Source organism: Flavobacterium sp. FG68, from assembly GCF_057808895.1.
Map to the genome: position 1 here is coordinate 1 of NZ_JBMDIY010000002.1, position 57,671 is coordinate 57,671.

38 protein-coding genes (1 of these 38 running past the window's edge) are annotated in these 57,671 nt (G+C 34.6%); 24 read left to right on the forward strand and 14 right to left on the reverse strand.

Translation table 11 applies throughout. The features are described 5' to 3' along the window. A partial coding sequence (locus tag ACODSB_RS01400; RefSeq protein WP_488935732.1) for a DUF8693 domain-containing protein occupies positions 1-2,835 on the forward strand: 2,835 nt, incomplete at its 5' end. Between the two features lie 61 nt (positions 2,836-2,896). On the opposite strand, the gene ACODSB_RS01405 is transcribed toward ACODSB_RS01400, so the two are convergent. The 4 genes from ACODSB_RS01405 to ACODSB_RS01420 all read right to left on the reverse strand — a co-directional run bounded on the left by ACODSB_RS01405 (position 2,897) and on the right by ACODSB_RS01420 (position 7,025). Further along, complete coding sequence (locus ACODSB_RS01405; RefSeq protein ID WP_488935733.1) at positions 2,897-3,763, reverse strand: cupin-like domain-containing protein; 867 nt, start codon at positions 3,761-3,763, stop codon at positions 2,897-2,899. A gap of 81 nt (positions 3,764-3,844) precedes the next feature. Then, positions 3,845-4,933, reverse strand: coding sequence for a biotin synthase BioB (gene bioB, locus ACODSB_RS01410; RefSeq protein ID WP_053473456.1), 1,089 nt, complete (start codon positions 4,931-4,933; stop codon positions 3,845-3,847). A gap of 172 nt (positions 4,934-5,105) precedes the next feature. Beyond that, positions 5,106-5,543, reverse strand: a complete 438-nt coding sequence (locus tag ACODSB_RS01415) for a hypothetical protein (RefSeq protein WP_053473441.1) — start codon at positions 5,541-5,543, stop codon at positions 5,106-5,108. Positions 5,544-6,092: 549 nt separating this feature from the next. Then, positions 6,093-7,025 carry a bifunctional riboflavin kinase/FAD synthetase gene (locus ACODSB_RS01420; protein ID WP_488935734.1) on the reverse strand — a complete coding sequence of 311 codons (933 nt, stop codon included), beginning with the start codon at positions 7,023-7,025 and terminating at the stop codon, positions 6,093-6,095. 198 nt (positions 7,026-7,223) lie between these two features. On the opposite strand from ACODSB_RS01420, the gene ACODSB_RS01425 reads away from it, so the two are divergent. Beyond that, on the forward strand, positions 7,224-9,893 hold the full coding sequence (locus ACODSB_RS01425; RefSeq protein WP_488935735.1) for a zinc-dependent metalloprotease: 2,670 nt from the start codon (positions 7,224-7,226) through the stop codon (positions 9,891-9,893). Positions 9,894-9,984: 91 nt separating this feature from the next. Here the strand turns inward: ACODSB_RS01425 and ACODSB_RS01430 are convergent, their stop codons facing one another. Next, complete coding sequence (locus ACODSB_RS01430; RefSeq protein ID WP_053473438.1) at positions 9,985-10,605, reverse strand: ComF family protein; 621 nt, start codon at positions 10,603-10,605, stop codon at positions 9,985-9,987. Positions 10,606-10,766: 161 nt separating this feature from the next. Between ACODSB_RS01430 and ACODSB_RS01435 the strand changes: the two genes are divergently transcribed. The 5 genes from ACODSB_RS01435 to ACODSB_RS01455 all read left to right on the forward strand — a co-directional run bounded on the left by ACODSB_RS01435 (position 10,767) and on the right by ACODSB_RS01455 (position 16,665). Next, positions 10,767-12,308, forward strand: coding sequence for a glycine--tRNA ligase (locus ACODSB_RS01435; RefSeq protein ID WP_488935736.1), 1,542 nt, complete (start codon positions 10,767-10,769; stop codon positions 12,306-12,308). A 259-nt stretch (positions 12,309-12,567) separates the two neighbouring features. Next, positions 12,568-13,425 carry a LytR/AlgR family response regulator transcription factor gene (locus ACODSB_RS01440; RefSeq protein WP_488935737.1) on the forward strand — a complete coding sequence of 286 codons (858 nt, stop codon included), beginning with the start codon at positions 12,568-12,570 and terminating at the stop codon, positions 13,423-13,425. Positions 13,426-13,603: 178 nt separating this feature from the next. After that, a complete protein-coding gene (locus ACODSB_RS01445) occupies positions 13,604-13,822 on the forward strand; it encodes a hypothetical protein (RefSeq protein WP_123924579.1) in 219 nt (72 codons plus the stop codon). Between the two features lie 142 nt (positions 13,823-13,964). Then, complete coding sequence (locus ACODSB_RS01450; protein WP_256636355.1) at positions 13,965-15,977, forward strand: ATP-binding protein; 2,013 nt, start codon at positions 13,965-13,967, stop codon at positions 15,975-15,977. Next, positions 15,967-16,665, forward strand: a complete 699-nt coding sequence (locus tag ACODSB_RS01455) for a response regulator (RefSeq protein WP_488935738.1) — start codon at positions 15,967-15,969, stop codon at positions 16,663-16,665. Before ACODSB_RS01450 ends, ACODSB_RS01455 begins: the two co-directional genes overlap by 11 nt. A 75-nt stretch (positions 16,666-16,740) precedes the next feature. Here ACODSB_RS01455 and thiL read toward each other — a convergent pair whose 3' ends face one another. Continuing rightward, positions 16,741-17,787 (reverse strand): thiamine-phosphate kinase, encoded by a 1,047-nt coding sequence (gene thiL / locus ACODSB_RS01460; protein WP_488935739.1) that lies wholly within the window; start codon positions 17,785-17,787, stop codon positions 16,741-16,743. Between the two features lie 414 nt (positions 17,788-18,201). Here thiL and ACODSB_RS01465 point away from each other — a divergent pair, with 414 nt between their 5' ends. Further along, positions 18,202-18,681, forward strand: a complete 480-nt coding sequence (locus ACODSB_RS01465; RefSeq protein WP_053473431.1) for a DinB family protein — start codon at positions 18,202-18,204, stop codon at positions 18,679-18,681. A 46-nt stretch (positions 18,682-18,727) separates the two neighbouring features. Next, positions 18,728-19,225 (forward strand): DinB family protein, encoded by a 498-nt coding sequence (locus ACODSB_RS01470; protein WP_488935740.1) that lies wholly within the window; start codon positions 18,728-18,730, stop codon positions 19,223-19,225. A gap of 39 nt (positions 19,226-19,264) precedes the next feature. Here ACODSB_RS01470 and ACODSB_RS01475 read toward each other — a convergent pair whose 3' ends face one another. From ACODSB_RS01475 to ACODSB_RS01495, 5 genes are all read right to left on the reverse strand, one after another. Next, positions 19,265-20,224: a helix-turn-helix transcriptional regulator gene (locus ACODSB_RS01475; RefSeq protein WP_488935741.1), complete on the reverse strand. Its 960-nt coding sequence runs from the start codon at positions 20,222-20,224 to the stop codon at positions 19,265-19,267. A gap of 164 nt (positions 20,225-20,388) precedes the next feature. Then, a complete protein-coding gene (locus ACODSB_RS01480) occupies positions 20,389-24,201 on the reverse strand; it encodes a fibronectin type III domain-containing protein (protein WP_488935742.1) in 3,813 nt (1,270 codons plus the stop codon). A 200-nt stretch (positions 24,202-24,401) separates the two neighbouring features. Further along, complete coding sequence (gene lepA / locus ACODSB_RS01485; RefSeq protein WP_053473429.1) at positions 24,402-26,198, reverse strand: translation elongation factor 4; 1,797 nt, start codon at positions 26,196-26,198, stop codon at positions 24,402-24,404. A 164-nt stretch (positions 26,199-26,362) separates the two neighbouring features. Continuing rightward, positions 26,363-27,097: an NUDIX hydrolase gene (locus ACODSB_RS01490; RefSeq protein ID WP_309844000.1), complete on the reverse strand. Its 735-nt coding sequence runs from the start codon at positions 27,095-27,097 to the stop codon at positions 26,363-26,365. Positions 27,098-27,118: 21 nt separating this feature from the next. After that, positions 27,119-27,835, reverse strand: a complete 717-nt coding sequence (locus ACODSB_RS01495; protein ID WP_053473427.1) for an NUDIX hydrolase — start codon at positions 27,833-27,835, stop codon at positions 27,119-27,121. A gap of 463 nt (positions 27,836-28,298) precedes the next feature. Between ACODSB_RS01495 and ACODSB_RS01500 the strand changes: the two genes are divergently transcribed. The 11 genes from ACODSB_RS01500 to ACODSB_RS01550 all read left to right on the forward strand — a co-directional run bounded on the left by ACODSB_RS01500 (position 28,299) and on the right by ACODSB_RS01550 (position 51,824). Beyond that, positions 28,299-31,412, forward strand: coding sequence for a SusC/RagA family TonB-linked outer membrane protein (locus ACODSB_RS01500; protein ID WP_488935743.1), 3,114 nt, complete (start codon positions 28,299-28,301; stop codon positions 31,410-31,412). A 12-nt stretch (positions 31,413-31,424) separates the two neighbouring features. After that, positions 31,425-33,026 (forward strand): RagB/SusD family nutrient uptake outer membrane protein, encoded by a 1,602-nt coding sequence (locus ACODSB_RS01505; protein ID WP_488935744.1) that lies wholly within the window; start codon positions 31,425-31,427, stop codon positions 33,024-33,026. Positions 33,027-33,046: 20 nt separating this feature from the next. Continuing rightward, positions 33,047-33,901, forward strand: coding sequence for a hypothetical protein (locus tag ACODSB_RS01510; RefSeq protein ID WP_488935745.1), 855 nt, complete (start codon positions 33,047-33,049; stop codon positions 33,899-33,901). Positions 33,902-33,995: 94 nt separating this feature from the next. After that, positions 33,996-36,485 (forward strand): glycoside hydrolase family 2 TIM barrel-domain containing protein, encoded by a 2,490-nt coding sequence (locus tag ACODSB_RS01515; protein WP_488935746.1) that lies wholly within the window; start codon positions 33,996-33,998, stop codon positions 36,483-36,485. Between the two features lie 129 nt (positions 36,486-36,614). Further along, entirely contained in the window at positions 36,615-39,014 is a 2,400-nt protein-coding gene (locus ACODSB_RS01520; protein ID WP_488935747.1) for a glycoside hydrolase family 31 protein, read from the forward strand. Positions 39,015-39,580: 566 nt separating this feature from the next. Then, the gene (locus tag ACODSB_RS01525) at positions 39,581-41,587 is read left to right on the forward strand and encodes a glycoside hydrolase family 97 protein (RefSeq protein ID WP_488935748.1); all 2,007 of its coding nucleotides are present in this window, start codon (positions 39,581-39,583) and stop codon (positions 41,585-41,587) included. 125 nt (positions 41,588-41,712) lie between these two features. Beyond that, positions 41,713-43,284 carry a GH39 family glycosyl hydrolase gene (locus ACODSB_RS01530; RefSeq protein WP_488935749.1) on the forward strand — a complete coding sequence of 524 codons (1,572 nt, stop codon included), beginning with the start codon at positions 41,713-41,715 and terminating at the stop codon, positions 43,282-43,284. Positions 43,285-43,322: 38 nt separating this feature from the next. After that, a complete protein-coding gene (locus ACODSB_RS01535; RefSeq protein ID WP_488935750.1) occupies positions 43,323-45,557 on the forward strand; it encodes a glycoside hydrolase family 3 C-terminal domain-containing protein in 2,235 nt (744 codons plus the stop codon). 1 nt (position 45,558) lies between these two features. Beyond that, the gene (locus ACODSB_RS01540; RefSeq protein ID WP_488935751.1) at positions 45,559-47,064 is read left to right on the forward strand and encodes a cellulase family glycosylhydrolase; all 1,506 of its coding nucleotides are present in this window, start codon (positions 45,559-45,561) and stop codon (positions 47,062-47,064) included. Between the two features lie 114 nt (positions 47,065-47,178). Continuing rightward, the gene (locus tag ACODSB_RS01545; protein WP_488935752.1) at positions 47,179-49,128 is read left to right on the forward strand and encodes a sialate O-acetylesterase; all 1,950 of its coding nucleotides are present in this window, start codon (positions 47,179-47,181) and stop codon (positions 49,126-49,128) included. A gap of 287 nt (positions 49,129-49,415) precedes the next feature. Continuing rightward, on the forward strand, positions 49,416-51,824 hold the full coding sequence (locus ACODSB_RS01550; RefSeq protein ID WP_488935753.1) for a glycoside hydrolase family 95 protein: 2,409 nt from the start codon (positions 49,416-49,418) through the stop codon (positions 51,822-51,824). Positions 51,825-51,969: 145 nt separating this feature from the next. Here ACODSB_RS01550 and ACODSB_RS01555 read toward each other — a convergent pair whose 3' ends face one another. Continuing rightward, a complete protein-coding gene (locus ACODSB_RS01555) occupies positions 51,970-52,518 on the reverse strand; it encodes a CvpA family protein (protein ID WP_488935754.1) in 549 nt (182 codons plus the stop codon). Positions 52,519-52,568: 50 nt separating this feature from the next. On the opposite strand from ACODSB_RS01555, the gene ACODSB_RS01560 reads away from it, so the two are divergent. The 4 genes from ACODSB_RS01560 (at position 52,569) to ACODSB_RS01575 (ending at position 55,544) form a co-directional block, all read left to right on the forward strand. Further along, the gene (locus tag ACODSB_RS01560; RefSeq protein WP_488935755.1) at positions 52,569-53,354 is read left to right on the forward strand and encodes a hypothetical protein; all 786 of its coding nucleotides are present in this window, start codon (positions 52,569-52,571) and stop codon (positions 53,352-53,354) included. A gap of 160 nt (positions 53,355-53,514) precedes the next feature. Further along, the gene (locus tag ACODSB_RS01565; RefSeq protein ID WP_073485692.1) at positions 53,515-53,871 is read left to right on the forward strand and encodes a hypothetical protein; all 357 of its coding nucleotides are present in this window, start codon (positions 53,515-53,517) and stop codon (positions 53,869-53,871) included. A 122-nt stretch (positions 53,872-53,993) separates the two neighbouring features. Continuing rightward, complete coding sequence (pheS, locus tag ACODSB_RS01570) at positions 53,994-55,013, forward strand: phenylalanine--tRNA ligase subunit alpha (RefSeq protein ID WP_488935756.1); 1,020 nt, start codon at positions 53,994-53,996, stop codon at positions 55,011-55,013. Between the two features lie 123 nt (positions 55,014-55,136). Continuing rightward, the gene (locus tag ACODSB_RS01575; RefSeq protein ID WP_053473414.1) at positions 55,137-55,544 is read left to right on the forward strand and encodes a hypothetical protein; all 408 of its coding nucleotides are present in this window, start codon (positions 55,137-55,139) and stop codon (positions 55,542-55,544) included. Between the two features lie 196 nt (positions 55,545-55,740). On the opposite strand, the gene ACODSB_RS01580 is transcribed toward ACODSB_RS01575, so the two are convergent. Both ACODSB_RS01580 and ACODSB_RS01585 read right to left on the reverse strand, forming a co-directional pair. Then, positions 55,741-56,736 carry an NAD(P)H-dependent glycerol-3-phosphate dehydrogenase gene (locus tag ACODSB_RS01580; RefSeq protein ID WP_053473413.1) on the reverse strand — a complete coding sequence of 332 codons (996 nt, stop codon included), beginning with the start codon at positions 56,734-56,736 and terminating at the stop codon, positions 55,741-55,743. Between the two features lie 400 nt (positions 56,737-57,136). After that, positions 57,137-57,671, reverse strand: partial view of an iron-containing alcohol dehydrogenase gene (locus tag ACODSB_RS01585; RefSeq protein WP_488935757.1) — the 3' end only. Its footprint extends 623 nt past the window's final position; only the last 535 of its 1,158 coding nucleotides appear in the window; the start codon falls outside the window, past its right edge; its stop codon occupies positions 57,137-57,139.

The following is a 57,671-nucleotide window of genomic DNA, read 5'->3' on the forward strand; positions in this document are numbered from 1 at the left end:
TTTACAACGCCAGTTACCGCAACAACAACTTATACTTTAGTTTCAGTAACAGGAGCAAATTCCTGTGTTAGAAGTTCTGGTTTTACAGCAGGTTCAACTACAATAACAGTAAATCCATTACCACAGGGAAGTTTAACGGCTAACGGTCCGTTTTGTGCAACTGGGGCGGGACAATTGACATTTACTGCTACTTCAGGAACTGGCCCATACACAGTTGTTTATAAAGAAAATGGTGGAGCAGATCGCACGGCTTCAGGAGTTGTAAGCGGAACTCCATTCGCCACTTTTACAACCCCAGTTATCACAACGACAACTTATACTTTAGTTTCAGTAACGGGTGCAAATACCTGTGCTAGAAATTCTGGTTTTACCGGAGGTTCAGCAGCAATAACAATTAATCCAATTCCAACACCAACATTTACAACGCAGCCCGCAGCTTCTGTTTGTGTAAATACAGATGTTACGTATACAACACAAACCGGACAATCAAATTATGTTTGGAATGTTCCGGGAGTTTTGAATACAGATTATATTATTACCTCAGGAGATTTATCTGCATCAAGTAATACCGTAACATTACAATGGCTTACCGCTGGAAGTAAAACAGTAACTGTTGGTTATTCTTCAATAGGATGTGCCTCAAATACAAGCGCAAGCAATACTACAACGGTAACAAAAACGGAACGTGGTGCAGTGCATGGAGGAAATCATATTTGTGCGGGAGATCCAAGTCCGTTATTAACTTTGACAGATTATACGGGAACAATTGTAAGATGGGAATATGCAGAAGCGATTCCATACGTTTGGCAGCCTTTTGCAAATACATCTAATACGTATCAGCCGGGAGTATTAACAACAAGTACCAGCTATAGAGCTGTGGTAAAAAACGGAACTTGCCCTGAAGAATTTGCAATAGAAACAAGAATTGATGTGGAACCAAAACCTTCTACACCAATATTGGCAATTATTACACAGCCAACTTGTGTTAATCCAAACGGAAGCGTATATCTGACTGGCTTATTGGCATCACCAAATTGGACAATTACACAAAACGGAACAGTTTCTCAAACCTATACTTCATCAGGAACTAGTTATACCATAACAAATCTGGCTCCCGGAAATTATACTTTTACAATACACGACATAAATATTTGTCCTTCTTTACCAACTATTAATTTGGAGATAAAAGCTCCGGTTACAAATATTTGGAATGGTACAAGTTGGTCAAAAGGAAGTCCGCCAATAGTTACAGATGCAGTTCGGTTTTCGGGCAATTATTCTACAACAGGTGATTTGAGCGGTTGTTCTTGTGTTGTTGATGCGGGTGCAAATGTTACCGTAAATTCTAATCATACTTTAACGATTACCAATTCAGTGAGCAACAACGGAGGTTTATTGACTTTTGAAAATAATGCCAGTTTAATGCAGGTTAATAATGTCGTAAATACGGGTAATATTATATATAAACGAAATACCACACCAGTTCGAAGATATGATTTTACGTATTGGTCTTCGCCAATTGTGCGTACACCGGCTTTTACATTACACGATTTGTCACCAAACACATTGTCAGATAAGTATTATAGTCATAATGCTATTAGTGGATGGATAATAAATTATAATGGAACGATGGAAATGAGTCCTGGATATGGTTATATTGTCAGAGCACCTCAAAATTTCGATATATCCGCCCCTTCAGTTTATGATTCATTTTTAGAAGGAGTTCCTAATAATGGTACAATTACAGTCCCTTTATTAGCTGCAGAGAAATCTCATTTGCTTGGCAATCCATATCCTTCGGCGATATATGCAGATCAATTTATTTTTGATAATGCGGCCAATTTGTATGGAACATTATATTTTTGGACTCATAACTCCGCACCAAGCAGCTCTGTTCCCGGTGATGCTCAATTTAATTATAATAGCGATGATTATGCTATTTATAATTTAACCGGAAGTACAAGTGTAGGCAGCCTGAGTGGACAAGGAGCAGGAACACCCGGAAATCAAAGTCCTCCATTAGGATATATAGCAGCTGGTCAGGCTTTTTTCGTAAAAGCAAAAACTACTGGAAACGCTGTTTTTACAAATTCAATGAGAATTCCCGGAAACAACAGCCAGTTTTTTAAAACAGCAGAAAGCAATAAAGAAACAATTGAAAAACACAGAGTCTGGCTTAATATGACAAATACTCAGGGGCTTTTTAAACAGTTGTTAGTAGGATATATAGAAGGAGCAACTGATACCTGGGACAATAATTATGATGGAGTTACCATAAACGGAAATATATATGTAGATTTTTACAGTATTAACGAAGGAAGAAAATTAACGGTTCAGGGTCGCGCTGTACCTTTTCAAGATACTGATGTTGTTCCTTTAGGGTACAGATCTGGAATTGAAGGTGAATTTTCAATAGCGATAGACCATGCAGATGGTGATTTAGCAAATCATGCTATTTATTTAGAAGATAAATGGAACAATACGACACATAATCTGCAAACAGGAAAATACACTTTTAATACATCAATAGGAACTTTTCTGGACCGCTTTGTTTTGAAATATGCTGCAGTAAATTTAGGAGTTGATGATTTTGAAAATCAGGAAAATAATCTTTTTGTTTCGGTTAAGAATAAAAACATTAAAGTAAATTCAACGAATGATTATATAAAAGAAATTTCCATTTTTGATATTTCAGGAAAATTGATTTACAACAATAAAAAGATTGAAAATACCGAATTACAGATTCCAAATCTGCAGTCAGGAGATCAGGTTTTGATTGTAAAAGTGACTTTGGAAAACGGAAAAACAACCACCAGAAAAATTACGTTTCATTAATTTATAAACTGAAATAAAAAGCCGGCTGTAAAATTAATTCTGCAGCCGGCTTTTATTTTTATTAAGCACTCTTCCGAAGGTTTTCATGCGTGTTTTGAATTGCTTTTTTATTTTTATAGTCAATCCATTTCTGTCCTTTAAATTTCCGCATCATAATATCAAAATGGCGCATAATCAAAACATTGTATGCAGCTTTAGATAAATTCAAGATGTTTTTAGGAAAAGCCCGCAGACTCATTGAAAATCCGGGAGTTAAATATTTCATATAATGCCAGTAACCTTCGGGCATATACAGCATTTCTCCATGTTTAAGATTAGTGATATATCCCTCAGCATTTTTAAGTGCAGGAAATTTTTCATAATCAGGATTATCAAAATCAATGTCTTCCCTCGAAATTAAAGCATGCGGAACCTTGTACATATACTTTGACTGATTTGGCGCAAAAATCATACATTGTTTTTCTCCATGAAAATGGAAATGCAAAATGTTCGAGTAATCAATATCGTAATGCATAAATACTCTTGCATTTTCGCCTCCAAAAAACAGCATTGGTAATTGCTTAACAAGTTTTAGTCCAATATCCGGCCATAAAAAATCATTTTTTAACCGTGGCACTTCTTTCATTAAGTTGTAAAGAAAAATGCGATAATTGGTAGGTTTTGATTCCAAAAGGTTAATGTAATCGCTCATTTTCATTGTCATATGAGCTTCATTAAAACCCTCTTCATGGTTTACAGGCCGATCATCGTATAAAGGAACCGTAATATCACCGGCAATATCATTAATATAAGATAATTTCCATTTTTGATAAGCGGGCCAGTCTTCCGTTAGTTCTTCAACAACAACCGGGATTTGTTTTTTTACATATTGGGAAATAAAATCTTCTTTAGAGATTTTTTTGACCCTTTCTATCTGTTTTAACTTCATTTTTATAAATAAAAAAATTGCTTATAACTCTGTGTCATAAGCAATTTAAAAAATTTTATTGAAGTTTTTTAACTCTTTTGCCTAAATTTTTGATTTGATCGAAGCTTCAACGTTTCTTTCAATTGTATGTCCGGGTCTTGACCATCTCGGTTTTTCTCCTAAAGAATTAAATTGAGAATCAGCAGCTTCTACTGTTTTTGGCTGAGAAACTTTTATAAAAGGCTTTTGCGGAACCAATCCTAACATTTCAAACATCTTCATATCTTCGCTAACATCCGGATTTGGAGTAGTTAATAATTTATCTCCGGCAAAAATCGAATTTGCTCCTGCAAAAAAGCACATTGCCTGACCTTCACGAGTCATGTTAGTTCTTCCGGCAGATAAACGAACCTGAGTTTCCGGCATTACAATTCTGGTTGTAGCAACCATACGAATCATTTCCCAGATTTCAACCGGTTTTTCTTCTTCCATCGGAGTTCCTTCAACAGCAACTAAAGCGTTAATAGGAACAGATTCCGGCTGCGGATTTAAAGTTGAAAGCGCAACAAGCATTCCGGCTCTGTCTTCAATACTTTCTCCCATTCCAATAATTCCACCGCTGCAAACCGTAACATTTGTTTTACGAACGTTTTCGATAGTTTGTAAACGGTCTTCAAAACCGCGGGTAGAAATTACATCTTTATAATATTCTTCAGAAGTATCTAAATTATGATTGTAAGCATATAAACCAGCTTCGGCTAAACGCTGCGCCTGATTTTCTGTAAGCATACCTAAAGTACAGCAGACTTCCATATCAAGTTTATTTATAGTACGAACCATTTCTAAAACCTGATCAAATTCTTCACCATCTTTTACATTTCTCCAGGCAGCTCCCATACAAACGCGGGAAGATCCGCTGGATTTAGCTCTTAAGGCCTGAGCTTTTACATGGCTCACCGTCATTAAGTCATTTCCTTCAACTCCGGTATTATACCTTGCAGCTTGTGGGCAATAACCACAATCTTCAGGACATCCGCCTGTTTTTATTGATAATAAAGTAGAAACCTGAACGACGTTTGGATCATGTTTTTGTCTGTGAATCGTTGCAGCTTCATAAAGCAAATCCATTAGTGGTTTATTATAGATTGCTATTATTTCGTCTTTTGTCCAATTGTGTTTTGTTATGCTCATGGATACAATTTTTTTTGAAGTTTTAAAAGTAATTAAATTGTAGTAACCAACAACACTGATTGTTGTAATTGAATATTTGGCAAGTCTTTTAAAAAAGAAGCGCTCAAAAATCATAAAATTATAGGTTTTTATGATTTTTGAGCGCTTAAATGGTTGTTTTTATTTTGAATAATTAATCGGCAGCATATTTATTGTTCCAGTATAACATCATCATTAAAGTAACAATTACCGATGAAGCGAGCCCTTCAAAAAGCAGACAAATACAATAAGTGGGTACAGAAGGATTTCCTCCAAACATAAAAGCTTCAGATAATGTTCCTACATAAGCATCTCCGCCTCGTGCATAGCTGTAAATTAATAATCCTAAAACACTTAGTGATACACCAACAACAGAAGTTGTCATAGCTGACACAGCATTTGATACAAAACCAGTTTCTCCCTCATGAAGATTCATTTGCATGGTTCTGTTTACGCCATAAAATATAAAAAACACATTGAGCGTACGCAGGTAAAACAAATCTGCCAGACCTAATAAATTCATCAATAAAAAATAAATGCCAATTCCGAGGAATATTAAAAAACCGTTTGTTATTTCTTTAGGTAATTTCATAGTGGTTATTTTTAAATAAGTTAATAGTAAATGTTTGGGAAACAGAGTCCTATATCAAATTTACTAAAAAAACAACTAAGATGATCTAAAATTGGTAAAATCTTATAGATCAAGAAATAACGTTTTAGAAGAATGTTTTTGTTGAAATGTGTGAAGTCCTTACAGGACATTAATGCGGGTGCGGTATTTTTTTTGCTACCGATATTTAACTCCTAACGGAGTATTTCTAGAGTTTATTATGATGGAAATCAGATGCGTAATATTTGCGGTTGATTTTTAATTCCTAACAAATCTATCTCGTAGAGATTTAATATCGGTAGAATACAATTTTCAAGTATTTATTTTGTCCCGTAGGGACTATATATTTTATTTGTTGAAGTTAATCAAAGAATCTCGAGTGAAGTCCTTACAGGACATTAATACAGGTGTGGTATTTTTTTGCTACCGATATTTAACTCCTAACGGAGTTTATCTCATAGAGATTTTATATTGGTAAAATATATTATAAACCATTCCATTTTGTCCCGTAGGGACTACATCTAAAAATAATTATTGAAGCTTACTCACAAAACCCAAAGAATCTTGTTTGTCCTGATTTAATTGAGCTTTCAATAAATCAATTGAACCAAATTTTTGTTCTCCGCGAAGATATTGTAATAATGAAACCTCAATTTTTTTTCCGTAAATATCAGCATCAAAATCAAAAAGGTTTACTTCGATAGTTTGTTTTTGTCCATTTACTGTTGGATTGAAACCGATATTCATCATTCCGAAAACTTCCAAATTATCAATCAAAGCCTTCACAACATAAACTCCATTTTTAGGGATTAATTTGTATTCCTCTTCAATTTGAATATTTGCTGTTGGAAAACCAATTGTTCTTCCTAACTGTTTTCCTTTTACAACTTCACCGCTCAAAAAATAGTCATAGCCTAAATATTCATTGGCTAATTCCATATTTCCTTCATCCAAAGCTTTTCTGATCTTGGTAGAACTAACAGAAACATCTTGTATTTCTTCTGCAGAAATTTGTTCCACTTCAAAACCATATTCGGCACCAAAAGCAATTAAATTATCAATATTGGCCGTTCTGTTTCTTCCAAAACGATGATCGTGGCCAATAATTATTTTTTGAATATGAAACTGATCAACTAAAATAGTGCTCACAAATTCTTTGGCAGTTAATCTTGAGAAACTTTCGTTAAACGGATGAATAACTAAATTTTCAATTCCGGTTGCTTCTAAAAGTTTTGTTTTTTCAGCAATAGTATTCAGCAATTTTATTTCTGATTTTTCTTGTAAAACCATTCTCGGATGCGGAAAAAATGTAAGTACTAAACTTTCGTATTTTCCATTTTCCGTGTTTTGAGTAATTCTTTCCAGAATTTTTTTATGACCAATATGTACGCCATCAAAAGTACCAAGAGTTAAAATTGTTTTCTTGGTCGAATGGAAATCGTTTATAGAATGAAAGAGCTTCAAAACAAATTATTTAAGATGCTGCAAATTTATACTATCTATTTTAAATTTTGTACTAAGGGCAATTGATTTTTTAGGAATATTATACTTCTTTTGTCGAAAAATTTACTGATTCGTCGACTAAAAAACGTTAAATGTCGTTTAGATGTAAGAATTTGATTTAATTCGACTAAATTTGATTTCATAAAAATATCACTAAGCATGAAGAAACAATTACTTTATTTTCTGATTATCTTTTCATTTGTACAACTTCATGCCCAAAATGACGACCTGTGGCAAAAGGTTAATTCGGTTTCAGTCTCTGGAAAAAAAGCTTCAGTAACTGATTCTGATAAACTGTATTATAAATTAAATACAGAATTCTTAACGGTAAAATTGGACAAAACAACTCAAAAATCTTCGTTAAGTTCAAATGCCGAAATTACGATTCCAAATGCAAAAGGAGTTTTAGAAAGATTTCAGGTTTGGGAATCTTCAAATTTTGATCCTGAGCTACAGGCAAAATATCCAGAAATTAAAGCTTATGAAGGAAGTGGTTTAGACGATAAATCGGCAAAAATACATTTTAGTCTTTCGCCTAGAGGACTTCAAACAATGCTTTTTAGAGCTGATAAAGCGACTGAGTTTATAGAGCAAAACCCAGATAACAAGGCAGAATATGTTTTGTTTTCTTCAAAAGATGCAGCTTCAAAAGCAAAATTAGTATGTAAAACTATAGATGCCGTTATAAATAATAAAGAAGGAAAAACTGCAAAAACAACATCTAATAATAAAGTTTTTAAAACACTTCGTTTAGCATTATCCTGTACAGCAGAATATACAGCGTATTTTGGTGGAACAAAAGCCGGAGCTTTAGCAGGAATGAACGCAACACTAACAAGAGTCAACGGCATTTTAAACAAAGATTTAGCATTAAAACTGGTTTTGATTGCCAATAATGATGCTGTAATTTATACCAATGTTGCGACACAGCCTTATTCTAAAGCTTCAGATGGTGCAGATGGCGCATGGAATCAGGAAGTTCAAACAACGTTGACAAATGTTATAGGAAATAGTAATTATGATATTGGACATTTATTCGGAGCTTCTGGCGGAGGAGGTAATGCCGGCTGCATAGGTTGTATTTGTTCAAATCCAACAACAGGTGATCCTTTAGCAAAAGGAAGTGCTTTCACGTCTCCTTCAGACGGAAAACCTGAAGGCGATACTTTTGATATTGATTTTGTGATACATGAATTTGGACATCAACTGGGAGCAAATCATACTTTTTCATACGATTCAGGGGAAAGAACATCAGTGAATGTTGAGCCGGGAAGTGGTTCTACAATAATGGGATATGCCGGAGTTACGGGTGATTATGATATTCAAAATAATTCTGATGACTATTTTGCATATGCAAGTATTTTACAGATTCAGAATACGCTTGCTGGAAAAAGCTGTCCGGTTAGCACCAATTTAACCAATAATCCGCCTGTAATTATTGCAGGAAGTAATTATACGATTCCAATTGGTACACCATTTATTTTAAAAGGAACTGGTTCAGATCCAGAAGGGGATATTATCACGTACACTTGGGAAGAATATGATAATGCTACTACAACATCTGAAGCAAACAGTATTGCATATCCAACAAAACCAGACGGGCCTTTGTTCAGATCATTTGCTCCAACAACTTCTCCTGTTCGTTATTTTCCAAGTTATGATTCCGTATTACAAAATAAATTGACCACAACCTGGGAGTCTGTTTCGTCTATCGCCAGAACATTAAATTTTACTTTAACAGGAAGGGACAATGCAGCTTTAGGTACAGCGCAGACCAATACAAGTGCAATGTTTGTTAATGTGGTTTCAACAGCCGGACCTTTTGCAGTAACATCGCATAATGGCGATAATGTAAGCTGGCAGCAAGGCTCAAGTCAAACCATTAGTTGGAGCGTTAACAATACGAATAATCTGCAGGGATCTTCTTTAGTAAATATCAAACTTTCTACAGACGGCGGTTTAACTTTTCCAACCACTTTAGCAGCTAATACACCAAATGATGGTTCAGAAGTTATTGCTCTGTCTGCTAGTATTCCTTCCTCAACAAATTGCAGACTTCTTATTGAACCAACGGCAAATATCTATTATACTTTAAACAGTAAACCATTTGCTATTGGGTATACAACAACAACAAGCTGTAATACCTATAGTTTTGAAAGTCCTTTTAATATTCTGGCTTCAACAAGTTATACAACAAAATCAGTTAGTGTTCCAAGTGCAACAGGAACAATTTCAGATGTAAATGTTTTGGTAAACGTTACACACGAACGATTATCAGATCTTGAAATCCAAATCGTGAGTCCGCAGGGAACAACAGTTCGTTTGTTTAATAAATCATGTCCAAGTTTAAACTCAACATTGATTCTTAATTTTGATGATACAGGAAATGCTTTAGATTGCAGCAAAATAACAGAACAAATTGTTATTCCGGTTAATGAATTGAGTGCTTTTAATGGGCAGACACAACAGGGAACATGGACATTTAGAGTTCGTGACGCTGTTTCGGGAATGTTTGGAACAATAAATTCAGCATCAGTCAACATCTGTACCAAAACATTTACTTTAGGAACAGACGATTTTGAAACTCTTGATTTTGCACTTTATCCAAATCCAAATAAAGGAAGTTTTACAGTCCAATTTGCAAGTGAATCAAATAATGTTCAGGTTTTTGTACACGATATTTTAGGAAAAAGTGTTTACACCCAAACCTTCGCAGCATCTGGAGATTTTAATCAAAACATTCAGCTTCCAAATGTTTCAGCAGGAATTTATTTAGTAACCGTTATTGATGGAAACAGAAGAACAGTTAAGAAAATAATTGTCAATTAAAATTATTAAATTCCAATAAAAAGAAATTCCAAATTCCAAAGGACAAGACAAGTTTTGGAATTTGGAATTTCTTTTTATTGGAATTTCCCGTTTAAGAGTTCGCCATCGCCATACAAACAATACTGATTTTTGTTCCCGGAATTTTTAATAATGCCCTTGAACAAGCTTCGAGTGTTGCTCCGGTTGTAAGTACATCATCAACAATTAAAAAATGTTTATTATGATTTTCTTCGGTTGAAATTGCATCAAAGATATTTTCGATGTTTTCAGATCTTCCCAAGAGATTCTTTTTTGATTGTGTTTTAGAATATTTCTTTCGATATAAAATCGAGCCGTTATACGGAATTTTCAAACCTTCGGCTAAAGCCTTTCCAAAAGTGGTAACCTGATTGTAACCGCGCTCCTTAAATTTTCGCGGATGCAAGGGAACGGGAATTACTGCATCAAATGGCGTATCAAGTTTCAGTTCTTTTAAATCCTCTACATACCAATTTCCTAAAACGGTTCCAATTTCTTCGTGGCCTTTATATTTCAGGTTATGAATAAGTTCCTGAACAATTCCTTTTTTAATGAAATAAATAAAGGCAGAAACGTGTTCGGTTTCTATTTTACCATAAAACTTTTTGACAGCTTCATTATTTGAATCTAAATAATATTGAGTTAGAGGTAGTTCATGACGGCAATTCGTACATAAAACAGTTTCGTTTGTCATTAAAACGGCACGACAGCCAGAGCAAACTTTAGGGAAAAAGAGATCAATTATAAAATTAAACACAAATAGAAAGAATTTAGTTACAAAACTAACCAAATTTAAACTTCAATCTTTTTTATTTTTCTTTTTTTTATAAGTACTTTTTATATTTTTGCATTACTATGGCAAAACAAGAAGATTTATTTAAGAATGTGGTTTCGCACGCAAAAGAGTACGGATTTATTTTTCCGTCAAGCGAAGTTTACGATGGATTGAGTGCAGTATATGATTATGCACAAAATGGCGTCGAATTAAAAAAGAATATCCGTGAATATTGGTGGAAATCAATGGTTCAGATGAATGAAAATATTGTGGGCCTTGATGCTGCAATATTAATGCATCCAACAACCTGGAAAGCTTCAGGCCACGTTGATGCCTTCAATGATCCGTTAATTGATAATAAAGATTCTAAAAAAAGATATAGAGCTGACGTTTTAGTGGAAGATTTTGCTGAAAAAATTCACCAAAAAGCGCAAAAAGAAATTGACAAAGCAAAAGCTCGTTTTGGTGATGCATTCAACGAACAGGAATTTGTAACTACAAATGCCAGAGTAGTTGAATATTTAGCAAAAGAAAAAGAAATTAGAGAGCGTTTAGGACGTTCTTTAGGAAATGGAGATCTTGAAGATGTAAAAGCTTTAATCGAAGAGCTTGAAATTGCTGATCCTGAAACTGGTTCAAGAAACTGGACAGACGTTAAGCAATTCAATTTAATGTTCGGAACTAAACTTGGAGCTTCTGCAGAGTCTGCAATGGATTTATATTTACGTCCGGAAACAGCGCAGGGTATTTTTGTGAACTTTTTAAATGTTCAGAAATCAGGTCGTATGAAAGTTCCGTTTGGAATTGCTCAAACAGGTAAAGCTTTTAGAAATGAAATCGTGGCAAGACAATTCATTTTCCGTATGCGTGAATTCGAACAAATGGAAATGCAGTTTTTTGTACGTCCGGGAGAAGAAATGCAATGGTACGAACATTGGAAACAAACTCGTTTAAACTGGCATTTATCTTTAGGATTAGGGAAAGAGAATTACCGTTTTCACGATCACGAAAAATTAGCGCATTACGCAAATGCAGCTGCAGATATTGAGTTTAATTTCCCTTTTGGTTTCAAAGAACTTGAAGGTATTCACTCTCGTACCGATTTTGACTTAAAAGCACACGAACAATATTCAGGAAGAAAACTGCAATATTTTGATCCTGAACTAAACGAAAACTACGTGCCATACGTAGTAGAAACGTCTGTAGGTCTTGATCGTATGTTTTTAGCAGTTTTTGCAACATCGTTGCAAGAAGAAACTTTAGAAGATGGATCTGAAAGAACAGTACTAAAATTACCAGCAGTTTTAGCGCCAACAAAGGCAGCAGTATTACCATTAATTAAGAGAGATGGTTTACCGGAAGTTTCTAAAAAAATCATCGAAGATTTAAAATGGGATTTCAATGTGGCGTATGATGAGAAAGATGCAGTAGGCCGTCGTTACAGAAGACAAGATGCATTAGGAACACCATTTTGTATTACAGTAGATCATCAAACTCTTGAAGACGAAACAGTAACAATTCGTCATAGAGATACAATGAAACAAGATCGCGTTAAGATATCTGAATTAAGAGGTATTATTGAAAACGAAGTTTCGATGAAAAACTGGTTGATGAAAATGTAATTTTTTAATTAACATGATATAAATATCCCAAATTCCTCTGTGGAGTTTGGGATTTTTTTAATTTTAAATCCTGCGTTTCGACGAGTTTTTTAGCATTTCATCTTTATGTATTAACATAATCGATTAATCTATCAACAATAGAATGTTTGGATAATTGAAATGCTTAAATTTAATTGGGCATTTTCTATACCTCAAAACATTTTTTTTAAGCATTGAGGAAACGCTGTCAGGAAGTTATGAAAATCAATAAAAGTTAAAGTTGAAGAAGTATTCGTATATTATTGTTGACAATGACGCTGAAAGTGTTTTGAAAACCAGAATCGTTGCAGAAGGTTTTTCAGAATTAACTTTTATTGCTTCAGCTACGAATTACCGTCAGGGACTTAATTTGGTTTTAGAACATCGTCCTTCCTTTGTGTTTTTAGAAATTGATCCCCAAGATTCACTAAGTCATTTATCACTTTCATTTATTGGCGAATTATACCGGTATTTATCAATTATCCCAAAAATCATTGTAACCACAACTAAAAAAGATTTGGCTTTTGAAGCCATTCAATACAACGTTTTTGATTACATTATAAAACCTTTAACCCATATAGATTTACTAAAAACGCTTTTAAAGTTCGAAAAGATGTTTTTAGAGCCCAAAGAAACGCGATCTATAGAAACCAAACCAGATATTAATATTGCCAATGAAATGCCTGTTTTAAAGACAGAAAACATTCCTGCAGTAATTCCAGATCAAAACACAAATCAAGAGTTTTATAAACCACTTGTAATCTGCATTAAATCATACGGTGATCATCGTTACATAAATGCAGATGATATTTGTTATTTTCAAGCCGATAATAATTCAACCGATATCTATTTAAATTCGGGTGATATGGTAACTGCTTTCAAAACGCTGAAACATTTTGAACAGGTGTTAACCTATCCGTTTATTCGAATTCACAACAGTTATATTATTAATCGCAACTACATTGCAAGAATTCATAACGGAAACTCAGTTTGTTATATAAAAAACTCCACGAAAAAGATTCCTTTTTCAAAAACCTACAAAGCAAACGTCGATTTAATTATTGCTGATTTCTCAAAAGGTAATTATCTAGAGATCTAGTAATTAGCTGGTTACATAAATTTGGTATCCATTGACTATCAATTGGGTACGTTCTACCACGAAGCTATTTTTTCATATAGATTTTTTTGGGTTATGGTGTTAGTTTTACACCATGATTCGCTCACAAAAGCAATCAAAAACCCCAAATACAAAAATCAAATTAAACACATTAAGAGTTATGAAAAAGACAGCTTTAACATTCGGATTATTTTCTTTAGTAGCAGTAGCAACTTCATTTGCAAACCCAAATATCGTTTCAAATGAAAAATTAAGAATACCAACAATTGACGGAGGAGCAACAGGAGGTCAAAAGAAACAAGATTTTCATGCAGTAAACAAACAACTAGGTTTTTCGAGTGTTAATCAATCTATCGGAACAGATAAAAAAGTAGACTAACTACATTTTAAATAAGCATTGAGGCTGCCAATTTTTTTGGCAGCTTTTTTTTTGTGTGAATAGTTTTAGTATTTTTGATGAAAACACAAAATCGCAATTGAAAAAAAATTGTAAAATACTATTACTTCTATTCTTTGTTTTTATGGCTTGTAACCAGAAAAAAGAATTAGATAAAAATACAATTTCTTTAGTAGATAGCCTTTCTACCTATCTTTCATTAGCAAATGAAAATAATCTTCCTTTAGATATTAAACAGAATTACAATCAAAGAGCGTTACATATAATTTTAAATCAAAAAGATGATTCGCTTAATAAAGTAAATCTGTTTAAAGTTGCTAATCGTTACTACAATATGAGCGATTGGAAAGATTATTTAAAGATCACCAAACTGATTTTAGACCGAACACAAAAGTCTAAAGATTCATTGCATATGGCAAAAGCCTATACTTATCTGGGAGATTATTATGCATCACAATCTGTTTCAGACAGTGCTTTTATGCATTATTTTAAAGCAGAAAAACTTTATCTAAAATTGAATGACCAGTATAATCTGGCAAAAACATTTTTAAATAAAGCAAGCCTGCAATATAACGAAGGTGATTTTTTTGAAAGCGAAATTGCCGTTTTTAAAGCTTTGGGCAGTTTAAAGAAACTGCAGAAAGCCAATGACCTTTATTATGAAAGCTATAATTTGCTGGGCATATTATACAATGAAAGAGAAGAATATTCAAAAGCCTTGGAGTTTCAAAATAAAGCCTTAAAAACTTTAGAAGACAAATCAATATCCTCCATATTTCAGTATAAAGCCGCTTCATTAAATAATGTAGGTTTTATATATCTGAAAATGGGGAACTACAAACAGGCAAAAGTTTTTTTTGAAAGAGGTTTAAAAGAAGATAAACTATTTGAAGACAGAGCAAGTTTATATGCAATTTTGCTTGATAATCTGGGTTATGCTAAATTCAAACTAAAAGAATCAAATAAATTACCTGATTTGTTTTATGAATCTTTAAAAATCCGGGACAGTCTTGGACTAACATCCGGAGTAGTTTCGAGTAAAATACATTTGTCAGAGTATTTTGCTTTTAAAAAAGATACTTTTAAAGCATTGCAATTATCCAAACAAGCCTTAACATTATCACGAACAAACAGTAAATTAATAAACACTTTAGAAGCGCTTAAACAAACAGCTATTGTTGATCCTAAAAATGCCTCTAAATATTCTAAAGAATATATTCAGCTTAATGATAAAATGCTGAAAGCAGAACGCAAGATGGGAGAAAAATTCTCCCGTATAGAATACGAAACGAATGAAATAAAAGATCAGAACTCAAGTTTGCAGGAGAAGAATAAAACGCTGGTTTATGTTTTTAGTATTTGTACTTTAATAGGTTTGTTTTTTTATGTTTACAAAACACAGCAGGCAAAAAACCGGGAATTACTTTTTAAACAACAGCAGCAAATTGCAAATGAAGATGTTTATAATCTAATGATTTCGCAACAAAATGAAATTGAATCGACCCGAATAAGAGAAAAGAAAAAAGTAGCACAGGAATTACACGACGGCGTTTTAGGCCGAATGTTTGGTATTCGAATAAGCTTGGATAGTTTAGATAAAATGGATGAAGAACAAGCGGCCGCGAAACGAAAAAAATATTTGGCAGAGCTAAAACATATTGAAGAAGATATTAGGGAAATTTCGCATGACCTAAATAGAGAAAAATCTGAATTAATAAATAACTTTGTCGTAATATTAAAAAAGCTATTTGAAAATCAAAAGAATACATATCCATCAAAACTGGTAACATCTTTTGATTCCCATATAAAATGGGAGCTTGTAAACAATATGGTTAAAATCAATTTATACCGAATTGTTCAGGAAGCACTTCAAAATTGCAATAAATACGCAAAAGCAGATACAATTAAGGTGGAGTTTAAAAGCGAAATTGACCATCTGGTTTTGTCGATAATGGATAACGGAGTTGGATTCAACACCAAACGAACCAAAAATGGAATTGGATTGCATAATATTGAATATCGAGCTGCAGAATGTAAAGGCACCGTTGCCATAAAATCTGCTAAAGGAGAAGGAACACTCTTAGTTGTAAAAATTCCAATTGATCAAAAAATAAACCTACAGACAAATGACACTTAATTTCAAAGCCCCAAATTCGGAATTAATTCAGCCTAACATTTTAATTGTTGATGATCACCCTTTTATCATCGAAGGATATAAAAATGCAATAACACGGTATAACCCAAAAGAATATGAATTTATAATTGCGCAGGCACACGATTGTAAATCGGCTTATGAATTATTGGAAGACGAAAATACTCCGCAGTTTGAAATCGCTTTTTTAGACATCAGTATGCCGGCTTATGAAGAAAAAAACCTTTTTTCTGGGGAAGACCTGGCAAAATTGATTTTAAAGAAAATGCCGTACTGCAAAATTGTTTTATTGACAATGTACACAGAACTCCTCAAAATCAAAACAATCATAAGAACAATTAACCCAAACGGATTAATTATTAAAAACGATCTGACTTTTGATGAATTGCTTTTTGCATTTGATAAAGTAATGAAAAGCGAAAAATATTACAGTCAGTCTGTCGTAAAAATGCTCAATCAATCACCGCACAATTCAATAGAAATTGATGAGTTTGATAAACAGATTTTATTTCATTTATCAAAAGGAACCGAAGTTGAGGAAATGCCGCAATACATTCCTATTTCGATAACCGAAATCGAAAAACGCAGAACAAGCCTTAAAGAACTCCTTAAAATACGATCCGGCTCTGATGATGATTTAGTAAAAGAAGCAAAAAGCAAAGGGCTTTTTTAGAATGAAATTCCAAATTCCAAAACTGATAATCATGTTGGAATTTGGAATTTTTTTATTGAAAATTTAAAGAATCATTTATTCACTCAAAGCATCCCAGCCGCGAGCTTTTAAAGCAATTTTAGTATTGGCACGAGTTACTAAATGAACGCCTTCACTTTCATCGGCCATATGTCCAATTATTGAAAAGTTTGGATTTCCTTTAATTTTATCAAAATCCTTAATGTCAATTGTAAAAAGAAGTTCGTAATCTTCTCCACCATTAATAGCAACCGTTGTGCTGTCGATATTAAATTCTTCGCAAGTCGAAATAAACTGTGGATCTAACGGCAGTTTATCTTCATATAAATTACAACCCACTTTTGACTGTTTACACAAATGAATAATTTCTGAAGATAATCCGTCAGAAATATCGATCATCGAAGTCGGTTTAATTTCAAGAGCATGTAAAAGCGTGCGAACATCAGTTCTTGCTTCTGGTTTTAACTGTCTTTCGACCAAATACGTATAAGGATCTAAATCTGGCTGACTGTTTGGATTTACCTGAAAAACCTGTTTTTCACGTTCCAAAACCTGCAATCCCATATAAGCAGCACCAATGTCTCCCGTTACAACTAATAAATCAGTTTGTTTTGCACCGTTTCTGTAAACGATTTCATTTTCATCTGCTTCACCAATTGCCGTAATGCTGATAATTAATCCTTTTTGAGATGAGGTTGTATCGCCGCCAATAACATCAACTTTATATTCTTTTGCAGCGTGTGTAATCCCTTCAAATAATTCTTCTAATGCTTCTAACGGAAAACGGTTAGAAACTGCAACAGAAACCGTAATTTGAGTTGGTTTCGCATTCATCGCGCAAATATCAGACAGGTTTACTACTACTGATTTGTAGCCTAAATGCTTTAACGGCATATAAGCCAAATCAAAATGTACGCCTTCTATCAATAAATCTGTAGAAATAACAGCTTTTTTGTCCTTAAAATCAAGAACTGCGGCATCATCGCCAATACTTTTTAAAGTAGATTCCTGAGTAACATCAAAATTTCGGGTTAAGTGGTCAATTAAGCCAAACTCGCCTAATTGTGCTAAACTGGTACGCTGCGGATTTTTATCTTCGATCATTTTTTTTGAGTTCCAAAGTTTGTAAGGGGCAAAGGTACAAAGGTTTTTTTTAAAGATGCTATCCCGATAGCTATCGGGACTGAAATTCTAAGATGTTAAATTTTTTTCTAGCATGTTTATTCGGCACAAATGTATTGTAGAGACGCACAGCAGTGCGTCTAAGATCCAGTAACCACAATTTGCTCCCAATACTATTCATTGCTCTTTTTTTCTATAAAATAAATTGGGGTTACGTTGCGGGAGACGCACTGCTGTGCGTCTCTACCATACATCTCTACAATTATACAATGCACCTCTACCGTGCGTTTCAACAGCAGGAAAAAAAATATTTTAAAATATTTTTTTCCTGCTGACAAACTGTTGTCACCAGCCCATTTTACTTTTGATGTATAGAAATTTAAAAACTTTAAAATCATGAAAACATTAGAAGCACAAGTAATTACTTCAGAAGATTTATTGAAACACTGGCAAGGTCACCGCGCCCTTACACGTCGTTTAATTGAAATTTTTCCAGAGAAAGATTTCTTCGAATTTTCAATTGGCGGAATGCGTCCTTTTGCAAAATTAGTTGATGAACTTTTAGCAATTGCGGTTCCAGGTTTGAAAGGAATTGTAACTAAAGAAACCGCACCGTTCTCAGAAGGAGCAGAAAAATTGATTTTTAAAGCGCAGTATCTTGAAAAATGGGATGAAGCTACAGCAGAAATCAATAAATATTGGGAACAATTGTCTATTGAAGATTTCAGCGAAACCTTTAATCTTTTTGGACAATATGAGTTTCCTGTTATTCAGAATATTTTATATTTTATTGATAATGAAGTTCATCACCGTGGACAGGCTTATGTATATTTAAGAGCTTTAAATATCGAACCACCATTTTTTTGGGAAAGATAATCTGATAAAATTGTAACTTTATTGAATAAATCTAAAATTAATGGCTATGAGTTTAAAAAAGATAATGACCAATTATGCAGATTATAATTTATGGGTAAATCAGCAATTTATAAATTGGCTTTCGCCGAAATCTGATGAATTGCTCTATGCAGAAGTACCTTCAAGTTTTTCAACAATTGTAAAAACACTCGATCATATTTGGTCTACTGAGGAATATTGGTTTTCTATTATTGCTGAAACCGATATGTCAGCAAAGAAACCGGAAACCGAATTGTCTAAAGAAGAAATCTTTTCAGGCTTATTAAATTCATCGACAAAATTGAAACATCTTATTAATTCATTGTCAGAAGAAGATTTACTTAAAGAAGTTAAAATCGTTAATCCATGGTTTGAATGCGAACAGCCAATTGCCGATTATTTAATCCAGGTTATTAATCACGGAACGTATCACCGAGGCCAGATTGTAACAATGGGCCGAAACATCGGAATTACCGACGCCTCAAATACAGATTATAATTTTTATAATGTTGTAAAACAGAAATAAAATAAAAAACTCCCGAAAGATAATCTCTCGGGAGTTTTTTTATAAAAGTCTTTGTCTGTTAATTTCCAGTAATTCTAAAGTTCGTTTTTTTAAAATTTGCGGTTCAAGAATTTCAGCATGATCTCCAAACATTAAAAACCAACGCGGAAAACCGCTGTCAATATCGCGGCACATAAATGTCATTTCTATTTTGTCGTCGATTTCTTTTTCAGAAATAAAACCGTGATATTTTTTCTCGGTTGACAAATATCTTGCAATTTTCTTCTCAATTAATATGCGGACTTTTGTCGTTGGGCAAGTTTCGGTTTTATTTAAATAAGTTTCTAAAGCATCGTGTTCAATTGTAAAATCACAATCTGTTTTTTTAATCCCCTGAATTCTATCTGTTCTAAACTGACGATAATCTTGGCGTAAATGACAATATCCTAAAAAATACCAATTGTTATTATCGTGAAAAACGCCCACAGGCTCTATGTTTCTTTGTGTAGTTTCATCAGCGTCAAACGTTTTGTACAAAAGTAAAATCTGCTTTTTCTCTGCGATACCTTCAAAAAGCAGCGATAAAGTATTAGGTGAATTATCATTGAACATTGGCTCCGCTGTGCTCATTACAACTCGTGATTCTATGTTTGAAACCCAATCTTTATCAGTACTTCGCAAAACCGATTTCAATTTGTACATCGCCGCTGCATAATGATTTCCTAAAGATGGATCGGTAAATTTCTGCATCAGTTTTTCAGCAGCAATAAAACTGCTTACTTCTTCGCGCGTGAACATTACAGGCGGAAGTCGGTAACCTTCCATCAAAGCATATCCAACTCCGGCTTCGCTGTAAATAGGAACGCCAGAAGCTTCAAGAGTTCGAATATCCCGATAAATTGTTCGCAGACTACAATCAAAACGATCAGCCAATTCCTGAGCTTTTACAATTTTTTTAGATTGTAATTGAATCAGGATGGCAACAATTCGGTCAAATCGTTTTGGGCTTTCGTCGAGCATTTTTTTGAACTAAGTTACTAAGTTTTTTCAGTTAAAAAGATTCAAAGATACAAAGTTAAAGACTAAAGAGAATTAAAAAAGCTGTCCCAAATTGAGACAGCTTTTCTAGTTGTTAATTGTAGAAATCAGAAAAAATCTAAATTCTTTTTTTCATGATTAAAATTTTATTTTTTGATAAACTTCTTCGAAACTAATTTTTCTCCGTCATTAAATTCAATCAAATAAACTCCAGAACTTAATTCCTTGACATCAATTACTTTTTCAGCAGTACTTCCATTTTTGATTTTTTGTCCTGAAAGTGTGAAAATTGAAAAAGCCGTTACTGTATCATTAGGAAGTTTTACAAATAATTTTTCATGTACAGGATTTGGATATAAAATATAGCTATTTTCGGTTGCTGAATGTTCATCTACAGAAAGATTTTCAGAGAGTGTTTTGAAACTTATGCCATTGTATTTAGATAAGTTGCCTTCGGCATCTTTTGCTTTCACTTCAAAATAATAAAACCTTTCTGCTTGCAAAGTGGTAAAAGCATAGGAGGTGCTTGTTGTTGTTCCAACGAGAACATCACTCTGATATATGTTGTAACCAACCACTCCAATATTATCTTTTGAAGCTGCCCAGGACAATTTAGCTCCCGTTTTTGTAATATTGGTTACCTCAAGATTATTAGGTATTGTTGGTGAAGTATAATCTAGGAGCAGAGTAGTTGTCGATACACTGCTGCTCGATGAAAAATTCCCCGAAAGATCTTTTGCAATTACCTTAAAAGTATATTTGCTGGCAGCTATTAATTCAGTTACTGAAAATGCAGTTTCTGTAGTTGTTCCAACTATTTTATTTCCTTGCAGTATATCATAAACAACAACCTCTCTATCGTCTGTTGACGCAGTCCAAGATAAGTCGACTGTGTTTTTAGTAGTCTTTATAACCGTAAGATCTTTTGGCACAGTTGGAGGTGTATAATCAATGGAAGGTGTCGTTAGTGTGGCAGGAATACTGGATTCAGAAATATTATTGGCATAGTCCCGTGCTTTTATAGTAAAAGCATAATTTGTTGATGCATTTAATCCGATAACCGTATATTCATTTAAAGAAGTAGATGCAATAAGTACATTGTCTTTATATATATCATATGCAGTAACTCCAATGTTGTCATTTGAGGGAGTCCACGATAAATTGGTTTTGTGTGAAATGGTATTAGAAAAAACCAGATTGGCCGGAGCTGTAGGGGCTTCGGAGTCTGTAATTGCTTTTTTAATATCTACAGTATAATCTTGAAACTCTTCAAAGGTATCTTTTTCACAAGGTGTTGGTATCCCGTCTACTTTCATACCAATTCTTATTCTTGTCTTACCAATTATACTGGCTGCGGGAACTCTAAAATTTGCCACAGCTTCAAAATCTTCAGATTTTTGATTTAAATTTAAATATGAAGAACTCCACACTAATTCTTCTTCGTCTTCAAAATCTTTGTCTCCATTTAAATCAATCCATACGGCTAATCCATTAGAAATAGTTGGTTTTTCAGGGTATCTATATCTGGTTACTTTTATATGAATCTGGCTTTCCTGTCCCGCAGTTAAACTGGCAGTGTAAATGGTTCCATCAGTATACCAGCTGAAACCTGGGGAACGAATTAATGAGCCAAAATCAATATAGGAAATATAATCTTTTCCATACCCTACTGTTGAAGGTATGCAATATTTGGGCAGCGAAACGGTCTTAACAGATACTTCAGCACCTTTTGATAGGTGAGAATTAGGCATTTGCGCATGTACTTTAAAAGTATAATTTGTATCGTCCTTTAGATTTGTAACCTTGTAAGTAGTGGCTCCGTCTTTTACAATTGCGATATTTTCATTGTCTTTATAAATGCTGTACGAAGTAACAGGAGGATCGTTCTTAGAAGCAGTCCATGTTAATACTACAGATGATGTAGTAATCTCTGAAACGATGAGCTCAGTTGGAGGCAGAGGGCCATCGTTTAGCGCCAAGGTTGTTGCTGAGACTTCGCTGCTGAATCCAGACTCTCTTTTTAATTCATCAACGGTTTTTATAGACAAAGTATATTTTGAACTGCTACTTAGCCCTTTAACAGAAAATTGTAAATTATTGGTTTTACCCACATAACTGTTGAGATTGATAGCATCTGTTAAATAAATGTAATAAACCAATGCTCCAGAATTATTCTGTGGCGCTGTCCATGAAATGTCAATTTGAGAAGCTGTAATATTGTTGACTTTCAGGTTTCTAGCGATTGAAGGTTTTGAATCTTTTGGTGTGTAAACAATTACTGGAATACTTGATTCAGAAACTGTTCCATTAGTTTTTTTTGCTTTGACAGTAAATACGTAACCGGTAGACTGCATTAAACCTGTTACCTGAAAGCTAGTTGTTTCAGAATTGGCTAGTAAGACAGCATCTTTGTAGATTTCATAACTAGTATTATCAGTTGCGTTTTCCGGAGCTGACCATGATAAATTGGTTGTTGTCCAGGATGTACCTGTAGCAGTTAAATTTATTGGAGCCGGAACTATCGCAGAATCTTTACTTGCATTTATTATGTTAACTGTATAATCTTCGGTTTCCCCATAATTGTAGGTACCTGTATAATCTCCGCATGGAGAAGGAATGCCTACGCCATCGCCCTGAGTTGTGATTCTAATTCTGGTATTGCCGTTAACGGCATTTTCCGGAACTACAAAAGTTCCTATTACAGGAGAATTAGTTGTTACATCATGATTCCATACACGTTCTCCTGGGTCTGTAAAATCTAAGTCTCCATTGTAATCAATCCACACGGCATATCGTTGTCCAAATTGAGTTCTGTCATTGTACCATTCATTTGGATTAATAGTTATGGCATAAGTTTCTCCTTTTTTTAAATCGGTAATTAATTTAGAAGGATCGGTTGTAATGGTTTGTGATTGATCTAATTTTGTGTCGATAGATCCAATTCGTACTCTTTTAATGTACATGTCCATGACACTGCTAAACCCTTTGGAGACACAATAGGTGGGAACTATAGGTAATGTTGCTACAGTAAGCACCTCACTGTCTGGAGAAATATTTCCCGCAGCATCTTTTGCCTTAACTATAATAGAATAGGTTGTATTTGCTGTTAGCTGTGTCAGGTTAAAACTTGTTGTTTTAGATGTTCCTTTTAACTTATTATTTAAATAAATTTCATAAAGACTCACTTCTCTATTATCTACCGAAGAATCCCAGATTAAATTCAATGTAGTTTGAGTAATATCTGATGCAATACTATTGGATGGAGCTGTTGGCGATTCAGTGTCAAGAGAGTGATAGATTAAAGGAATACTTGTCTCCGAAATATTCCCGGCTGCATCTCTTGCCCTAACTGCAAAGACATAAGTATTGTTAACTTTTAAATTATTTACAGTGAAGTTTGTATTTATTGTGCTTCCTACAATCAAATTTTTGCCTTGCAGAATGTCATAAGCAGCAACTGCATCGTTATCCTTAGATGTTGTCCAAGATAAATTCACGGTAGACTCGGTTGCTCCTGAAGCTGTTAATTTGGAAGGTATTCCGGGGGGAGTTATATCTAATGTTTTGGCTGAAATTTTGCTTCCTACTGAGATATTACCTGCTTCGTCTATAGCTTTTACTATGAAACTATAGTTTTGATTTGAATTTAATGGTGTTATTAAAAAATTTGTTGATGTTGTACTGCCTAAAAGAGCAGTAATTCCTTCCCTGTAAATGTAATATGCCACAACGCCAACATTATCCGATGATGTTGTCCAGGATAAGGTCATGCTTGATCCGGTAATTTTTGTCGCAGTTAAATTGGAAGGAGCTGTTGGCGCTTCTGTATCTGTTATTTGAAATAATACTTTTTCCGCTGTAAAAGTATTTATATTGGATTTTGCTTCAGCTAAAAATGGTAGTAAAATCCAAGTTAGTAACGTAATTTTAAACAAAGTTTTAAGTAAAGTTTTTTCCATACATATAAATTAACATTTTGATTCTCTTAAAAATCAGATTTTATGCCGTAAAGCTATTGTTTTTAACTGTAAATAACAATTTATCAATAATTTGTTAATTGATTTAGTAAATCCTAAAAATAAAAACCCGACAACTTTCGTCATCGGGTTTAAATCTATATTCTATTATCTTGATTCTTTTTTCTAAAATAAAAAAAAATCTAGTCGTTCAATTTCAAAACAGCCATAAACGCCTCTTGCGGAATCTCAACGTTTCCTACCTGACGCATACGTTTTTTACCTTTTTTCTGTTTTTCAAGAAGTTTACGCTTACGCGAAATATCTCCACCGTAACATTTTGCGGTAACGTCTTTACGAAGTGCTTTAATCGTTTCACGAGCGATAATTTTAGCACCAATCGCAGCCTGAATCGGAATATCGAATTGCTGTCTTGGGATTAATTCACGTAATTTCTCGGTCATTTTTTTACCGATGTTATACGCGTTATCTTCGTGAATCAATGCAGAAAGCGCATCAACCGTTTGAGCATTTAAAAGAACGTCAAGTTTTACTAATTTCGAAGTTCTCATTCCAATAGGAGAGTAATCAAAAGAAGCATAACCTTTAGAAACTGTTTTTAAACGATCGTAAAAATCGAATACAATTTCCGCCAAAGGCATGTCAAAATTCAATTCAACTCTTTCAGTCGTTAAATACGTTTGGTTCGTAATTAAACCACGTTTTTCGATACATAAACTCATTACGTTTCCAACAAAATCAGATTTTGTAATAATTGTAGCTTTAATATATGGTTCTTCAACTCTGTCCAGTTTTGAAGGTTCCGGCAAATCAGAAGGATTGTTTACAATTAATGCTTTTTCAGGCTCTTTTTTAGTATAAGCCAAATACGAAACGTTAGGAACAGTAGTAATTACAGTCATATCAAACTCACGCTCTAAACGTTCCTGGATAATTTCCATGTGAAGCATTCCTAAGAATCCACAACGGAAACCAAATCCTAACGCTGCAGAACTTTCAGGTGTAAAAACTAACGAAGCATCATTCAATTGCAATTTCTCCATTGAAGAACGTAAATCTTCATAATCTTCTGTATCAACAGGATAAATTCCCGCAAATACCATTGGTTTTACATCCTCAAAACCAGTAATCATATTCGTAGTCGGAACTTTTGCATCCGTAATTGTATCACCAACTTTTACTTCGCGCGCTTCCTTAATTCCAGAAATCAAATAACCAACATCTCCGGCAGAAACTACGCTTTTAGGAACTTGATTTAATTTTAAAGTTCCAATTTCATCAGCAAAATATTCATTGTCCGTAGCCATGAATTTAATTTTCTGACCTTTTTTGATTTCACCATTTACAACTCTAAAAATTACTTCAATTCCACGAAACGGATTATAAACCGAGTCAAAAATCAAAGCTTGTAATGGTTCATCAGGATTTCCTTTTGGAGCAGGAATTTTTTCGATAATTGCTGCTAAAATATTTTCAACACCAAAACCGGTTTTTCCGGAAGCGTGAATAATATCTTCTAATTTACATCCTAATAAATCAATAATATCGTCGCTTACTTCCTCTGGATTAGCACTTGGTAAATCAACTTTATTTAAAACCGGAATAATTTCCAAATCATTTTCTAAAGCCAAATATAAGTTAGAAATAGTCTGCGCCTGAATACTTTGTGCCGCATCAACAATCAAAAGTGCACCTTCGCAGGCAGCAATCGATCTTGAAACTTCGTATGAAAAGTCAACGTGACCAGGAGTATCAATTAAGTTTAAGATATATTCTTCACCTTTATAAGTATATTCCATTTGTATGGCGTGACTTTTAATGGTAATACCGCGCTCGCGCTCCAAGTCCATGTTGTCAAGCAATTGTGCTTTTTCCTCACGAGCTGTAACAGTTTGAGTAGCGCCCAATAATCGGTCTGCCAATGTACTTTTACCGTGGTCAATGTGTGCAATAATGCAAAAGTTACGTATCTTCTTCATTTTAATATATCAGTTCTCTAATCGATTTTAAGTATTTTTTTGGATGCAAATTGCGCTATAACAATTGTTTTAACGCCTCTTATTAAGGGGCAAAGATAGCGCAAAGTTTTGGATTCTGGAATGATGTGCGATGGATAGTTAAATCGTACAATTCAATTTTTTAATTAAAACTCAAAATTGAATCCTTTTTCAGTCAGTTTCTTGTAGATTTCGGCATCAAATTTATAGAGTTTTGCGGCTCTGTGCGAAACATCCTGCTGCTTTTCATCTAGTGCCAAAAGCAATTTCATGTGCAGAATTTTTCGGCGGAAATTAGACTTATCCAATTCAATTCCCAGTATTTCTTCATAAAGATGCATTAACTGCAGTAAAGTAAATTTTTCAGGCAAAAGATTAAAACCAATTGGCGCCTGACGAACGCGGTTTCGAAGCTGCAGTAAGCTGAAATTTAAAATTTCATTATGGTCAAAAATCAAATTCGGAACTTCATTTATCTTACACCATTTTGCTTCACGAACCGCTATACTCGCTCTAACATTATAATCTTCCTGATTTACAAGTGTATAATAACCAATAGTTACAATGCGGCGATCGTGAACACGGCCCGGGTTTGTAAAAGCTTTTAACTGCTCCAGATAAATATTATCCAGACTTGTAAGTTCATATAAAATTCGTTGTGCAGCATCATCGGCACTTTCTTCTCTTTTCAGCCAGCCTCCTAATACGCCCCAGCTTCCTTCACTTTCTCCGCCGGCATGCTGAACCAATAGCACTTCAAGACTTTCTTTTTTAAAACCAAAAATGACACAGTCAATTGAAATTCCGTCAATTGCTGTCGCATTATTTAAAGCAGATGTGCTTTCGGTTTTAGAAGTTTTTGTAGAAGATACTCTTGTCATTTTAGCCTTTATGCTTGTTTTTTAAAATTCAAAATTGAAACCTTTTTCAGTCAGTTTTTTGTAAATATCAGGATCAAACTTATACAATTTTGCAGCCCTGTGTGAAACATCCTGTTGTTTTTCGTCTAAAGCAACTAATAATTTCATATGCAGAATTTTTCGGCGGAAATTAGATTTATCCATTTCAATTCCCAGGATTTCTTCATAAAGATGCATCAACTGCAGCAAAGTAAATTTTTCCGGTAAAAGATTAAATCCAATAGGCGCCTGACGAACGCGGTTTCGAAGATTTTGTATACTGTAAGATAAAATTTCGTTGTGATCGTAAATCAAATCAGGAATACTGTTGATTTTATACCATTTAGCGTCAGAAGCTGTAAAACCCGCTTTAATATTATAATCTTCTCTTTTTACAAGCGCATAATATCCAATAGTGATAACACGTCGAAGCGGAAAACGGTCCGGATCTCCAAAAGCCTTTAACTGCTCAAGATAAATGTTATCTAAACCCGTAAGTTCGTTTAATAAACGATGTGCAGCATCATCAGTACTTTCTTTTTTATAAATCCATCCGCCGGGTAAACCCCATTTTCCTTTACTGATACCTTCTGCGTGCTGGACTAAAAGTACTTCCAGACTTCCTTCATCAAAACCAAAAACAACGCAGTCAATTGTGATTGCATTCATTGCATTTTGTTCGCTTTTTGCAACAGAGTCGGCATCTACTTTTTTATCCATATGCGAAATAAATTTTGACAAATTAAACAAATAAAATGCATAACTGTCTTTTTTGATTACTTAATATTTTTTTAACAGATCAAAAAATTGATTATCAGCTGATTGAAATTACGATGAAAAATTAAATTTCAAATAAAAATCTTTTAAACGATTGATTGTCAAAATGCTATAGCGTTATTTTTTTGATATTTTTTATTTCGTTTTAATCTTTAATCTTATCGGATTGACAAAAATGAATCCCCATAAATCAGAATAGGAAAAAAATAACCTTAATATTTTGCTAAAATAGAAAAAAAGTTTTACACTTGTAGTCAAATTTACCATAAGATATTTTCAAAATGACTATAAGTTTAAAAAAACTAACTTTTGAATTAGAATGAGAAGGTAAATTATAGAGAAAAAGGACTTACACTTTGATCACAATAAACGTAACTAACTTAATTTAAACCAACTCTTATTTACTATGAAAAGCAAATATTGTATTAAAACAACAATGCTCTCGTTTTGCACGATGCTGTTGTTTAGCTTATTTATGATGCAGTCGGCTTTTGCTCAGGCACAATCCCGATCTGTGAATGGAATTGTAACATCGGCTGTTGACGGAATGGGCGTTCCCGGAGCATCTGTCTCTGTAGAGGGAACTAAAATTGGTGCCGCAACCGATTTTGATGGAAATTATAAAATAGAGGCAAAAGCAGGAGACGTTCTTGTTTTTACTTTTATTGGATTTAAAACTCAGAAAGTAACAGTAGGAACTCAAAAAACTATCAATGTTACCATGCAGGAAGAAACTGCAGAATTGAAAGAAATTGTAGTTATCGGATACGGTACACAAAAGAAAAAGGTAAATACTGCCGCAACTTCATTAGTTTCAGGAAAAGACATTCAGCAGGTAGCAACCTTAGATGTTACAAATGCTTTGCAAGGTCAGGCTGCGGGTGTAAATGTTACTTCAACTTCTGGACAGCCGGGAGCAGGAATGGCAGTAAACATTCGTGGAGTTGGAACAGCAGGAAATAATACACCTCTTTATGTCGTGGATGGAGTTGTTGTCGATAACGGAATTGGATATCTTGACCCTTCTTCTATAGAAAGAGTTGACGTTCTAAAAGATGCTTCTGCAGGATCTATCTATGGAGCCAGAGCAGCAAATGGAGTTATTTTGGTAACAACAAAAAAAGGAAAAGATGGTAAAATGAACGTGTCTTTTAATTCTTATACAGGTTTTCAGCAAGTAGCTAAAAAACTGGATTTATTAAATACACAGGAATATACTACTATTATGAATGAGGCTCGTGTAAATTCTGGTTTAACGCCATTATATACGCAGGCACAAATTGCTGCGTTTCCAAATCATGACTGGCAGGATGATTTGTTTAACGAAGGTGCAATAAAACAAAACCATTCGCTTACTATTAGCGGTGGTGATAAAAAATCTACAATTGCAACCGGATTGTCTTATTACGGGCAAGAAGGTATGATTGGCGGTTCGACAAATCAATCGCAATATGATCGTATTACATTCAATGTAAATTCAACTTCAGAAGTAATTGAAAATTATCTGAAAATTGGAGAAAACTTCTCTTTTGCCAATATTAAAAGTTCAGGAGTTGCAGATCAGGGAATTTACAGTAATGCCATCAGAAGCTTTTTGAATGCAGCGCCAATTGATGCGGCTTATGATGCCAATGGAGGTTTTGCTCATTCTTCTATTTCAGCAGATATCAGCAATCCGCTTGGATCATTGTATTATAATAACTTCAATGAAACAAAATCAAACCGTTACGTAGGAAACATTTTTGCGGAATTAAAATTCTTTAAAAATTTCACTTACAGAACAAGTTTTGGTGTGGATATGACAGATAGTAATTACCGTTCTTTTAAACCGGTTTATTCTCTTTCTTCAAATGATAATAATACGGTTTCGAGCGTTACTCAAAACGCAACCAAATCTTTAGGATGGATTTTTGAAAACACGGTTCAATACAAAGGAACTTTAAACGGAGTTCACAATTTTGATGTATTAGTTGGTACTTCTGCCAAAAAAAATACTTCAGATTTCATGGAAGCAACGGGTAAAAACTTAACTTTTGATGATTTTGCTCATGCTTATTTAAGTAATGCTACAGACCAGACATCAAATACAGTAAAAGGAAATCGTGGAGATTATGGAATTCAGTCTTATTTTGGACGTTTATTGTATGATTTCAACAACAGATATTTATTTACAGCAACTTTAAGAAGAGATGGTTCATCAAACTTTGCAGCTTCAAACAGATATGGATATTTCCCATCTGTTTCTGCAGGTTGGAATGTTGATAAAGAGGCTTTCTTCCAAGAAAATAAAGTTTTAAATTCATTAAAAATCAGAGCAAGCTGGGGACAAAATGGTAACGATCAAATTCCTGCTTTTTCTTATATGTCAACTATTAGTTCGTACAATAAAAACTATCATTTTGGAACAGGAACAGAAACGTTACAAACAGGTGCAAGCCCGGATCAGCTTTCAAATCCTGACTTAAAATGGGAAACGTCAGAGCAATTAGATCTTGGATTTGATGCTGTTTTGTTTAAAAACTTCTCATTAACATTCGATTACTACGATAAAAAAACTAAAGACTGGCTGGTTTTAGCATCGATTCCAGTGTATGCAGGTGCTACAGCTCCTTATATTAATGGAGGAGATATTCAAAATAAAGGATTTGAAATTGCTTTAGCCTATCATACTCAATTTAATGAAAATTGGAATTTTGCGGTAAACGCAAATCTTTCACACAACGAAAACAAAGTACTTAGAGTTGCAAACAGCGAAGGTATTATTCACGGAGATCCAAATTTATTATTTCAGGGAACAGATGAGTTGAACCGAGTTGAGGTTGGACAGCCGATAGGTTATTTCTACGGATTAAAAACAGCTGGAATTTTTCAGAATGCGGCAGAAGTTGCAGCAAGTGCACAACCGGGTGCAGCGCCTGGAGATGTTCGTTTTGTAGATTTAAATGGAGATGGAAAAATCGATGCTAATGATAAAACGAAAGTTGGAGATCCAAACCCTGATTTTACTTACGGTTTAAATTTTGACTTATCATACAAAGCATTTGACTTAACGGTTAATACTTATGGAGTTGCAGGAAATCAAAATGTTTTTGGAATTCATGATCCAACACGCGGTTACACAAACTATACTACAGATGTTTTAAACAGATGGACTACAGAAGGAAGTTCTAACAGAGTTCCAAGAGTTACTTACGGAACAGATTCAAATGGAAATTACACAAAGTTTTCTGATTTATATGTTCAAAATGCTGATTTCTTCAGAATTAAGAATGCAACTTTTGGTTGTGATTTAACAAAATTGACAAACAAGTTGAACTTCTTCAGCAAATTCAGATTGTATGTTGCGGCCAATAACCTATTCACTTTTACAAAATATAAAGGAATGGATCCTGAAATTGGATTTGGGAATACTGCAAGAGACAGCAACGGTAACTTAACACAACCGTGGGCAAAAGGAATTGATGTTGGATATTACCCACAGCCTCGCACGTACATGATGGGTCTAAATGTTAACTTTTAAATTATGAAAACGATGAAAAAATATATAAAATTATTAGCTGTCTCAAGCTTGTTCGTTTTAGGGGCTTGTTCAAATGATTTTCTAGATACGGAGCCTTCTACAACCAAAGTTGAAGAGAATTTTTATAGAACACCAGCCGATGCTTATTCAGGATTGATTGCTGTTTATGATGTATTACAGCGTGAAGCTTACGGCGGACCTTTATTGATTAGTGAACAGGCTTCTGATGATTGTTTTGGAGGATATGGTATTGCCGATGCGCAGACAGATATCGAATGGGATAGATTTTTATTTGTTTCGAATAAAGAAATGAATGCCGATGTATGGAAATATGCTTATTTAGGAATTTACAGAGCCAACATTTTATTAGAAAATCTGGATAGAGTAAACTGGGGATCTGATACTGCTTTAAAAACAAGATACGAAGCAGAAGCTCGTTTTTTAAGAGCACATTTCCACTTTATGGCAGCTAAAATGTTTGGAGATATTGTGCCATTAGACCATACTATTAAGGCAATCGAATTTTTATTGCCAAGACAACCGGCTGAGGTAACATACGCTTTGATAGCAAATGATTTAAAATTCGCTTCAGATAATTTAAACAATGACAATTATTCTCAGGCAGGAAATGCTAATTACGGACGCATTACAAAATGGGCTGCAGAAGCTTATTTGGCAAGAACATTTTTATTCTACACTGATTATTACAAAAAAACGGATTTAGCAGGAGTTATAACTAAAGCACAAGCCGTTACTTATATTAATGATGTAGTGAATAACAGCGGACACGGATTAGTTGCTGATTTTGCTAATCTTTGGTTAGCAGCATCTTTCGACAAATTTGCCGGAGAAGACAATACAGAAATGGTTTGGGCTGTTCGTTTTAACGGTTCAGGAAAAGGAGACTGGAATTTAAATGAAGGAAACCGTTTTCAGGTTAATATCGCACCTCGAGGCGGCGCAATTGGTCCTTATGCAACAGGATGGGGAGGAGCAACTGTTACTCCTAAATTGTATAATGCTTACGAACCGGGAGATACCCGTAGAGACGCAACAATCATTGATTATAAAAATGAAACTTATAAAGGAAACCCTTTAAACTTTGATCCCGTAGCAAGAGAGCAGCGCCAATACACAGGATACTCATGGAAAAAATACTGCCCAATTAACAATGATGCAGGAACAAGTATTGTAGAAGCAAACGGAGGAAATTTCCAAATTGACAACTATCAGGATTTTGCTGTTATACGCTTTTCTGATGTATTGTTAATGGCTGCCGAATTAAATTTAGAAACTAATAGTGCTTTGGCATTAGCAGATATAAACAGGGTTCGTGACAGAGCGTTTAAAGATACAAATCACAGATTAACAGTGGCTAATTTTAATAAAGCTGCAATCATGAAAGAGCGCCAATTAGAATTAGCTCTGGAAGGATTACGTTATTTTGATTTAATCAGACAAGGAGTTGCTGTAGCTAAAGCTGAAATTGATAATGCAAATGTTGATTCTCAATTTAATGTAACATTTAGAACAGAAACGCAAGCCTGGTTTCCATTACCGCAATCTCAAATAGTTCTTTCTAACGGTACTATTTCACAAAATCCAGGTTGGTAATTAACTAAAAACAAACTATTATGAAACGTATATTATATATTTTAATAGCTGCCATAACACTAAGCTCACTACTGTTTTCATGCGAGCCGGTAGAAGATCGCGAGAGTTTGCCAGCAATAACTTTAACATCGTCAACACTTAAGTTTTCGGTAACACAAAATGCTGCAAATAAGAATATAGTAATTTTAAAAAATCAAGATCCGGATGTAATTCCATATTGGAGATATGTAGACGGAAATGGTAATGAATTAGGACATTCTAATAAAGGCGAAGATCAAATTACATTTCCTTTTGCTGGAAAGTATACCGTTTATTTTACTGCTTATACAAGAGGAGGTTCTGTAGATGCAGCTCCGGTAGAGGTAAATGTTGAAGAAAATGACGAAACGTATTTCAGCGATCCAAAATGGGCAATGCTGACTAATGGCGTAGCAGGTAAAACTTGGGTATTAGATTTTATAGATCCGGTAGGCTGGGCAGGTTTAGATTATCCGGCAGCCTCTGGAGACAACTGGAACTGGTTTCCGGATTATGCAAGTAACTCATGGATCATGCCAAGCAAAGACTGGGGAGAAATGTATTTTGATTTGAACGGAGGTTATAATACTACCGTAAAACAAACGGCAATCAGCAGTAATGTACAAACAACCAAAAAAGGAACTTATAGTTTTGAAATCGCCAATAATAAATTAATTTTTAATGGAGGCGTAGAAATGCTGTATGGTGGAGATTATTATGCAGATTGTGCTATTTGGTATAGTGTAAAAGTGGTTGAACTTAAAGATAATTCATTGCGTCTGGCTGTTATTCGTAACCAAAGCAGAACTGGTGAAGGCGTTTGTTTGATCGTTTTTCACTACAAGCCTAAACCATAATACATTATAAAAAAGAAAACTACCGGTAGGGGATCGATACAGACACCTATCGGTATGTTTATATTTGTTATGCAAACCACAAAAACTACTATCTATGAAAACCACATTTAAATATCTAAGCAGACTTTCCATATTGATTTTTTCTGCGATGTTTTTATTAAGTTCCTGCAGTAAAAAAGAAGATGCTTTTGCCAATCGAAAAATCTCTTTTAATGCAGATTGGAGTTTTCATTTAAATGATAGTTTAACAGATAAAGATACCATTGGAACTTCAACCAAATGGAGAACCTTAAATCTTCCGCATGATTGGAGCATCGAAGGCAAATTTGATGAGAAAAGCCCAGCAGGATATGGGGGCGGATCGCTAAACGGAGGTTTAGGATGGCATAAAAAAACATTCAAAATTGCAAAAGAAGATATAAATAAAATAATATCAATAACCTTCGACGGCGTTTATAAAAATAGCGAAGTCTGGATAAACGGACATTATTTAGGAAAACGTCCAAACGGATATATTGGCTTTCAATATGAGCTTTCACCATACTTAAATTACGGAGAAAAAACCAACGAAATAATTGTAAAGGTTGACAATTCAAAACAACCGAATTCTCGTTGGTATTCAGGTTCGGGAATTTTTAGAAATGTCTGGTTAGAAACTACAGATAAATTACATGTTGAACAATGGGGAACTTATGTTACAACTCCAAAAGTTACTGCTGAAAAAGCTTTGGTAAATATTGAAACTCGAATTCAAAATGATCATTCAGAATCAAAAAAGTTAACATTAAGAACTACCATTTATAAGGAAGATAAAAAAGTTACCTCAGGCTCCACTACATATATAACGCTTACTCCAAAAAGCGGCACATTGCTAAATGTAAAAGCAGAAGTAGAATCGCCAGTTTTATGGTCAGTTGAAAAACCAGAATTGTATACAGTTGTTACGGAGATTTTGGTTGATGATAAAATTGTTGATCAATACAAAACGAATTTCGGAATCAGGGATTTTAAATTTGACTTGAACAAAGGTTTTATTTTAAACGGAAAACAAGTCAAAATAAAAGGAGTCTGTATGCATCACGATTTAGGTCCGCTGGGTTCTGCAATCAACACGCGAGCTATCGAACGTCAGTTAGAAATTCTGAAAGAAATGGGCGTAAACGGAATCAGAACTTCTCATAATCCACCCGCTCCGGAACTTTTAGATCTATGTGATAAAATGGGTTTCATTGTCATGGATGAAGCTTTTGACATGTGGAAACAAAACAAAACCAAATACGATTATGCAAATGACTGGGACAAATGGCACAGAATAGATTTAGGCGATCAGTTGCGCCGTGACCGAAATCACCCAAGTATTTTTATATGGAGTATAGGAAATGAAATTCCGGAACAATGGAATGAAACAGGTGTTGAAATTGCAAAAGAATTGGCAGAAATCGTTCGCATAAACGATAAAACCCGCCCGCTTACAGCAGCCATGAATCCGCCGGTAAATATGAATATTGACGCCGTAACACTGCAATTTGAAAAGAAGAATATTCAGTTTAATGCCATTGCAAAATCTGGTATTTTAGATTTAATCGGATATAATTATGCACATCAAACCTATGAATATCATCAAAAGAATTTTCCAGACAAACCTTTCATAGCAACCGAAACAACTTCAGGTTTAGAAACACGAGGTTATTATGATACCGTTTCAGATACTATAAAGAAATGGCCCGTAAGATGGGATCTTAAATTTACAGAAGGAAATCCCGGAAACACTGTTTCAGCTTACGATCAGGTTCAGGCACCTTGGGGTTCAACGCACGAAGCAACCTGGAAAGTCATTAAAAAACACGATTTCCTTTCGGGAATGTATATTTGGACGGGTTTCGATTATATCGGAGAACCAACTCCATACGAATGGCCATCTGTAAGTTCGTATTTCGGAATCGTGGATTTAGCCGGTTTTCCAAAAGACGTTTATTATATGTACCAAAGCGAATGGACGGATAAAACTGTGCTTCATATTTTTCCGCATTGGAACTGGAAAGCCGGACAAACTGTCGACGTTTGGGCATACTATAATAATGCTGATGAAGTGGAACTTTTCGTAAACGGAAAATCAGTTGGAAAAAGAAGCAAAAAAGGAGACGATTTACACGTAATGTGGAGAATTCCTTTTCAGGCCGGAACGCTAAAAGCTATTTCTCGTAAAAACGGAAAAACAGTTTTAGAAAAAGAAATCAAAACAGCCGGAAATCCTTCACAATTAAGATTAACTGCCGACAGAAGTACTATTAAAGCCGACAAAAATGATTTGTCATTTGTAACCGTTGATATTTTAGACGATAAAGAAACTTTGGTTCCAAATGCCAATAACGAAATCAATTTCTCATTAACAGGAAACGGAAAAATTGTTGGAGTTTGCAGCGGAGATCCGGTAAGTCACGAATCGTACAAAGGAAATAAACATACTGCTTTGGCTGGGAAATGTTTGGTAATTGTTCAATCTGACGATAAAACCGGAAGACTGGAATTAACCGCTAAAGCAAAAGGATTAAAACCCGCAACAATCGTAATCACAACGGAATAATACAACTTCAATATTCCTGCAAGGTTTCCAAAACCTTGTAGGTATAATGAAATTTTATATAAAAGAAAAAATACAAACCTACAAGGTTTTGAAAACCTTGCAGGAGAACTAACATCTAGAATATTACCAATGAAAAATGCACAACTAACCACTTTGTTTTCAATCTGTATGTTTGGATTGCTGCTTACGCCAAAAGCATCGGCACAAATACAAAACGCAGATGTGTTAAACGCACCAATAGATATCAGTAAAGATTTTCAGAACTATCTGAATACTTTTTATTTTGCCGATGAACTGGCTTCTTTTGATCCCACAACCGGAAAAGGAACCATAAAATATTTGAGATACAATTACAAAACGCGTCAGGCTTTCAACAACATGATGATGAAACCTGATGTGGAAAAAGCAAACGAATTTCCAACAACAGAATATGAAGAATCTCCTGTTTTACCATTCGAAATTCAGTTTGTTTCTGATAGAACGATCCGAATAAAAACCACTTCAGGTCCGCAGTTTCATCCACAAAAAGAATCATTAATGTTGGTTGACGGCGTCGCGCCAAATCATCCTGAATTATGGAAATATTCTAAAATCGAAGGCGGACACAGTTATACAAGTAAACATGGAAGAGTTGAAATTTTGACAAAACCATGGCACGTAAAAATTTACGATGAAAATGGAAAACTGCTGACAAGTACACTTCACGATACAGATTTTAAAAATACGTATACACCAACACTTCCATTCTCGTACGTTCGCAGAAACAGCGACTATTCAAGAAGTATGGGCGCAGCTTTTAGTTTAGAACCAGACGAAAAAATATTTGGTTGTGGAGAATCATTCACGCAATTCAATAAACGCGGTCAAAAAGTAGTTTTATGGACAGATGATGCAAACGGAATCCAAAACGAAACCATGTATAAACCAATTCCGTTTTATATGAGCAGCCGTGGTTATGGCGTTTTTATGCATCATTCTACGCCAATTACAGTTGACTTTGGAAAATATTTTGGAAGCGCCAACGAAATGTATATTGGCGATGACGAAGCCGATTTGTTTTTCTTCATCGGAGAACCAAAAGACATTTTAGATCAATACACCAATTTAACCGGAAAAGCTGCCATGCCGCCGCTTTGGTCATTCGGTTTTTGGATGAGCCGAATTACTTATTTCTCTGAAAAAGAAGGAAGAGAAGTTGCTAAAGATTTGCGTAAATACAAAATCCCAACCGATGTAATTCATTTTGATACAGGTTGGTTTGATGTAGATTGGAGAAACAATTACGAGTTTGCAAAAGCACGTTTCCCGGATGCAACAAAAATGATGTCAGATTTAAAAGAAGATGGTTTTCATGTATGTTTATGGCAATTACCCTATTTCACTCCAAAAAATACTTTGTTCCCTGAAATCATGGATAAAAACTTAGCCGTAAGAGACAGAAAAGGAAACCTTCCGTATGAAGATGCCGTTTTAGATTTCTCAAATCCGGAAACAGTAACTTGGTATCAGGGAAAATTGAAGAAATTATTTGACGAAGGAGTTTCAGTTTTCAAAGTTGATTTTGGAGAAGCCGCTCCGCCAGACGGAATTTACCATTCAGGAAGAACAGGATTTTACGAACACAATTTATATCCGTTACGATATAATAAAGCTGTTGCCGAAATTACACAAAAAGAAAAAGGATACACTTTAATCTGGGCAAGAAGTACGTGGGCAGGATCTCAGCGTTACCCGTTACATTGGGGTGGAGACGCGGAAACTTCAAACGGAGCAATGTCGGCAGAATTACGCGGCGGACTTTCATTAGGTTTAAGCGGATTCAGTTTCTGGAGCCATGATGTTGGAGGATTTGCTACAAAATCTCCAGAGAATTTATACAGAAGATGGGCGCCTTTCGGGATGTTTACTTCACATGTAAGAAGTCACGGTGAGCCTCCGCGCGAACCTTGGTTATACAGTAAAGATTTCTTAGAAGGATTTAGAAAAGCAGATAATATGCGTTACGAATTAATGCCATATATCTACGCTCAGGCAAAAGAAAGCTCTCAAAAAGGGTTGCCAATGATGCGTGCTTTATTTGTTGAATATCCAAATGATCCGGGCGCATGGTTAGTGGATAACGAATATTTATTCGGATCAAGTATTTTGGTTGCACCGCTTTTTGAAGAAGTAACAGAAAGAGATGTTTACCTTCCGGAAGGAACATGGATTGATTATCAAACTAAAAAAGTATACCAATCGGGCTGGCATAAAATCAAAGCCGGTGAGGTGCCAATTGTCGTTTTGGTAAAAGATGGAACTGCATTGCCTCACATTGGTTTAGCACAATCTACAAAAGACATGGATTGGAGTAAATTAACGTTGAAAGTTTATGCGAGTGACAAAACAACTTCGGCGACAGCCAAAGTATTTTTACCAAATGACACTGCAGTTCAGGAAATAAAATTAACCAAAAACGGAAACAATTTCGACGTAACAGCAAACCCATTAAACGGAAAAACCACTTTTAAAACCGAGTGGATAAAATAAAAAGTTTGCCACGAATTGCACGAATTTCCACGAATTGAATTTGTGATAATTGGTGTAATTGCTTCGCCTATTCGCTATCGCTCGGTTCGTGGCAAAAAATAAAATATTTAAACACATAGGAACATAGATTTTTGTTTGTGAATAAAAGAAAATAAAAAGAAACTAGTTTCTTCACACATAGAAATAAATGCAATTATGTAGATCGTGTTTATCCCGTAGGGATTTTATATCGGTAGAAAAAAATGTTACGCATTATATTTTGTCCCGTTAGGGACTAAACCAAATTTAGAAAACATATAGTCCCTAACGGGACACTGTAAACGGATTTCTCTTTTTTTCTACCGATATAAAATCTCTACGAGATAAGAAAATGTAAAAAAATATAAACATCAAATTCAGCTATGTTTGTTTAAACAAATGAAATGCCTTTATAAGTTTAGTAAATCTATGTTTCTATGTGTTTAAAAATCACATACAGCATTAAAAATAAGTTTTTGTTGAGTTTCTAAATCGGGCGAAAGCCTTGCCAACGCCCGATTTATTAAAAATGAATTAAGAAAAATATCATGAAAAAACACCTGATTCTTCCCGCTTTATTACTTTCAGTTTCGATTGGATACAGTCAGAAAAATAAAAGTTCATACGAACTAGCTTCGCCAAACGGACAAAATAAAATCAAATTTGAACTCGTAAAAAATGCTCCGAAATACGCCGTTTCACACGGAAAAACGGAAGTTATTACACCATCAGATTTAGGATTTTTACTGAAAGGAAATGAAGATTTCAGTTCAAATTTTGAAATTAAAGGAACAAAAACTTCTACGTTTGACGAAACCTGGGAACAAGTTTGGGGAGAAAAGAAAAATATTCGAAATCATTATAATCAGTTATCTGTAGAATTACAGCAAAAAAGCGGAAACAAACGTAAACTGGAAATTCAGTTTAGAGCTTTTGATGACGGAGTTGCTTTCAGATATGTATATCCAAAACAAAATGTAAAAGACAGTATTTTCATTATGGATGAAAAAACGACTTTTAATTTAAAAGAAGATGGAAAAGCATGGTGGATTCCGGCCAACAGAGAAAACCGTGACGAATATTTATTTGAAGCTGCACCGGTTAGCAAACTGGACACGGTTTTAACTCCACTTACAATAGAAAGCAAAAGCGGATTAGCCTTAAGTTTTCATGAAGCAAACCTAATTGATTACGCCAGTACAACTTTGGTAAATAATGTTGGCACACAATTAAAAACAGATTTGGTTCCTTGGGCAGACGGCGTTAAAGTTCGTGTAAAAGATACCTTCACTTCATCTTGGAGAACCATTCAAATTGGTGAAAAACCAGCAGATTTAATTATGTCTTATTTGATTTTAAATCTGAATGAACCAAACAAATTAAAAAACACAAACAGCTATTTCAAACCATACAAATATTTAGGAATTTGGTGGGGAATGCACATTGGAAAATATACTTTTTGGGAAAGCGACAAACAAGGCGCAACTACAAAACATGCCGAAGAATATATTGATTTTACTGCAAAAGAAGGTTTTCATCATTTACTGATCGAAGGCTGGAACAAAGGCTGGACGCCGGGTTGGTATGAAAACCGTATGCACATGTTTAGTTTTACCCAAAATGCTGACAATTTCGATTTAGAAAAAGTAGTCGAGTACGGAAAGAAAAAGAATATCGAATTAATTGGTTATCACGAAACAGGTTCAAACCTGATTAACTATTTAAAACAAGTTGACGAAGGTTTTGCTTTATACAAAAAACTCGGAATTCATACTGTAAAAATTGGTCACGTAGGTTCTAAATTGAATATGAAACAAATGCACTTTGGGCAATTTGGAGTAAATTATTTCAGATATATTTTAGAAAAAGCGGCACAATATGATTTAGCCGTTTTATACCACGAATCAATAAAAGATACCGGAGAACGCAGAACTTTCCCAAACATGGTTTCGAGAGAAGCAGCGCGCGGACAAGAATATAATGCATGGAGCGAAGGAAATCCGCCGAATCATTTAAGCATAATTCCGTTTACAAGATTACTTTCTGGGCCAATGGATTTTACACCGGGAATTTTTGATGTTGAAGTAAAACAAGGATATCCGGGAAAAAGAATTCAGGGAACAGTTGGGCAGCAATTGGCGATTTATGTAACGACTTATTCTCCAATTCAAATGCTTGCTGATCTTCCTGAAAACTACGAAGGAAAACCAGCGTTACAATTCTTAAAAGACGTGCCGACAGATTGGGAAGATACAGAAGTGTTGAACGGAGAAATTGGTCAATACATCACAACTGCACGTAAAGACAGAAACAGCGCCGATTGGTTTTTAGGAAGTATCACAAATGAAAACCCAAGAGAACTTGAAATTTCACTTTCTTTTTTAGATAAAAACGCAACTTATGAAGCACAGATTTATGCTGATGCCGAAGGAACAGATCAAAAACACAATCCGGAAGCAGTGGCAATTTCAAAGAAAACAGTAAAAGCTTCCGATTCACTAAAATTAAAATTAGGCGGAGCAGGAGGAACAGCAATTAGATTTAAAAAATTGTAATTACGCATATTCAAACCCGACAGGTTTTTAAAACCTGTCGGGTTTACTCAACACAACGATTACCCGCAACGTAATTCGTAGAGACGCACAGCAGTGCGTCTAACACAATGTAATTCCGAACAGATATGAAAAGAATTTTTATACTACTGGTTTTAATTCATTCAATCCAAATTATTGGACAAAATAACAATGCTGAAAACCGAATCATAAAAATCGACTACAATAAAGAAGCAGGAAAATTAAACACCATGTTTAAAGAATGCATTGGTGCAGGAAGAGCAAACGAAGGTTTACGCGCCGACTGGCAGGAACAACTGGCGTTGGTAAAAAAAGAATGTGATTTTAAGTACATCCGAATGCACGGTTTATTGACCGATGATATGGCGGTTTATCGCGAAGACGAAAAAGGAAATCCCGAATACAATTTTCAATATGTTGATGTTTTGTTTGATTATATTGTGAGTTTAAAAATGAGACCTTTTGTAGAATTAGGTTTTATGCCGAATGCTTTGGCAAGCGGAAAAGAAACTATTTTTTGGTGGAAAGGAAATGTAACGCCTCCAAAAGATTATAAAAAATGGGAAGATTTAATTCAAAATTTAACCCAGCATTTTACAGAACGATACGGAGCAGAAGAAGTAAAAACATGGTATTTTGAAGTTTGGAACGAACCCAATTTATCACCAGGTTTCTGGACAGGAACACAAGCCGATTATTTCAAATTATATGAATATGCGGCGCGTGCAGTAAAAAATGTAAATAAAGAATACAAAGTCGGTGGTCCTGCTACTGCGGGAGCAGCGTGGGTTCCTGAAACAATTGATTTTTGTGCGAAGAATAATGTTCCAATCGATTTTATTTCAACACATACTTACGGTGTAAAACACGGATATTTGGATGAATTCGGAACTTCGGGAACAATTTTAAGTCAGGATGAATTCAGCGTAACCGGCGATATTTTAAATTCCAGAAAACAAATTACAGCTTCGGCAAAACCAAATTTAGAATTGCATTATACCGAATGGAGTGCTTCTTATACGCCAGCAGATCCAATTCACGACAGTTATCATTCTGCAGCGTATATTTTGCAAAAAATAAAACAAGTTGGCAATGCCGCAAATTCCATGTCTTATTGGGTTTTTACTGATATTTTTGAAGAAGCCGGGCCAAGATTTACACCTTTTCACGGCGGTTTCGGATTACTGAATACACAGGGAATTAAAAAGCCAGCTTATTTCTCCTATTATTTAATGAACAAATTAGGAGAAACAGAACTTCAAAATACAGATAAAAATTCGTGGATAACTAAAAATGAAAAAGGCGATGTACAACTTTTGTTCTGGGATTTTACCAATACACATCCCGGCGATAAAGTTTTAAACCAAACCTATTATCTTCAGGATTTACCGTCGAAATCAAAAGGAATTGTAAAAATCGAATTAGACAATTTGGCAAAAGGAAAATACGATTTAGAAATTTACAAAGTCGGTTATAAAACACACGATGTTTATGCCGATTACTTGGCAATGAAAAGTCCAAAACAGTTAAGTAAAGAACAGGTAAAATTGCTCAAAGAAAAAAATAACGATTGTCTGCTTTCTACAGAAAAAATAAAAATAGATTCAAAAGGAGCATTCAATAGAGATATTTCAATTAATGAAAATGATGTTTATATGTTTAGATTTGTAAAACAGTAAACTAACTATAAAATCTAAAAACTAAAAAACCACAATCAATGAAAAACAAATTTATATACTTCTCGGCGGCACTGGCAGTGATGCTGTTTGTTTCGTGCAAAAATGAAGTACAAAATTCAGATGCTGAATCAGCTCAAAAAGAATATTTAGGAAAAGAAATCGGTACAGAACATGATGCCGAAATAGATAAATTAATTTCTCAAATGACACTTGAGGAAAAAGTTGGAATGCTTCACGGTAACAGTATGTTTGCCAATGCGGGCGTAAAACGTTTAGGAATTCCGGAATTAAAAATGGCCGACGGACCGCTTGGTGTTCGTGAAGAAATTTCACGCGACAATTGGGCTCCGGCAGGATGGACAAACGATTTTGCAACTTATTATCCAGCAGGCGGCGCTCTGGCAGCAACTTGGAATGCAGAAATGGCGCATACTTTCGGAACTAGTTTAGGAGAAGAATTGCGTGCAAGAGATAAAGATATGCTGCTTTCTCCGGCAATTAATATGGTAAGAACGCCACTTGGTGGAAGAACTTACGAATACATGTCTGAAGATCCGTTTTTGAATAAAAAAATCGCAGTGCCTTTGATCGTTGGTTTACAGGAAAAAGATGTAATGGCATGTGTAAAACATTTTGCAGCAAACAATCAGGAAACCAATCGTGATTATGTTGATGTACAAATTGACGAGCGTACACTTCGTGAAATTTACCTTCCGGCTTTTGAAGCTTCGGTAAAAGAAGCAAAAGCATACAGCATAATGGGCGCTTACAATAAATTTAGAGGAGAATATTTATGTGAGAACGATTATATGCTAAACAAAATCCTTCGTGACGAATGGGGATTTAAAGGAATTGTGGTTTCAGACTGGGCTGCGGTTCATTCTACAGCAAAATCATTAAAAAACGGTTTAGATATTGAAATGGGGACACCAAAACCTTTCAACGAATTTTTCTTAGCCGATAAATTAATTGCTGCGGTAAAATCTGGTGAAGTTTCAGAAAAAGAAATTGATCTTCATGTAAAACGTATTTTACGAGTTTTATTCCAAGTTAAAGCAATGGGCGGCGGCGAACGTACAAAAGGAAGTATCGCAACCGAAGCACATTACCAAGATGCTTATAAAATTGCTGCAGAAGCAGTTGTTTTATTGAAAAATGAAAACAACGCATTGCCATTAAAATTAGACGGAGTTAAATCTATCGCTGTAATTGGAAACAATGCCACAAAGAAAAATGCTCTTGGCGGATTTGGTGCGGGAGTAAAAACAAAAAGAGAAATTACGCCTCTTGAAGGTTTAAAAAACAGGCTTCCATCTTCAATAAAAATCAATTATGCCGAAGGTTATTTAGAGCGTTACGACGAAAAAAATAAAGGAAATCTAGGAAACATCACATCAAACGGTCCGGTAACAATTGATCAATTAGATCCGGCAAAAGTTCAGGAAGCAGTTGAAGCTGCTAAAAATTCTGATGTTGCGATCATTTTTGCAGGCTCAAACCGTGATTACGAAACTGAAGCTTCAGACCGTAGAGATTTGCATTTGCCTTTTGGACAAGAAGAATTAATTCAGAAAGTATTGGCAGTAAATCCAAAAACAATTGTAGTTTTTGTTGCCGGAGCGCCTTTTGAAATTGAAAATATCAGCAAAAAATCGCAAGCTGTAGTTTGGTCTTGGTTTAACGGTTCTGAAGGAGGAAATGCTTTAGCCGATGTTTTATTAGGAAAAGTAAATCCGTCAGGAAAATTACCTTGGACAATGCCTAAAGCAATTATGGATTCTCCGGCGCATGCCACAAACAGTTTCCCTGGAGGAAAAACAGTAAATTATGCTGAGGGAATTTTAATTGGATACCGTTGGTTTGATACAAAAAATATTGCGCCTTTATATCCTTTTGGTTACGGATTATCATATACTACTTTTGGTTTTGAAAATGCGAAAGCAGATAAAACTGATTATGCGCAAAATGAAACAATCTCAGTTTCTGTTGAAGTAAAAAACACAGGAAAAGAGGATGGAAAAGAAGTAGTTCAATTATACGCTTCAAAATCAGGTTCTAAAATTACCCGCGCAGCACAAGAACTAAAAGGATTCTCAAAAGTTTTAGTAAAAGCAGGATCTTCGCAAACAGTTACAATTAAAGTTCCGGTAAAAGAATTAGCTTATTATGATGTTACTGCCAAAAAATGGACAGTTGAGCCAGGAAAATACACTTTAAAAGTGGGGAATTCTTCAAGAGATATTAAAAAAGAAATTCCTGTAACAATCAAATAAGATGAAAAATACAATTAAAACTTATTTTTTAAGTACTCTTTTATGCTTTTCATTTTTGAGTCTTTGGGCTTGCAGTTCTGATAAAGAAGGAGAAAAAGCAGCGGCAAAAACACTTACAGTCGACACTAATAAAATTGATTTTGTAAGCAAAGGAAGCGAAGCCAGCGTAAAAATAAATACAAATGTTACGGCATGGACAATTAGTAATCCAAATTCAAACTGGCTTCAGTTAAGTCAGGCGGGAGGAACTTCGGGAACTATTACCGTTAAAATAACAGCTCTGGAAAATACAAGTACCGAAGCAAGAACGGCAACAATTACAATTAATTCAGGCGAAACTTCATCTGTACAAATTGCAGTTACTCAGGCAGGCGCGGCAGTTGTTACGAGTTTATATCCGAGTTACAATACAAACCCAATTACGGCAGATCAATCCGGAATGTCAAGTACTGCTGTACAATTAGCAGCAAAAATAAAATTGGGATGGAATATCGGTAATACTTTAGAAGCAACCGGAGGTGAAACCGCATGGGGAAATCCAAAAGTTACAAAAGCGTTGATTGATGCTGTAAAAGCAAACGGATTTAATGCGATAAGAATTCCATGTTCGTGGAATCAATATTTGGAAAATGCTTCAACAGCAAAAATCAAAACAGAATGGCTCGACAGAGTTAAAGAAGTAGTGCAGTATTGTGTGGACAATGATATGTACGTTGTAGTGAATATTCACTGGGACGGCGGCTGGCTGGAAAATAATATCACCGAAGCCAAAAAAGTCGAAAACAATGCGAAACAAAAAGCTTTTTGGGAGCAAATCGCAACACATTTACGAGGATTTGATGAACATTTACTTTTTGCAAGTGCCAACGAACCAGCAGTTGAAGATGCGGCACAAATGGCAGTTTTAACTTCGTATCATCAAACTTTCATTAATGCAGTTCGTTCAACCGGAGGAAAAAATGCTTATCGTACTTTAGTAGTTCAGGGACCAACGACAGATATTGAAAAAACAAACAAATTAATGACTACTTTGCCAACCGATTCTGCAGCAAACAGAATGATGGTTGAGGTTCATTATTATGCTCCGTGGAATTTTGGCGGTTTAACTAAAGATGAAACCTGGGGAAAAATGTTCTATTATTGGGGAGCAAATTATCATTCCACAACAGATACAGAACGAAATGCAACTTATGGAGAAGAAGCAGATTTAGAGAAAAATTTTAAATTAATGAAAGCGCAGTTTGTTGATAAAGGAATTCCGGTTTTGTTAGGAGAATTTGGAGCAATTCGCAGAACGACTTTAACCGGAGATGCCTTAACTTTACATTTAGCTTCGAGAGCGTATTATTTAAAAACGGTGGTAAAAACAGCAAAAGCAAATGGATTATTACCTTTTTATTGGGACGAAGGAAGCATAGAAAATAATGGTTTTGGAATTTTTAAAAGAAGTGATAATTCCGTTTTCGATACTCAGGCCTTAACCGCTTTAAAAGAAGGATTACAGTAAAAAAGTTTTTATAAACCATATAAGTGATATAAGTAAAATTAAGTTTTTTGTCAGCATTGAGCTTAAATTATCTTATATCACTTATATGGTTTAAACAATTTAAATTTAGAAGAAATGAAAAAATGTATTGTATTTATTTTTCTGATAATAAATGTTTTAGCTAATGCAAATGTCACAATGCCCTTGCTGTTTTCTGACGGAATGGTGTTGCAGCGCGACAAAAAAATCCCAATTTGGGGTTTTGCCGATGCAAATGAAAAAATAGAGGTTCATTTTAACAAACAAATACAAAAAACAACTGCCGATAAAAACGGAAAATGGACTTTAAATCTAAATTCTGAAAAAGCGGGCGGACCTTTCGAATTAATAATTATCGGAAAAAATAAAATCACGATCAAAAATGTTTTGGTTGGTGAAGTTTGGATTTGCAGCGGACAATCGAATATGGAATTTCAGGTTTTTAAAACGATAAATGCCGAAAAAGAAATCGCCAATTCTGATTATCCAATGATTCGTCATTTTGGCGTTGCGCAGGATTTAAGCGGAAAACCAAAAGACGATTTAAAAGCCGAAAAATGGGAAGCAGCAAATAAAGAAACTGTTGGCAATTTTACAGCAGTTGGATATTATTTCGCCAGAAAATTATATGCCGAATTAAAAATCCCAATTGGAATTATTAATACTTCTTGGGGCGGAACCAATGTTGAAACCTGGACAAGCCGCGAAGCATTTCAAAAAAGTGATGATTTCAAATCTATGATTGCTGAAGTTCCTTCGTTAAATGTAGATTCTATTTCGAAATTGTATGCCAAAAACATGAAAGAAAGAGTCGAGAAAATTCAGGGAACGCCGGTAAGTACAGATAATGAAAACACTTTTAAGGATTCAGAATTCAACGATTTATCTTGGGGAGAACTAAATACACCGAGTTTATGGGAAAATCAGCCTTTAGGTGATTTAGACGGCGTGGTTTGGATGCGAAAAACGATTACACTTTCTGCAGAAGATATAAAAAACAAAGCAACACTTTATCTTTCAAAAATTGATGATGAAGACATTACATACGTTAACGGAATCAAAGTGGGTAAAAACGCACAATACGATTTCAAACGTATTTATGAAATTCCGTCAAATGTTTTGAAAGAAGGAAAAAATGTAATTTCGGTTAGAATTGTAGATAATGGCGGCGGCGGTGGAATCTACGGCGATGCAGCCGATTTAAAACTAAGTCTCGGCAGTAAAAATATTCCGCTTGACGGAAAATGGAAATTTAAAGTTATTACTGTAAAAACAGCATTATCACCAAACAGTTATCCGTCGTTGTTATACAATGCCATGGTAAATCCGCTGGTTCCGTACGCTATTGAAGGCGTTTTATGGTATCAGGGCGAAGCCAATGTTTGGAGAGCGAAGCAGTACAAAAAAGCATTTCCGTTAATGATTACAGACTGGCGAACAAAGTTTAAACAAGGTGATTTTCCTTTTTATTTCGTTCAATTATCAACTTTCAATGAGTTCAACGGAAACAGTAAAACAGGAAGCCGTTGGGCAGAACTTCGCGAAGCACAGTCTGAAACTTTAAAACTGCCAAATACAGGAATGGCGGTTACGACGGATATTGGAAATGCAAAAGACATTCATCCAACAAACAAACAAGATATTGGATTGCGTTTGGCGGCAGTTGCTTTAAATAATATTTATGGCAAAAAACAAGTTCACAGCGGACCAACTTATAAATCGCAGGAAATAAAAGGAAATCAAATTATTTTGACTTTCGATAATATTGGTTCGGGATTAACGGCTTCAGATAATTCAGAAAACCTAAAAGGATTCGAAATTGCAGGTGCAGACAAAGTTTTTCATTCCGCGAAAGCGATAATAAAAGACAACAAAGTAATTGTATCAAGCGATCAGGTTCAAAATCCCGTTGCAGTTCATTATGGCTGGGCAGATGACGATACCGAAATTAATCTTTTCAACAAAGAAAAATTCCCGGCATCGCCATTTAGAACTGATAATTGGGAAATGATTACGGCGAATGAAGTTTACAAAGTGAGTAAATAGTTTTTGGGCGTGACCATATCCTGATAAGCGGGCAAATTTTCTTTGCGCTTATTCGCCCACTTATCAGGATATGGTCGGGCTATCCGCGCTACTTCGGTAGCCAGCTCCTATCCCTCACGCATACTCAACGCCTTTTATGTCATTTCGACGAAGGAGAAATCTTCGCGAGTAGCTCGACAAAGTTTGTATTATTGTTGCGGAGTTTCTTGCGAAGATTTCTCCTTCGTCGAAATGACAAGTCTGTGGTAATATTGGTTAAAATATCCAAAACAAAAAACAACAAGCCTATGAATCCAAAAATCATCATAAAAACATTTCTCTTTTTACTTTTCGCCTCTTACTACACAAACATTTCGGCACAATCGAAAAATGTTTTATGGTACGATAAGCCTGCTGATTTCTTTGAAGAAAGTTTGGTTTTAGGAAACGGAAAAATGGGTGCAACGGTTTTTGGAGGTGCAAATTCAGATAAGATTTATTTGAATGATGCGACGCTTTGGTCGGGAGAACCTGTGAATGCAAAAATGAATCCGGAAGCGTATAAAAACATTCCCGAAATTCGCGAAGCATTAAAAAATGAGAACTATAAACTGGCCGAAGAATTAAACAAGAAAGTTCAGGGAAAAAACTCCGAATCTTATGCACCTTTAGGAACATTAGAAATCAATAATGCTGAAAAAGGAAAGGCGGTAAATTATCATAGAGAACTGGATATTTCGAACGCCATTTCGAAAGTAAGTTACGAAATGGCCGGAATAAAATACACCCGTGAATATTTTGTTTCGGCTCCGGATCAAATTATGGCAATCAAATTAACAGCCGACCAAAAAGGAGCTTTAAACTTTGATATCAATTTAAAAAGCCTTTTACAGTCAACTGTTGAAGTAAGAAATAATATTTTGGTAATGACCGGTTCTGCACCCATTCATGAAAATGCCGGATATACTGTTTCTCCAAAATATCTGGAGATAAAAGACAGAGGAACAAAATTCACGACTTTAGTCCAAATCAAAAAAACGGACGGACAAATTACAAGTTCCAGAGAAACACTAACTTTAAAAGATGCGACGGAAGCGATTATTTATGTTTCTGTAGCCACAAGTTTTAATGGTTTTGACAAAAATCCAGCAACTGAAGGTCCTGATGATGTAAACATTGCATTGCAAAATTTGAACAAGGCGTTTGCAAAACCTTTCGACAAATTAAAAGAAAATCATATTGCCGATTATCAAAAATTCTACAATCGTGTAACATTAGATTTAGGCAAAACCACAGCACCAGATTTACCAACAGACGAACGTTTACTGCGCTACGCTGACGGGAAAGAAGATAAAAACCTCGAAATTCTCTATTTTAATTACGGACGCTATTTATTAATAAGTTCTTCAAGAACATTGGGCGTTCCGGCGAATTTGCAGGGAATTTGGAATCCGTATTTGAATCCGCCTTGGAGCAGTAATTATACGATGAATATTAATCTCGAAGAAAATTACTGGCTGGCAGAAAACACGAATCTTTCAGAAATGCATTTGCCGCTTTTGAGTTTTATAAAAAATCTTTCGGTAACCGGAAAAGTGACAGCAAAGACTTTTTATGGTGTAAACGAAGGCTGGGCGGCGGCGCACAATTCTGATATCTGGGCAATGACAAATCCTGTTGGGCAATTTGGAAAAGAAGAACCAATGTGGGCTTGCTGGCCAATAGCGGGCGCTTGGTTAAGCACACATATTTGGGAACATTATATTTTTACGCAGGATGAAGCTTATTTAAAAAAAGAAGGTTATCCTTTAATGAAAGGTGCAGCCGAATTTTGTTTGGGCTGGCTGGTAACAGATAAAAATGGAAATTTAATTACATCGCCATCTACTTCGCCAGAAAATCAATATAAACTAGCAGACGGTTTTATTGGTGCTACATTATATGGAGGAACTGCCGATTTAGCTATGATTCGCGAATGTTTTGATAAAACAATTAAGGCTTCAAAGGTTCTTAATATTGATGCTGATTTCAGAAAAAAATTAGAAACAGCATTGGCAAAACTTTATCCGTATCAAATTGGTAAAAAAGGAAACCTTCAGGAATGGTATTTTGACTGGGAAGATAATGATCCGAAACATCGTCATCAATCGCAGTTATTCGGACTTTTTCCGGGTGATCATATTACGCCTTTAAAAACTCCAGATTTAGCCGAAGCTTCGAGAAAAACACTCGAAATAAAAGGTGATGAAACCACGGGCTGGTCAAAAGGCTGGAGAATTAATCTTTGGGCAAGACTTTGGGACGGAAACCGTGCTTATAAAATGTTCCGCGAATTACTGCGTTATGTTGATCCGGACGGAAAGAAAACGGAAAAACCAAGAAGAGGCGGAGGAACTTATCCGAATTTATTCGATGCGCATCCGCCATTTCAAATTGATGGAAATTTTGGTGGAGCCGCAGCAGTTGCCGAAATGTTAGTGCAGTCTAATGAAAATGAAATTAGATTATTGCCTGCTTTACCAGATGCCTGGGAGCAAGGTTCTGTAAAAGGAATTTGCGCAAGAGGCGGGTTTGAATTAGAAATAATTTGGAACAATAAGAAACCCGAAAAAGTGATTGTTTCTTCTAAAAAAGGAGGGAAAACAACTTTAATTTTTGGAGATAAAAAACAAGATATTACTTTAAAGAAAGATGATAAAACAGAAATAAATTTCTAAATATTATTTTGAACCTATTGTCATCCTGAGCGAAGTCGAAGGCTCGATTAACATAAAAGGGCTTCGACTTCGCTCAGCCTGACACACTAATTAACAAACCCGACAGGTTTTTAAAACCTGTCGGGTTTACTTTGCGCAAAGAATATTATTCTTTTTTAGAAGGATCTTTTTCTTCTTCAGATTTCTCAGCCTGTTTTTCTTTAAAAGTTTCGTACCATTTTTCAATAGATGGATAAACAAAAGCCGCAACTTTTTTTACCGGATTATAGAAAATAGATTTATCTAGAGTTTCCTTTTTAGCGAAAGTATTATTGAAGTTGATTTTTTCAAACAAAGCAATAAAAATACTTAAAATCAGGATTGTTTTTAAGATTCTGAAAAAGCCTCCGCCTAATTTATTCATCCATCCCAGCATTGCAAAATCAGCAATTCCGGTTAATATTTTAGCAAGGAAATAAACACCAATTACAACCAGAATAAAAGTTAAGATAAAAGCAGTAATTTGAATATTAGTAGGATTCCATGAAACATGTTTTGAAATCATGCCTGCTATTAAAGAAGAAAATTTAATCGCAAGATAAATTCCCAATAAAAGTGAAATAAAAGAAGCAACTTCTACAAAAAGCCCGTTTTTAATTCCTTTGTATAAACTGTAAATTAAAAGTGCGGCAACGATAATATCAAAAAAACTCATGATAAGGTTATGAAATGGATTATATTTCTATTTTTGTAAAAAATACCACAATGAGAAAAAACCTGTTAATCAAAATTTTAGCTGTTATATTATTTACATCTTGTTCAAACGACAACGGGGACAAAGATAATACAGTTGATCCAAAATCAATTCTGATAAAAAAAATAACTGAAACCATTTATTTTTCGAACGATTCTGAAACTCAAACATTAAATTTTTCATACGAAAATAATATTTTAAAAAGTGTTACTTCGGGTAAAAACAGATCTGAGTTTTTATATAACGGAGATAAAATCAGTAAGGTAAATTATTTTAAAAATGATATTGCGAATGGTTCTACAACATTTTATTATGATGGAGATCTTTTAGAATATACTTTATCAGGAGCAAATCAAGATGAGAGAACTGAGTATTGGTATAAAAATGGAATTCTTGCTTTACAAAAATCAGGTTACTTAACAGGTGGAAATTTTGTAGTTCAGGAACAATCAATATATTCTTTTGATCAGAATAAAAATGCGATGGAAATTACTGAGAAATCATCTTTATTTGGACCTGAAACTATTTCTAAAAACAAATATTTTTATGACACTAAAAACAACCCGATGAAATTTATGAATAAATATTATCGACTTGTTTTTGAGACAGAAGGCTTTGACGGAATATCTAATAATAATGTTACATCAAGAGAATATTATTATCCTGTTACAACTGAAACTCCTGTTTATTATAATTTTGAAATAACGTATAATGCTGATGACTTTCCAATTGAGATAAAAAAGATCGCAAAATCGAATAATTTTGTGATTTCAAAAACGGTTATTGAATATCAATAAACAAGCAGACTTTCGGTAATATTATTTTAAAATCCTATATTTTTTATTTTTGGTATGATTGAAATTTGAACTGCGTATCTTTGCAGCTCTAATTTAAGACTTCAGATTGCAGATTTTAGATTTTAAATCAGCAATCTAAAATCTAAAATCATAAATAAAAATGTCTAGAGATACACAACTAAAAGAGCGCTGGGAAAAGCTCGTCGATATACTTTCAAATCAATTTTCGCAAGGCGAAGACTTAGATTTAGATGCCATAATTTACCTAATTGGAGTTCAGGAACTCGGAAAAGTGCACCGTGAATTCAAAAAAGATGAAAAATTAAACTTAATGCATATTGCAATCTGCAGATTGCTTGAACCTTATGGATTTTATGAATTTGATTTTTTTGATGCTGAAGGCTGGCCGCATTACAAAGTAAAAGAACAATTGCCTCCGCTAAAAGCCGGAGAACAATCTGTTTTAATGAAAGAAGCAATTGTAAATTATTTTTTAGAAAGAAAACTAATAGAGTAATTTTTAGTTTGCAGTCGCAGTCTCAGTTTTCAGTCGATTGAACTGAAAACCGAAAACTGCGACTGCGACTGTATACTTTAAACTAAAAACACTAAATTTGTACTCTCAATTATCGAAGGAAAATGATAGATAAGATCAAACAACATATAGAGGAAGCGAAAGCCTTTAATGAGAAAAATAAAGAATCGTTAGAACAATTCCGTATTAAATATTTAGGAAGTAGAGGTTTAGTAAGAGAACTTTTTAATGAGTTTAGAAATATCCCGAACGACCAGAAAAAAGATTTTGGAGTTGTAATGAATACCTTAAAAGCTATTGCTGAAGAAAAAGTAAAAGCGATTCAGGAAGAACTTGAAAGCAAAGAGGAGACAAAAGGAATTTTTGGCGATTTAACGCGTGCTGCAGAACCGGTAATTATTGGTTCTCGTCACCCTATTTCTATCGTAAAAAATCAGATTATAGATATTTTTGCCAATATTGGATTCAACGTTTCTGAAGGTCCGGAAATTGAAGACGACTGGCATAACTTTACGGCATTAAACCTTCCGGAATACCATCCGGCAAGAGATATGCAGGATACATTTTTCATTCAGACCAATCCTGACGTTTTGTTGCGTACGCATACATCATCTGTTCAGGTGCGTTATATGGAAAATCATAAACCGCCAATTCGTACTATTTCACCGGGACGTGTTTTTCGTAATGAAGCTATTTCATCGCGTTCACACTGTATTTTCCATCAGGTAGAAGGATTGTATATTGACAAAGATGTTTCTTTTGCAGATTTGAAACAAACGTTACTTTATTTCACTAAAGAAATGTTCGGAAAATCTAAAATCCGTCTTCGTCCGTCTTATTTCCCTTTTACAGAGCCAAGTGCTGAAATAGATATCTATTGGGGATTAAAAACTGAAACAGATTACCGTATTACTAAAGGAACGGGCTGGTTAGAAATTGGTGGCTGCGGAATGGTTGATCCAAACGTTTTGAAAAACTGTGATATAAATCCAGACGAATACAACGGTTTTGCTTTTGGAATGGGAGTAGAGCGTATTGCAATGCTTTTATACCAAATTGGCGATATCCGTATGTTCTATGAAAATGATGTTCGTTTCTTAGAGCAATTTAAAGCAAATATATAAGTTGCAATTTTAGATTTTAGACTGTAGATTTTAGATTAATTCTGTGTCTAATTTATTATCATAATATAATAAACCTTTGTTGAAGTTTAGGCTTTGACAAAGGTTTTAAAGCTTTTAATAAAAATGAAAAAAGATATAACAATTCCAGAAGTTGAAAATGTGTTTCTTGCTGCGGTGCAGGAATGGAGCGATGATTTTATGGAAAAAGTGTGGTACGCTTATCTTGTAAACGACAGCGACTTTAATTTAGACAGTGTTATGGTAGTTTCAAAAGCATTTGGAACTATAGATGGCGAAATGAAAAAAACATCGGTTTTACGTCACGCTTTTGTTGAAGTTCCGGCTGTTTCTGTGGTAAAGATCGAAATGATAGAGAAAAGCCTTTTGGTTTTGAATAATGAATTTATGGTAACATTCTTCATTGGGAATACTTTGTACGATAAGAAATTCATATTCAAATCTAATTTAATTAACGAAAATAACACGGAAGAAGTGCCTATTTTGTTTGTTGAAGGGATAATGGTGAAGTAGCATTTCTCCTGCAAGGTTTTTAAAACCTTGTAGGTTTAGAATTTAACACCACCTATAATAAATACCTACAAGGTTTTAAAAACCTTGCAGGAAAAGAAAAAGAGTCAAGACGAAATTAAATAAGTCTTGACTCTTTTTTATTCTAAAAGTATAAGTCTATTTTCTATACTCTTTATTCTATATTCTTTAAAAAAAACTAATCTAAAGACTCCGTAAGTTTCTTAAATACAGACTTCGCATCTTTTCCTTCGTATAAAACAGCATAAACAGCATCTATAATAGGTGTTTTTGCTCCGTAACCCTGATTTAGTTTATAAGCACTTTTTGTTGCGTAATAACCTTCCGCAACCATGCTCATTTCCATCATGGCGCTTTTTACTGTATATCCTTTTCCAATCATGTTTCCGAACATTCTGTTTCTTGAGAAAACCGAATATCCTGTAACTAATAAATCTCCTAAATAAGCAGAATCATTAATGTTACGTTTCATTTTATGTACTTTTCGAATGAATTTTTTCATTTCACGAATTCCGTTACTCATCATAACCGATTGGAAATTATCTCCATAACCTAAACCGTGAGCAATTCCGGCAGCGATTGCATAAATGTTTTTAAGCATTGCAGCATATTCGGTACCAATAATATCATCAGAAATTTTTGCTTTAATATAATTTCCTGAAAGCGATTTTGCAACTGTACGAGCTTTTTCAGGATCTCCGCAGGCAATTGTTAAGTAAGAAAGTCTTTCAAGAGCAACTTCCTCAGCGTGGCAAGGGCCAGTAATAACACCAATATTATAATATGGAATATCGTATTGAATGTGAAAGTGTTCACCAACGATTAAACTTGTTTCTGGAACAATTCCTTTAATGGCTGAAAAAATGATTTTATCAGCTAATGAAACCGTCATGTTTTTTAATTCGGCATCCAAGAAAGCAGATGGAATTGCAAAAATAATATAATCAGCAAATTCAATTGCCTCGTTTATATTGCTTGTTAATCTAAGTTTGCTGGTGTCAAATTCAACAGAACTTAAATAATTTGGATTGTGTTTGTATTTTTGGATATGTTCGATTGCAGATTCATTACGCATATACCAGGCAATTTCTGAAAGATTCACACATAACATCTTTGTAATTGCCGTTGCCCAGCTTCCTCCTCCAATTACTGCAAATTTTAATTTTCCGCTCATTATTTTAATAATTTAAAACAAAAGTACTTAATAATGTAGTAATAATACAAAATCTGATTTAAGAAATTTGATGAACGTCTTTAATTTCAATGGTTTTCAGCATGTTTGGATAAAATAAAAAATATTTTTAACAAGTATGCAATAAAGAATAAAAACGTGCGTTGTAACTAATTGTAAATTAGAATTTAATGAATTTATCAAGAATTGAGTTAGTTAGTTTTGTTTTAGTATTTTGAAAAGGCGTTCCTAAACTTGTTAAGAACGCCTTTTTTAGTTAAATACAAATTCCAATTTTAGAAATTCCAAATTCCAAGTTGTTAATATTATAATGAGATTTATATTTTAAATAAAAAATTCCAAATCCCAATAATTAAGTATGCTATTGGAATTTGGAATTTACTTAATAACTAAGCTCAACAATAGATTTTACTTTATCTAAAGTTACCAATTGATTTTCGCCTAAACCTTTCCAGCCTCTTTCGTCGAAACGATTTACGATAAAATCTGCCGTTTTGGTATAATCATCTGTATATTGAGAAAGTTTTGTATCCATTCCCATGGTATGGAAAAACTCAACTGTTTTATTGATAGCTTCTTTCGCCACTTCGTCATCAGAACCTGAAAGATTAAAAATACGTCTTCCGTATTGGGCTAATTTACCTTTTTTAGTTTCGAACATTACGTTGTATAAACTTGGGCCAATAATTGCCAAAGTTCTCGCATGATCAATTCCGTAAAGAGCTGTTAATTCGTGACCAATCATATGTGTTGCCCAATCACTTGGAACCCCTTTTTGAATTAATCCGTTTAAAGCCATTGTACAGCTCCACATAAAGTTGGAAGCCAAAGCATAATCATTTGGATTTTCAACCACTTTTGGACCAACTTCAATTAAAGTCTGTAAAATTCCTTCGGCGATTCTGTCTTGAAGAAAA

Coding starts and splice junctions, on each gene's coding strand:
- ACODSB_RS01470 (WP_488935740.1), top strand. CDS start 18,728: ATGAGTTTAAAAAAGATAATGACCAATTATGCAGATTATAATTTATGG.
- pheS (WP_488935756.1), top strand. CDS start 53,994: ATGATAGATAAGATCAAACAACATATAGAGGAAGCGAAAGCCTTTAAT.
- ACODSB_RS01560 (WP_488935755.1), top strand. CDS start 52,569: ATGAGAAAAAACCTGTTAATCAAAATTTTAGCTGTTATATTATTTACA.
- ACODSB_RS01520 (WP_488935747.1), top strand. CDS start 36,615: ATGAAAAATGCACAACTAACCACTTTGTTTTCAATCTGTATGTTTGGA.
- ACODSB_RS01555 (WP_488935754.1), bottom strand. CDS start 52,518: ATGAGTTTTTTTGATATTATCGTTGCCGCACTTTTAATTTACAGTTTA.
- ACODSB_RS01550 (WP_488935753.1), top strand. CDS start 49,416: ATGAATCCAAAAATCATCATAAAAACATTTCTCTTTTTACTTTTCGCC.
- ACODSB_RS01530 (WP_488935749.1), top strand. CDS start 41,713: ATGAAAAGAATTTTTATACTACTGGTTTTAATTCATTCAATCCAAATT.
- ACODSB_RS01475 (WP_488935741.1), bottom strand. CDS start 20,224: ATGCTCGACGAAAGCCCAAAACGATTTGACCGAATTGTTGCCATCCTG.
- lepA (WP_053473429.1), bottom strand. CDS start 26,198: ATGAAGAAGATACGTAACTTTTGCATTATTGCACACATTGACCACGGT.
- ACODSB_RS01495 (WP_053473427.1), bottom strand. CDS start 27,835: ATGGATAAAAAAGTAGATGCCGACTCTGTTGCAAAAAGCGAACAAAAT.
- ACODSB_RS01510 (WP_488935745.1), top strand. CDS start 33,047: ATGAAACGTATATTATATATTTTAATAGCTGCCATAACACTAAGCTCA.
- ACODSB_RS01525 (WP_488935748.1), top strand. CDS start 39,581: ATGAAAAAACACCTGATTCTTCCCGCTTTATTACTTTCAGTTTCGATT.
- ACODSB_RS01580 (WP_053473413.1), bottom strand. CDS start 56,736: ATGAGCGGAAAATTAAAATTTGCAGTAATTGGAGGAGGAAGCTGGGCA.
- ACODSB_RS01500 (WP_488935743.1), top strand. CDS start 28,299: ATGAAAAGCAAATATTGTATTAAAACAACAATGCTCTCGTTTTGCACG.
- ACODSB_RS01545 (WP_488935752.1), top strand. CDS start 47,179: ATGAAAAAATGTATTGTATTTATTTTTCTGATAATAAATGTTTTAGCT.
- ACODSB_RS01465 (WP_053473431.1), top strand. CDS start 18,202: ATGAAAACATTAGAAGCACAAGTAATTACTTCAGAAGATTTATTGAAA.
- ACODSB_RS01480 (WP_488935742.1), bottom strand. CDS start 24,201: ATGGAAAAAACTTTACTTAAAACTTTGTTTAAAATTACGTTACTAACT.
- ACODSB_RS01435 (WP_488935736.1), top strand. CDS start 10,767: ATGGCAAAACAAGAAGATTTATTTAAGAATGTGGTTTCGCACGCAAAA.
- thiL (WP_488935739.1), bottom strand. CDS start 17,787: ATGATCGAAGATAAAAATCCGCAGCGTACCAGTTTAGCACAATTAGGC.
- ACODSB_RS01490 (WP_309844000.1), bottom strand. CDS start 27,097: ATGACAAGAGTATCTTCTACAAAAACTTCTAAAACCGAAAGCACATCT.
- ACODSB_RS01565 (WP_073485692.1), top strand. CDS start 53,515: ATGTCTAGAGATACACAACTAAAAGAGCGCTGGGAAAAGCTCGTCGAT.
- ACODSB_RS01455 (WP_488935738.1), top strand. CDS start 15,967: ATGACACTTAATTTCAAAGCCCCAAATTCGGAATTAATTCAGCCTAAC.
- ACODSB_RS01505 (WP_488935744.1), top strand. CDS start 31,425: ATGAAAAAATATATAAAATTATTAGCTGTCTCAAGCTTGTTCGTTTTA.
- ACODSB_RS01405 (WP_488935733.1), bottom strand. CDS start 3,763: ATGAAGTTAAAACAGATAGAAAGGGTCAAAAAAATCTCTAAAGAAGAT.
- ACODSB_RS01425 (WP_488935735.1), top strand. CDS start 7,224: ATGAAGAAACAATTACTTTATTTTCTGATTATCTTTTCATTTGTACAA.
- ACODSB_RS01535 (WP_488935750.1), top strand. CDS start 43,323: ATGAAAAACAAATTTATATACTTCTCGGCGGCACTGGCAGTGATGCTG.
- ACODSB_RS01540 (WP_488935751.1), top strand. CDS start 45,559: ATGAAAAATACAATTAAAACTTATTTTTTAAGTACTCTTTTATGCTTT.
- ACODSB_RS01450 (WP_256636355.1), top strand. CDS start 13,965: ATGGCTTGTAACCAGAAAAAAGAATTAGATAAAAATACAATTTCTTTA.
- ACODSB_RS01415 (WP_053473441.1), bottom strand. CDS start 5,543: ATGAAATTACCTAAAGAAATAACAAACGGTTTTTTAATATTCCTCGGA.
- ACODSB_RS01445 (WP_123924579.1), top strand. CDS start 13,604: ATGAAAAAGACAGCTTTAACATTCGGATTATTTTCTTTAGTAGCAGTA.
- ACODSB_RS01575 (WP_053473414.1), top strand. CDS start 55,137: ATGAAAAAAGATATAACAATTCCAGAAGTTGAAAATGTGTTTCTTGCT.
- ACODSB_RS01515 (WP_488935746.1), top strand. CDS start 33,996: ATGAAAACCACATTTAAATATCTAAGCAGACTTTCCATATTGATTTTT.
- ACODSB_RS01430 (WP_053473438.1), bottom strand. CDS start 10,605: ATGACAAACGAAACTGTTTTATGTACGAATTGCCGTCATGAACTACCT.
- bioB (WP_053473456.1), bottom strand. CDS start 4,933: ATGAGCATAACAAAACACAATTGGACAAAAGACGAAATAATAGCAATC.